The organism is Arthrobacter sp. 01N444, from assembly GCF_056399305.1.
In genome coordinates this window covers 1-56,777 of the sequence record NZ_JBFTRB010000011.1, presented here as the reverse complement: position 1 = coordinate 56,777, position 56,777 = coordinate 1, and the positions used below count along the sequence as shown (strand labels likewise).

Annotated in this window: 51 protein-coding genes (1 of these 51 running past the window's edge); 36 read left to right on the top strand and 15 right to left on the bottom strand. The window is 68.3% G+C overall.

What is annotated here, in order from left to right; translation table 11 throughout:
- On the bottom strand, positions 1-844 hold the 5' portion of the coding sequence (locus AC1DKN_RS13580; protein WP_476871561.1) for a sensor histidine kinase. 374 nt of this gene lie to the left of the window's left edge; 844 of the gene's 1,218 nt are visible here — the first part of the coding sequence; its start codon is at positions 842-844; its stop codon lies off the left edge, out of view.
- Between the two features lie 260 nt (positions 845-1,104).
- Between AC1DKN_RS13580 and AC1DKN_RS13575 the strand changes: the two genes are divergently transcribed.
- Complete coding sequence (locus tag AC1DKN_RS13575) at positions 1,105-1,485, top strand: DUF485 domain-containing protein (RefSeq protein ID WP_079551449.1); 381 nt, start codon at positions 1,105-1,107, stop codon at positions 1,483-1,485.
- Positions 1,482-3,098, top strand: coding sequence for a solute symporter family protein (locus AC1DKN_RS13570; protein ID WP_026266623.1), 1,617 nt, complete (start codon positions 1,482-1,484; stop codon positions 3,096-3,098). The genes AC1DKN_RS13575 and AC1DKN_RS13570 overlap by 4 nt, the downstream gene beginning before the upstream one ends.
- 83 nt (positions 3,099-3,181) lie before the next feature.
- On the opposite strand, the gene AC1DKN_RS13565 is transcribed toward AC1DKN_RS13570, so the two are convergent.
- Complete coding sequence (locus AC1DKN_RS13565; protein WP_476856472.1) at positions 3,182-3,895, bottom strand: hypothetical protein; 714 nt, start codon at positions 3,893-3,895, stop codon at positions 3,182-3,184.
- Positions 3,896-4,030: 135 nt separating this feature from the next.
- Complete coding sequence (locus tag AC1DKN_RS13560; protein ID WP_476871560.1) at positions 4,031-4,504, bottom strand: Lrp/AsnC family transcriptional regulator; 474 nt, start codon at positions 4,502-4,504, stop codon at positions 4,031-4,033.
- A 195-nt stretch (positions 4,505-4,699) separates the two neighbouring features.
- Between AC1DKN_RS13560 and pdhA the strand changes: the two genes are divergently transcribed.
- From pdhA to AC1DKN_RS13545, 3 genes are read left to right on the top strand one after another with little or no spacing between them, the layout of a single operon-like run.
- Positions 4,700-5,878, top strand: a complete 1,179-nt coding sequence (gene pdhA / locus AC1DKN_RS13555; RefSeq protein WP_374706662.1) for a pyruvate dehydrogenase (acetyl-transferring) E1 component subunit alpha — start codon at positions 4,700-4,702, stop codon at positions 5,876-5,878.
- Positions 5,878-6,888: an alpha-ketoacid dehydrogenase subunit beta gene (locus tag AC1DKN_RS13550; RefSeq protein WP_476849401.1), complete on the top strand. Its 1,011-nt coding sequence runs from the start codon at positions 5,878-5,880 to the stop codon at positions 6,886-6,888. Before pdhA ends, AC1DKN_RS13550 begins: the two co-directional genes overlap by 1 nt.
- Positions 6,885-8,303: a dihydrolipoamide acetyltransferase family protein gene (locus AC1DKN_RS13545; RefSeq protein ID WP_476849402.1), complete on the top strand. Its 1,419-nt coding sequence runs from the start codon at positions 6,885-6,887 to the stop codon at positions 8,301-8,303. The genes AC1DKN_RS13550 and AC1DKN_RS13545 overlap by 4 nt, the downstream gene beginning before the upstream one ends.
- 229 nt (positions 8,304-8,532) lie before the next feature.
- On the opposite strand, the gene AC1DKN_RS13540 is transcribed toward AC1DKN_RS13545, so the two are convergent.
- Positions 8,533-9,204, bottom strand: coding sequence for an SACE_7040 family transcriptional regulator (locus AC1DKN_RS13540; RefSeq protein ID WP_223914045.1), 672 nt, complete (start codon positions 9,202-9,204; stop codon positions 8,533-8,535).
- 160 nt (positions 9,205-9,364) lie between these two features.
- On the opposite strand from AC1DKN_RS13540, the gene AC1DKN_RS13535 reads away from it, so the two are divergent.
- The 7 genes from AC1DKN_RS13535 to AC1DKN_RS13505 all read left to right on the top strand — a co-directional run bounded on the left by AC1DKN_RS13535 (position 9,365) and on the right by AC1DKN_RS13505 (position 17,465).
- The gene (locus tag AC1DKN_RS13535; RefSeq protein ID WP_476849404.1) at positions 9,365-10,972 is read left to right on the top strand and encodes a carboxyl transferase domain-containing protein; all 1,608 of its coding nucleotides are present in this window, start codon (positions 9,365-9,367) and stop codon (positions 10,970-10,972) included.
- Positions 10,973-10,979: 7 nt separating this feature from the next.
- Positions 10,980-13,205 carry an acetyl/propionyl/methylcrotonyl-CoA carboxylase subunit alpha gene (locus AC1DKN_RS13530; protein ID WP_476871559.1) on the top strand — a complete coding sequence of 742 codons (2,226 nt, stop codon included), beginning with the start codon at positions 10,980-10,982 and terminating at the stop codon, positions 13,203-13,205.
- A 104-nt stretch (positions 13,206-13,309) separates the two neighbouring features.
- On the top strand, positions 13,310-14,473 hold the full coding sequence (locus tag AC1DKN_RS13525) for an acyl-CoA dehydrogenase family protein (protein ID WP_476871558.1): 1,164 nt from the start codon (positions 13,310-13,312) through the stop codon (positions 14,471-14,473).
- Between the two features lie 19 nt (positions 14,474-14,492).
- The gene (locus AC1DKN_RS13520) at positions 14,493-15,293 is read left to right on the top strand and encodes a CoA transferase subunit A (protein WP_476871557.1); all 801 of its coding nucleotides are present in this window, start codon (positions 14,493-14,495) and stop codon (positions 15,291-15,293) included.
- A 2-nt stretch (positions 15,294-15,295) separates the two neighbouring features.
- A complete protein-coding gene (locus tag AC1DKN_RS13515) occupies positions 15,296-16,057 on the top strand; it encodes a CoA transferase subunit B (RefSeq protein ID WP_223914040.1) in 762 nt (253 codons plus the stop codon).
- The gene (locus AC1DKN_RS13510; RefSeq protein ID WP_476871556.1) at positions 16,054-16,626 is read left to right on the top strand and encodes a MaoC family dehydratase; all 573 of its coding nucleotides are present in this window, start codon (positions 16,054-16,056) and stop codon (positions 16,624-16,626) included. The genes AC1DKN_RS13515 and AC1DKN_RS13510 overlap by 4 nt, the downstream gene beginning before the upstream one ends.
- Positions 16,623-17,465 (top strand): HpcH/HpaI aldolase/citrate lyase family protein, encoded by an 843-nt coding sequence (locus AC1DKN_RS13505; RefSeq protein WP_476871555.1) that lies wholly within the window; start codon positions 16,623-16,625, stop codon positions 17,463-17,465. Before AC1DKN_RS13510 ends, AC1DKN_RS13505 begins: the two co-directional genes overlap by 4 nt.
- A 715-nt stretch (positions 17,466-18,180) precedes the next feature.
- Here the strand turns inward: AC1DKN_RS13505 and AC1DKN_RS13500 are convergent.
- Both AC1DKN_RS13500 and AC1DKN_RS13495 read right to left on the bottom strand, forming a co-directional pair.
- Positions 18,181-18,909 (bottom strand): response regulator, encoded by a 729-nt coding sequence (locus tag AC1DKN_RS13500; RefSeq protein ID WP_476871554.1) that lies wholly within the window; start codon positions 18,907-18,909, stop codon positions 18,181-18,183.
- On the bottom strand, positions 18,906-20,486 hold the full coding sequence (locus AC1DKN_RS13495; protein WP_476856463.1) for an ATP-binding protein: 1,581 nt from the start codon (positions 20,484-20,486) through the stop codon (positions 18,906-18,908). Before AC1DKN_RS13495 ends, AC1DKN_RS13500 begins: the two co-directional genes overlap by 4 nt.
- A gap of 172 nt (positions 20,487-20,658) precedes the next feature.
- Between AC1DKN_RS13495 and AC1DKN_RS13490 the strand changes: the two genes are divergently transcribed.
- Genes AC1DKN_RS13490 through AC1DKN_RS13480 form a run of 3 tightly spaced genes read left to right on the top strand, consistent with a single transcriptional unit; the run spans position 20,659 to position 23,772 of the window.
- Positions 20,659-21,705: a Bug family tripartite tricarboxylate transporter substrate binding protein gene (locus tag AC1DKN_RS13490; RefSeq protein ID WP_476849412.1), complete on the top strand. Its 1,047-nt coding sequence runs from the start codon at positions 20,659-20,661 to the stop codon at positions 21,703-21,705.
- A gap of 2 nt (positions 21,706-21,707) precedes the next feature.
- Positions 21,708-22,247 (top strand): tripartite tricarboxylate transporter TctB family protein, encoded by a 540-nt coding sequence (locus AC1DKN_RS13485; RefSeq protein WP_476871553.1) that lies wholly within the window; start codon positions 21,708-21,710, stop codon positions 22,245-22,247.
- On the top strand, positions 22,240-23,772 hold the full coding sequence (locus tag AC1DKN_RS13480) for a tripartite tricarboxylate transporter permease (RefSeq protein WP_476871552.1): 1,533 nt from the start codon (positions 22,240-22,242) through the stop codon (positions 23,770-23,772). The genes AC1DKN_RS13485 and AC1DKN_RS13480 overlap by 8 nt, the downstream gene beginning before the upstream one ends.
- Before the next feature lie 151 nt (positions 23,773-23,923).
- Here the strand turns inward: AC1DKN_RS13480 and AC1DKN_RS13475 are convergent, their stop codons facing one another.
- Complete coding sequence (locus AC1DKN_RS13475) at positions 23,924-25,453, bottom strand: lipase maturation factor family protein (RefSeq protein WP_476871551.1); 1,530 nt, start codon at positions 25,451-25,453, stop codon at positions 23,924-23,926.
- Between the two features lie 164 nt (positions 25,454-25,617).
- Between AC1DKN_RS13475 and dxr the strand changes: the two genes are divergently transcribed.
- From dxr to AC1DKN_RS13420, 11 genes are all read left to right on the top strand, one after another.
- Positions 25,618-26,802 (top strand): 1-deoxy-D-xylulose-5-phosphate reductoisomerase, encoded by a 1,185-nt coding sequence (gene dxr, locus AC1DKN_RS13470; protein ID WP_476871550.1) that lies wholly within the window; start codon positions 25,618-25,620, stop codon positions 26,800-26,802.
- Between the two features lie 18 nt (positions 26,803-26,820).
- Positions 26,821-28,152 (top strand): M50 family metallopeptidase, encoded by a 1,332-nt coding sequence (locus tag AC1DKN_RS13465; protein ID WP_476856459.1) that lies wholly within the window; start codon positions 26,821-26,823, stop codon positions 28,150-28,152.
- Positions 28,153-28,270: 118 nt separating this feature from the next.
- Entirely contained in the window at positions 28,271-28,966 is a 696-nt protein-coding gene (locus AC1DKN_RS13460) for a MarR family transcriptional regulator (RefSeq protein WP_476856458.1), read from the top strand.
- A complete protein-coding gene (locus AC1DKN_RS13455; RefSeq protein WP_476871549.1) occupies positions 28,963-29,469 on the top strand; it encodes a hypothetical protein in 507 nt (168 codons plus the stop codon). Before AC1DKN_RS13460 ends, AC1DKN_RS13455 begins: the two co-directional genes overlap by 4 nt.
- A 58-nt stretch (positions 29,470-29,527) precedes the next feature.
- Complete coding sequence (locus tag AC1DKN_RS13450) at positions 29,528-29,818, top strand: YciI family protein (protein ID WP_476856456.1); 291 nt, start codon at positions 29,528-29,530, stop codon at positions 29,816-29,818.
- Positions 29,819-29,867: 49 nt separating this feature from the next.
- A complete protein-coding gene (ispG, locus tag AC1DKN_RS13445) occupies positions 29,868-31,034 on the top strand; it encodes a flavodoxin-dependent (E)-4-hydroxy-3-methylbut-2-enyl-diphosphate synthase (RefSeq protein ID WP_028277109.1) in 1,167 nt (388 codons plus the stop codon).
- The gene (locus tag AC1DKN_RS13440; RefSeq protein ID WP_223914221.1) at positions 30,997-31,884 is read left to right on the top strand and encodes a GNAT family N-acetyltransferase; all 888 of its coding nucleotides are present in this window, start codon (positions 30,997-30,999) and stop codon (positions 31,882-31,884) included. Before ispG ends, AC1DKN_RS13440 begins: the two co-directional genes overlap by 38 nt.
- Before the next feature lie 42 nt (positions 31,885-31,926).
- Positions 31,927-32,697, top strand: a complete 771-nt coding sequence (locus tag AC1DKN_RS13435; protein ID WP_476871548.1) for a hypothetical protein — start codon at positions 31,927-31,929, stop codon at positions 32,695-32,697.
- A gap of 445 nt (positions 32,698-33,142) precedes the next feature.
- Positions 33,143-34,954 (top strand): proline--tRNA ligase, encoded by a 1,812-nt coding sequence (locus tag AC1DKN_RS13430; protein ID WP_476849421.1) that lies wholly within the window; start codon positions 33,143-33,145, stop codon positions 34,952-34,954.
- Positions 34,955-34,995: 41 nt separating this feature from the next.
- Positions 34,996-35,790 carry a sulfite exporter TauE/SafE family protein gene (locus AC1DKN_RS13425; RefSeq protein ID WP_028277113.1) on the top strand — a complete coding sequence of 265 codons (795 nt, stop codon included), beginning with the start codon at positions 34,996-34,998 and terminating at the stop codon, positions 35,788-35,790.
- Positions 35,791-35,857: 67 nt separating this feature from the next.
- Complete coding sequence (locus AC1DKN_RS13420) at positions 35,858-37,270, top strand: pyridoxal phosphate-dependent decarboxylase family protein (RefSeq protein ID WP_476859055.1); 1,413 nt, start codon at positions 35,858-35,860, stop codon at positions 37,268-37,270.
- 17 nt (positions 37,271-37,287) lie between these two features.
- Here AC1DKN_RS13420 and fdhF read toward each other — a convergent pair whose 3' ends face one another.
- The 5 genes from fdhF to AC1DKN_RS13395 form a co-directional block, all read right to left on the bottom strand.
- Complete coding sequence (gene fdhF, locus AC1DKN_RS13415; protein ID WP_476871547.1) at positions 37,288-39,963, bottom strand: formate dehydrogenase subunit alpha; 2,676 nt, start codon at positions 39,961-39,963, stop codon at positions 37,288-37,290.
- A complete protein-coding gene (locus tag AC1DKN_RS13410; protein ID WP_476871546.1) occupies positions 39,951-41,651 on the bottom strand; it encodes an NAD(P)H-dependent oxidoreductase subunit E in 1,701 nt (566 codons plus the stop codon). Before AC1DKN_RS13410 ends, fdhF begins: the two co-directional genes overlap by 13 nt.
- 84 nt (positions 41,652-41,735) lie before the next feature.
- Positions 41,736-42,821, bottom strand: a complete 1,086-nt coding sequence (locus AC1DKN_RS13405; RefSeq protein WP_476871545.1) for an aminoglycoside phosphotransferase family protein — start codon at positions 42,819-42,821, stop codon at positions 41,736-41,738.
- A gap of 87 nt (positions 42,822-42,908) precedes the next feature.
- Entirely contained in the window at positions 42,909-43,637 is a 729-nt protein-coding gene (locus tag AC1DKN_RS13400; RefSeq protein ID WP_223914023.1) for a VIT1/CCC1 transporter family protein, read from the bottom strand.
- Positions 43,638-43,716: 79 nt separating this feature from the next.
- Positions 43,717-44,961 (bottom strand): ferritin-like domain-containing protein, encoded by a 1,245-nt coding sequence (locus AC1DKN_RS13395; protein WP_476871544.1) that lies wholly within the window; start codon positions 44,959-44,961, stop codon positions 43,717-43,719.
- A 105-nt stretch (positions 44,962-45,066) separates the two neighbouring features.
- Between AC1DKN_RS13395 and AC1DKN_RS13390 the strand changes: the two genes are divergently transcribed.
- From AC1DKN_RS13390 to trxA, 6 genes are all read left to right on the top strand, one after another.
- Positions 45,067-45,684 carry a ribosome maturation factor RimP gene (locus tag AC1DKN_RS13390; protein WP_028277119.1) on the top strand — a complete coding sequence of 206 codons (618 nt, stop codon included), beginning with the start codon at positions 45,067-45,069 and terminating at the stop codon, positions 45,682-45,684.
- Positions 45,684-46,664 carry a transcription termination factor NusA gene (gene nusA, locus AC1DKN_RS13385; RefSeq protein ID WP_018774503.1) on the top strand — a complete coding sequence of 327 codons (981 nt, stop codon included), beginning with the start codon at positions 45,684-45,686 and terminating at the stop codon, positions 46,662-46,664. The genes AC1DKN_RS13390 and nusA overlap by 1 nt, the downstream gene beginning before the upstream one ends.
- Positions 46,665-46,821: 157 nt before the next feature.
- A complete protein-coding gene (locus AC1DKN_RS13380) occupies positions 46,822-47,277 on the top strand; it encodes a YlxR family protein (protein ID WP_476859050.1) in 456 nt (151 codons plus the stop codon).
- Positions 47,278-47,429: 152 nt separating this feature from the next.
- Positions 47,430-50,342, top strand: coding sequence for a translation initiation factor IF-2 (gene infB, locus AC1DKN_RS13375; protein ID WP_223914021.1), 2,913 nt, complete (start codon positions 47,430-47,432; stop codon positions 50,340-50,342).
- Between the two features lie 291 nt (positions 50,343-50,633).
- Complete coding sequence (gene rbfA, locus AC1DKN_RS13370; RefSeq protein ID WP_018774499.1) at positions 50,634-51,143, top strand: 30S ribosome-binding factor RbfA; 510 nt, start codon at positions 50,634-50,636, stop codon at positions 51,141-51,143.
- Between the two features lie 218 nt (positions 51,144-51,361).
- Entirely contained in the window at positions 51,362-51,790 is a 429-nt protein-coding gene (trxA, locus tag AC1DKN_RS13365; protein WP_223914219.1) for a thioredoxin, read from the top strand.
- Here the strand turns inward: trxA and AC1DKN_RS13360 are convergent.
- Positions 51,787-51,996, bottom strand: coding sequence for a hypothetical protein (locus tag AC1DKN_RS13360; protein WP_028278246.1), 210 nt, complete (start codon positions 51,994-51,996; stop codon positions 51,787-51,789). The genes trxA and AC1DKN_RS13360 overlap by 4 nt on opposite strands.
- A gap of 88 nt (positions 51,997-52,084) precedes the next feature.
- A complete protein-coding gene (locus AC1DKN_RS13355) occupies positions 52,085-53,299 on the bottom strand; it encodes a pyridoxal phosphate-dependent aminotransferase (protein ID WP_476871543.1) in 1,215 nt (404 codons plus the stop codon).
- Between the two features lie 84 nt (positions 53,300-53,383).
- Between AC1DKN_RS13355 and truB the strand changes: the two genes are divergently transcribed.
- The 3 genes from truB to AC1DKN_RS13340 are packed head-to-tail and all read left to right on the top strand — an operon-like array spanning position 53,384 to position 55,246.
- Positions 53,384-54,367 carry a tRNA pseudouridine(55) synthase TruB gene (gene truB, locus AC1DKN_RS13350; RefSeq protein WP_476871542.1) on the top strand — a complete coding sequence of 328 codons (984 nt, stop codon included), beginning with the start codon at positions 53,384-53,386 and terminating at the stop codon, positions 54,365-54,367.
- Positions 54,367-54,720: a hypothetical protein gene (locus AC1DKN_RS13345; protein WP_230012044.1), complete on the top strand. Its 354-nt coding sequence runs from the start codon at positions 54,367-54,369 to the stop codon at positions 54,718-54,720. The genes truB and AC1DKN_RS13345 overlap by 1 nt, the downstream gene beginning before the upstream one ends.
- A gap of 1 nt (position 54,721) precedes the next feature.
- Positions 54,722-55,246, top strand: coding sequence for a hypothetical protein (locus AC1DKN_RS13340; RefSeq protein WP_476849432.1), 525 nt, complete (start codon positions 54,722-54,724; stop codon positions 55,244-55,246).
- Positions 55,247-55,256: 10 nt separating this feature from the next.
- On the opposite strand, the gene AC1DKN_RS13335 is transcribed toward AC1DKN_RS13340, so the two are convergent.
- Positions 55,257-55,811 (bottom strand): NUDIX domain-containing protein, encoded by a 555-nt coding sequence (locus tag AC1DKN_RS13335; RefSeq protein ID WP_476871541.1) that lies wholly within the window; start codon positions 55,809-55,811, stop codon positions 55,257-55,259.
- 185 nt (positions 55,812-55,996) lie between these two features.
- Here AC1DKN_RS13335 and AC1DKN_RS13330 point away from each other — a divergent pair.
- Positions 55,997-56,777: DUF222 domain-containing protein (locus AC1DKN_RS13330; protein WP_476871540.1), on the top strand; the 781-nt coding region annotated here is incomplete at its 3' end.

Genomic DNA, 56,777 nt, shown 5'->3' with positions numbered 1-56,777 from the left:
CCTGGACGCGGTCCCCGAACCGGGCCCGCTCCAGGAGCAGGTAGCGGTCGATGCAGCGCAGTTCCTCGGCCAGGGTGGTGAAGTCGCCGTGGCGGCGGAAGGAGTAGCGGGTGAAATCGGCGAACTCCACCACGAGCTCGCGCGCCCGGACCGGATCCGTGTTGATGAAGGATGCGATCGCGTTGAGCGAGTTGTAGATGAAGTGCGGACTGATCTGGGCGCGGAGGGCGCGGACCTCGGCTTCCATCAGGAGCGTGCGGGAGGCGTCGAGCTCGGCCAGTTCCACCTGCGTGGCCACCCAGTCAGCCACCTCCCCGGTGGCGCGGACCAGTCCCGCCCCGGCGGCCGGCGCGAAGGCGGCCACCACACCCACCACACGCGTGCCGGTTTTGATCGGGGCGATCACGACGGCGCGCTCCACCTCCGGCGCCAGCGTCATGCCGCCGACGCCAGCGGCCAGGAGCTGGAGTTCGCCCGCCGGAATGACGGCGAGGTGGCCGCCGTCGAACACTTTTGACGCGAGCCCCATCAGGGCAGGCTTGAGCTCCTCGGCGGCGCCGTCCCACGCGAGCACGCCGGTTGTGTCGGTGATGGCGAGGGCATCGCAGCCCAAGATGCTGCGCAGCTGTTTGCTGGCCTTGGCCGCACCGGCAGGGTTCAGGCCGGTCCGCAGGTACTGGCCGGCCCGGGACGCGGCGTGGAGCGTCGTGTAAGTGGCGCGCTCGGCATCGGTGCCGAGGTCGCGGAAGGAGCGGAGGACCTGGAGCCCGACGGCGACGACCACCGTGATCGCCATGGCGATCACCGCGACGGCGGCGGCGGTGAACAGGGGAGAGTCCGGCATGATGCCCAGCCTACCGCCGGTGCCGGGGCTGACGGCTCTGGCACGTGCCCGGACAACGATGGCCGCGAAACAGGTGTATCGGGCGCCGTTTGGCGCAGCGCCGGGACCGCTGAGCGACGCAGGCTGCCCCGGCTGTGGTAGGTAGCCCACGTCACGGTGCACAGTGATTGCAGTCACATCGGCAGGATGGGTTGCAGGGTGCGTCCCGCGCAGACCACGGCAACCGGTGTGGACTCACCAGTCTCAATGAGGAGGAACCGATGGGTCACGACGCCCAAGAAACGGACGCTGCGGCGGCCGTGGACTTCAAGGAAGTCCAGTCGACGGAGCAGTTCCAGGAACTGCGCACCCGTCACCGCAGCTTTGTCTTCCCGCTATCCATTGCCTTTCTGCTCTGGTACTTCGCCTATGTCCTGCTGGCCGACTACGCGGTCGGATTCATGTCGATCAAGCTTTGGGGCAACATCAACGTCGGCCTGATCCTGGGCCTGCTGCAGTTTGTCTCCACGTTCGCGATCACCGGCTGGTACGTCAGCTATTCGAACCGCAAGCTGGACCCCATTGCCTCCGAGATCCGCCAGGAAATCGAGGGGCACGAATTCGACAAGCACGGCAACCCGGTTGGGGGGACAGCAAAATGACACTCATGGTTCCCGCGGTCAATGTCGCGGATCTCAAGGACACCACCCTGCTGAACATGGGCATCTTCGCCCTCTTCGTCGCGATCACCATGGTCATTGTGATCAGGGCCAGCCGCAACAACAAGACGGCGGCCGACTACTACGCGGCCGGACGTTCCTTCACGGGCCCGCAGAACGGCACCGCCATCGCCGGCGACTACCTCTCCGCAGCGTCCTTCCTGGGCATCACCGGAGCCATCGCCATCAACGGCTACGACGGCTTCATGTATTCCATCGGCTTCCTCGTGGCGTGGCTCGTCGCCCTGCTGCTCGTCGCCGAACTGCTCCGCAACACCGGCAAGTTCACCATGGCCGATGTCCTCTCCTTCCGGCTCAAGCAGCGCCCCGTGCGCATCGCGGCAGCCATCTCCACGCTGGCCGTCTGCTTCTTCTACCTGCTGGCCCAGATGGCCGGTGCCGGCAGCCTCATCTCACTGCTCCTGGGCATCAGCGACTGGGGCGGACAAGCCCTGGTGATCATCGTCGTCGGCGCCCTGATGATCATGTACGTCCTGATCGGCGGCATGAAGGGCACCACCTGGGTTCAGATCATCAAGGCCATGCTCCTGATCGCCGGCGCGGCAGTCATGACCTTCTGGGTCCTCGCGATCTACGGCTTCAACCTCTCCGACCTGCTGGGCGGCGCGGTGGAAACCTCGGGCAACCCGAACCTGCTCAACCCGGGACTGCAGTACGGCAAGACGGAGACCTCCAAGGTCGACTTCCTGTCCCTCGGCCTGGCCCTGGTGCTCGGCACCGCAGCCCTGCCGCACGTGCTGATGCGCTTCTACACGGTTCCGACCGCAAAGGAAGCCCGCAAGTCGGTGGTGTGGTCCATCTGGCTCATCGGCATCTTCTACCTGTTCACCCTGGTCCTGGGCTACGGCGCAGCTGCGCTGGTGGGTGCCGACACCATCAAGGCAGCCCCGGGCGGCGTCAACTCGGCCGCGCCGCTGCTCGCCTTCCACCTCGGCGGTCCGCTGCTCCTGGGCTTCATCTCGGCGGTGGCCTTCGCGACCATCCTGGCCGTCGTCGCCGGCCTGACGATCACCGCGGCGGCATCCTTCGCCCACGACATCTACGCCAGCGTCATCGCCAAGGGGAAGGCCGACGCCGCCACCGAGGTCAAGGTTGCCCGCCGCACCGTGGTGGTGATCGGGCTGCTGGCCATCGCCGGCGGCATCTTCGCCAACGGACAAAATGTCGCGTTCCTCGTGGCGCTCGCCTTCGCCGTGGCTGCCTCCGCCAACCTTCCGACCATCCTCTACTCGCTGTTCTGGCGCCGGTTCACCACCCAGGGAGCCCTGTGGAGCATGTACGGCGGATTGTCCGCGGCCATCATCCTGATTGCGCTCTCCCCGGTGGTCTCCGGGGCCAAGACGTCGATGATCCCCGGCGCCAACTTCGCCATCTTCCCGCTGAGCAACCCGGGCATCGTCTCCATCCCGCTCGCGTTCTTCCTGGGCTGGCTGGGCACGGTCCTGGACAAGCGGAAGGAGGACGCCACAAAGCAGGCCGAAATGGAGGTCCGTTCCCTGACCGGGGTGGGCGCCGAAAAGGCTACCAACCACTAGGAAGGCTGCACCAGCAGAGAAGCTCCCGTGCAGCAGCACGGGAGCTTCTCTGTGGATGGGCGCTTCGACAGGGTTTTTCGAGGTCAGCGCTGAGGCCTCAGCCGAATGTTCACCATCTTCAGCTCGTCGTGGCCCTCGAAACGGTAGGCCAGCTCCACACTTTTCGTGTCGCAGTCGATCGTTCCGGCCACGTCGGCGGCGTTGGAGCCGTTGTTGGAGCTGACGTTGAGGCTTGAAAAGTTCGGTTTACAGCTGCCGTCAAGCTCCAGGCTCTGCACCCCCGCGGCGAACTCCTCCGGCGAAATCTTCCGCATGAGGGCCGGATCCAGGTACTTCTCGTAGGCGGTGCTGACCTCACCGGCGATGAGCATCTTCGTGAAATCGTCAGCGATGCCCCGTGCCTGGTTGGTGGCTCCGCCCACCACGTTGAGCAGGACGACGGCGCCGGCACTTACCAGCAGGAGCACACCGCCGACGATCCCGAGGACAATCCACAGGGCCTTGCGGCTCTTTTTCGGGGGCGGCAGGGCGGCGCCGCCGTAGTAGGGCGGCGGCTGCCCCGGACCGCCGTAGTACGGAGGTGCGCCGTCGGCGGGTGGCGGGTAGCTGGGTGCCGCGCCGGTCGCGGGTGGCGGGTAGCTGGGTGCCGCGTAGTTGGGCACCGCGGCGTCGGCGGGTGGCCCGGGCGGCGGGGCGTAGTACGGAACGGGCGGCTGGCCGGGCGCCGGGTGGCCGGCTGCAGGCTCATGCCCGGGCTGCGGCGGTACCGGGCGGTGTGGTTCCTCGGGACTGCTCACGGTTCAAGCCTTTCCGGCAGTCCAGACAAGCCACTGCCTGTTGCACTGGGCCGCGTGCGCGGACCCAAGGACTCAGGGGGACCCAACGGACACAGCCTAGCGCCGCGGCCGCCCACGGCACAGATGAAAAGCGGATCAGTTATCGGCGGATCCGCGCTCCAGCAGGGGCTGGATCCGGAACGGGATCAGCTCGCCCATCGCCAGTGCGGTATCGGTCCGGTCCACGCCGTCGCAGGCCAGTATCTTGCCGTTGATCCGGAACAGGTCCTCGGCGTCGAGCGCCACCACCCGCAGGAGCAGATCGGCCGAGCCCGTCAGGCCGTAGCCCTCCAGGATTTCCGGAATCCCGGCGAGCTCGAGGGCGAGGGGTCCGAGTTTCTGCTGCTGGACGTGGACGGAGATGAAAGCCATCAGCGGGTACCCCAGGGACACCGGGTTGATCCGCCGCTCGAAGGAGAGGAACACGTGCTTCTTCTCCAGCTGGGCCATCCTGGCCTGCACCGTATTGCGCGAGAGTCCGAGCTTCTGGGCGAGGGCAACCACGGTCCGGCGGGGGTCCCGCGCCATGGCCGAAAGCAGGCGGGTGTCAGTGCCATCCAAGGTTTGCATAATGCGCAAGATTAGCACGGTTGGCGAATGCCAAACAGTGCATAATGCTCAATATTTTTGCGGGTGGTTGTACCCGATGAGCATTGTGAGTAGGGTCACAATTATCCGGGGCAACGGCGCCCGGGCGGCTGGCGCGCCGCGGGATCACGAGTCCTGCGAGTTCCGGTCAGACGACGTCAGAAGGTGCGGACAACAGTGTTTACCGACGACGCGGGCAAGGGCGGCATTGCCGCCGGGGGCCCCGGAAACAGTGAAAATTCTATGAGGCGGACGGGCGGCGACCTCGTCCAGCTCATCACCCCGGCGGGCGAGCGCATCAGCCATCCCGAGTTCGATCCCTGGCTCCAGGACGTCAGCGATGAGCAGCTCTGCGCGCTCTATGAGGACATGGTGGTCATCCGCCGGATCGATGCTGAAGCCACGGCCCTCCAGCGGCAGGGCGAACTGGCACTGTGGCCGCCACTGCTGGGCCAGGAAGCATCCCAGATCGGCTCGGCCCGTGCCCTCCGCGAGGACGACTTTGTCTTCCCCAGCTACCGCGACAACGGTGTCGCCTACTGCCGGGGAGTGAAGCCGGAGGACCTCGTCCGTGCCTGGCGTGGCAACGCATCCGCCGGCTGGGACCCGTTCACCGTCAACGTTGCCACCCAGCAGATCATCATCGGCGCGCAGAGCCTGCACGCCACGGGCTACGCCATGGGCATCCAGAACGACGGCGCCGACTGTGTCGCCGTGGCCTACTTCGGCGACGGCGCCACGAGCGAAGGCGACGTCAACGAAGCCATGGTCTTCGCCGCGAGCTTCCAGGCGCCCGTCGTCTTCATCTGCCAGAACAACCACTGGGCCATTTCCGAACCCGTCCGGCTGCAGTCGCACATCCAGCTCGCGGACCGCGCCTCAGGCTTCGGCATCCCCAGCATGCGGGTCGACGGCAACGATGTCCTCGCCGTCATGGCAGCCACCCGCATTGCCCTGGACCGTGCCCGGCGCGGCGGCGGCCCCACCTTCATCGAGGCCGTGACCTACCGGATGGGCCCGCACACGACGGCGGACGACCCCACCCGCTACCGGGATGCCAACGAACTCGAAGACTGGGCCGCCAAGGACCCGATCAGCCGGATGAAGTCGCTGCTCGAGCGCAAGGGACTGCTGACCGCGGACCTCGAGGCCGCCGTCGCCGCGCAAGCTGACGCAGTGGCCAAGGAACTCCGGGCCGGCACCATCAACATGCCCGAGCCGCAGCCGCTGGATATCTTCAAGCACGTGTACAGCACGCCCAACTCCTGGCTGGACCGCCAGCAGGAGCACTACTCCCGTTACCTGGCTTCCTTCGGCGATCCCGCAGAAGCCGCTTCTGAAGAAGGTGCACGCTGATGACGCAGATGACCTTTGCCCGAGCCATCAATTCGGGCCTGCGCAAGTCCCTCGAAAACGATCCCAAGGTGGTCCTGATGGGCGAGGACATCGGCGCCCTTGGCGGTGTCTTCCGTGTCACCGACGGGCTGCAGAAAGACTTCGGCAAGCACCGCGTCGTGGACACCCCGCTCGCCGAGTCCGGCATCATGGGCACCGCCGTCGGCCTGGCATACCGCGGGTACCGTCCGGTGGTGGAGATCCAGTTCGACGGCTTCATCTACCCGGCGTTCGACCAGATCGTCAGCCAGGTCGCCAAGATGCACTACCGCACCCAGGGCGCGGTCAAGATGCCCATCACCATCCGCGTCCCGTTCGGCGGCGGCATCGGCTCGCCGGAGCACCACTCGGAATCGCCCGAGGCCTACTTCACCCACACCTCGGGGCTGCGCGTGATCAGCGTGTCCAACCCCCAGGACGCCTACACCATGATCCAGCAAGCCATCGCCTCCGACGATCCCGTCCTGTACTTCGAGCCCAAGCGGCGCTACCACGACAAGGGCGAGGTGGACGAGAGCGTCGACCTGAGCTCTGCCCTGTCCATGGAAAAGGCCCGTGTTGTCACCGAGGGCACGGACGTCACCCTCGTGGCCTACGGCCCGCTGGTCAAAACCGCCCGCGACGCCGCCATGGCGGCCGCCGACGAAGGCATCTCGGTTGAGGTCATCGACCTGCGCTCGCTGGCACCACTGGACTTCGCCACACTTGAGGCCTCGGTCCGCAAGACCGGCCGTCTGGTCATCACGCACGAGGCCAGCCAGTCCGGCGGCCTCGGCGCCGAAGTCGCCGCGAGCATCACCGAGCGCTGCTTCTACCACCTCGAGGCCGCTCCCGTCCGCGTGACCGGCTTCGATGTTCCCTACCCTTACTCCAAGCTGGAAATGCACCACCTGCCGGGCCTTGACAGGATTCTCGACGGCGTCGACCGCGCCCTCGGCCGCCCCAACTCCCTCAGCGGGCTGGAAGGATGAGCGCCACCATGATCAAGGAATTCAGGCTCCCGGACCTCGGCGAGGGACTGACGGAATCGGAAATCGTCGCCTGGAAGGTCGCGGTAGGGGACACCGTCACCCTCAACCAGATCATCGCCGAGGTAGAGACGGCCAAGGCCGTCGTCGAGCTGCCCTCGCCGTTTGCCGGCGTCGTCGCGGCCCTGCACGAACAGCCCGGCACCGTTGTTGAGGTCGGGAAGCCGATCGTCTCCTTCGAGATCGAGGGCGACGACGGCGCCGCCGGTTCCGGCGGCGGTGCTGGTGCGGACGGGGCCGCAGGCGGCAAGCGTGAGCCGAACCTCGTGGGCTATGGCGCCGTCCTGGAAGCGTCCGGCCGTCCGGCCCGCCGCGCCCGCACCTTCGCGGCCCCGGCGGCCCCTCCGGCCGTCGCGGCCGAGCCGGTGGCACCCGTACGTGCTGCTGAACCGGCCGTCTCTGCGCCGGCCGAATCCAACCCGGTCGAAACCTCGGCGGCATCCGCGGCGGGGGAGCGCCCGCGGTCCACGCCTCCGGTGCGCAAGCTGGCCAAGGATCTCGGCGTCGACCTTGAGGCCGTGCCCGGTACCGGGGAGCGCGGGCTCATCACCCGCGACGATGTGCTGAACTTCGTCGGCGGCGGGGACCTGCCCGCGGCCGCCCAGGAGCCCGCCGGTGCGACGGCGCAGGCCGCAGGGCTTGTCCAGGCCCCGGGCGAGCGCGAGACCCGCACGCCGATCAAGGGCGTGCGGAAGTTCACGGCCGCCGCCATGGTGGCCAGTGCCTTCACCGCGCCGCACGTCACCGAGTTCCTGACCGTCGACGTCACGCCCACGATGGAGCTGCTGGCGCGGCTCAAGGCCAGTCGCGCGTTCGCCGGGTACAAGCTCACCCCGCTGACGCTCGTGTCCAAGGCCGTGCTGATTGCGTTGCGCAACCACCCGACCCTCAACGCCCGCTGGGACGAGGCCAACCAGGAGATCGTCCAGTTCAACTACGTGAACCTGGGCATCGCGGCCGCGACCCCGCGGGGGCTGACGGTTCCGAACATCAAGGACGCGGACCGGATGTCCCTCATGGATCTCTCCTCGGCCCTGACGGAACTGACGGACACGGCCCGGGCCGGGAAGACAAGCCCTGAGGCGCTCTCCGGCGGCACGATCTCCATCACGAACATCGGCGTCTTCGGCATTGACGCCGGCACACCCATCCTGAATCCGGGCGAGGCAGCCATCCTGGCCCTCGGTGCGGTCCGGAAGATGCCGTGGGAGTACCAGGACGAGGTCGCGCTGCGCCAGGTCATGACGCTCAGCCTGTCTTTCGACCACCGTCTGGTCGACGGCGAGCAGGGCTCGCGGTTCCTCCAGGACCTCGGCGCCATGCTGGCCGATCCGGGCATGGTCCTCGCGATGGTCTAGGTCCCTCTACACAGCTGCCGGCTGCCCCGTCCGAAAGGAAGGGGCAGCCGGCAGCTTCGTGGTGTGCGGGCTCCTTTGGGCGGGGTTGTCGCCGTCCCGGGGCGCATGGAGGACAATTTCGACGGCGGCGGCCCCGTTGACGGCGTCTCCGTGCCTAAGTCGCCATGGGGTGGACACGTGGGCGGTGGACACGTGGACCCGGGAGGGCGCCCGGGGCGGGGGGAGTTGCTTAGCCGAGCGGCTCGGTGGGAGCCGGTGCCAGGAGCGCGGCCAGCGCCATGCTTTCCAGCAGCGGCCTCGCGCGGCGGACCCCGATCCGGCGCCCGTGGCTGCGCACCGAGTGCGGGGTCGAGTTGATCAGCCCGAACGTGGCATGCGCGCGCATCCGCAGTTCGGCGGCCTCCGTGCCCTCGTGCAGTCCGGCCAGCACGTCCACCCAGAGTTCAACATAGTTGCGCTGAAGCGTGCGGACCTCGGCCTGGTCCTCGCCGGCCAGGTTGCTGAAGTCCTGGTCCTGGACCCGGATGACGTCCGGGTTGCTCAGCGCAAAGTCGACGTGGAAGGCCACCAGCCCGCCCAACGCCGCCAGATCGCCGTCGGAATCGGCCACCACCTTGCGGCCGCCGTCGAGCAGGTCCTGGCTGACACTGAGCAGCAGGGCGCCGAGGACGGCCTGCTTGCCGGCGAAGTGACGGTAGACCGCCGGTCCGCTGACGCCGGCCGCGGCCCCGAGATCCTCCAGGGAAACGCGGTTGAAGCCCTCCAGGGCAAAGAGCGCAGCGGCGGCGGACAGGAGGGCCTGCCGTCTGTTCGCCTTGGCCTGGCTGCGCTGGGTTGAGGCTGCCTGGGGCGGGGCTGCCTGCGCTGACGGAAGCTGGGCAGTCTGGCTGGGCTCGGTCACCGGCGCATCCCCTCTTTACAAAATGATCCCTGTGTTGGACATCACAGTTAATAGAGACTAACCTAAATCTCAGTTATGCGGTACTAACCGAAATAGTCGGGCGGCCTGAGTTGCCGCTCCGGCGCGCAAGTCCGCGCAGGACAGGGAACGGAAACAGTCAATGGAGACAATCGCCAGCCGGGTGGATGCGACGAGCACCGCCTACGCCGCGAACCGGGAGGCCCAACTGGGGCTGGCCGGCGAGCTGAGGGAACGGCTCGCCACCGCCGCGCTGGGCGGGCCCGCGAAGTCCCGGGAACGCCACGTGGCGCGCGGCAAGCTCCTGCCGCGCGAGCGCATTGACCAGCTGCTCGACGATGGCAGCCCCTTCCTGGAGATCGCCCCGCTGGCCGCGGACGGCATGTACGACGGCGACTCGCCCGGTGCCGGCGTCATTGCCGGCATCGGGCTGGTGCACGGCCGCCAGGTGCTGGTCATTTCCAACGACGCCACGGTCAAAGGCGGCACGTATTATCCGATGACGGTGAAGAAGCACCTCCGCGCGCAGGAAATCGCCCTGGAGAACCGGCTGCCCTGCATCTACCTCGTGGACTCCGGCGGGGCGTTCCTGCCCAAGCAGGACGAGGTCTTCCCGGACAAGGAACACTTCGGCCGGATCTTCTTCAACCAGGCGAGGATGTCCGCGGCGAAGATCCCGCAGATCGCCTCGGTCATGGGCTCCTGCACCGCCGGCGGCGCCTACGTTCCGGCGATGAGCGACGAGACCGTGATTGTCCGCAACCAGGGCACCATCTTCCTGGGCGGCCCGCCGCTGGTGAAGGCCGCGATCGGCGAGATCGTCACGGCGGAGGAACTCGGCGGAGGCGACGTGCACTCGAAGATCTCCGGGGTCACGGACCACCTGGCCGAGAACGATGAGCATGCCCTCCAGATCGTCCGGGACATCGTCTCCACCCTGCCGAAGCCTGCCGCGCCAGTCTGGGACGTGGACACCGTCGTCGAGCCCGTTGCCGACCCGGATGAGCTCTACGGTGCCGTGCCCACGGACGTCAACGCCCAGTACGACGTGCGTGAGGTCATCGCCCGGCTGGTCGATGGCAGCCGGTTCCATGAGTTCAAGAAGAACTACGGCACCACCCTGGTCACGGGCTTCGCCAAGCTGCACGGCCACCCGGTGGGCATCGTGGCGAACAACGGCGTGCTGTTCAGCGAGTCCTCGCTCAAGGGCGCGCACTTCATCGAACTGTGCGACCAGCGCGGCATCCCGCTGATCTTCCTGCAGAACCTCTCCGGCTTCATGGTCGGCAAGGACTACGAGCAGGGCGGCATCGCCAAGAATGGCGCCAAGATGGTCACCGCCGTCGCCACCGCCAGGGTCCCCAAGCTGACGGTCGTGATCGGCGGGTCCTTTGGCGCCGGCAACTACTCAATGTGCGGACGCGCCTACTCCCCGCGCTTCCTCTGGATGTGGCCGGCGTCGCGGATCTCCGTCATGGGCGGCAACCAGGCCTCCAGCGTGCTCGCCACCGTGAAGCGGGACCAGTACGAGGCCCGCGGCGAGGAATGGTCCGCCGCGGACGAGGAAGCCTTCAAGGCCCCCATCAAGCAGCAGTACGAGGACCAAGGCAGCCCTTACTACTCCACCGCCCGCCTCTGGGACGACGGCGTGATCGACCCCGCGGACACCCGCACCGTCCTGGGACTGGCGCTCGACGTCGTCTCCCGCACCCCGCTGCCGGAGACTTCCTTCGGCCTCTTCCGGATGTGAGCCAGCCATGAATCTTTCTTCGCCGACCATCTCTTCGCCCACCACGCCTTCCGTGGCCACTCCTCCAGCCACCCCCACAACCGGCACCCCGCTGTTCGGCACCGTGCTCGTCGCCAACCGCGGCGAAATCGCCTGCCGCGTCATCCGGACCCTGCGCGCCCTGGGCATCCGTTCGGTCGCCGTCTATTCCGACGCCGACGCCGACGCGCGGCACGTGCGGGAAGCCGACTTGGCGGTCCGGATCGGGCCCGCCGCGGCCACCGAGAGCTACCTCAAGATCGAGGCCATCATCCAGGCCTGCCGCGACACCGGCGCCGAGGCCGTGCACCCCGGCTACGGCTTCCTGAGCGAGAACGTCGACTTTGCCCGCGCCCTCGAAGCCGCCGGCATCACGTTCATCGGCCCCGGCGTCGAATCCCTGAACGTCATGGGCGACAAGATCCGCTCCAAGAACCACGTCACCGGCTACGGCGTCCCCGTGGTCCCGGGCATCGCTGAACCCGGCATGACCGACGCGCAGCTGATCGAGGCCGCGGCCGGCGTCGGCTTCCCGTTGCTGATCAAGCCCTCCGCCGGCGGCGGCGGCAAGGGCATGCACATCGTCGAACGCGCCGAGGACCTGGAAGCCACCCTGGCCACCGCACGCCGGGTCGCCGCGAGTGCTTTCGGCGACGACACCTTGTTCCTGGAACGGCTCGTGCTCACCCCGCGGCACATCGAGGTCCAGATCCTGGCGGACAACCACGGCAACGTCATCCACCTCGGGGAGCGCGAGTGCTCGCTGCAGCGCCGCCACCAGAAGGTCATCGAGGAAGCACCGTCCCCGCTGCTGGAATCCCTGCCCGACGGGGCGGAGATCCGCGCCCGGATCGGCGAAGCCGCCTGCCAGGCCGCGCGCAGCGTCCACTACTCCGGCGCCGGGACCGTGGAATTCCTGGTCTCGGACGCCGCCCCGGACGAGTTCTTCTTCATGGAGATGAACACCCGCCTGCAGGTCGAACACCCCGTCACCGAGATGGTCACCGGCATTGACCTCGTCGAATGGCAGGTGCGCATCGCCGCCGGCGAGGAACTCACGGTGACCCAGGCCGACGTCGTGCTGACCGGCCACTCGGTGGAGGCACGCGTCTACGCTGAGGTGCCAGAGAAGAACTTCCTGCCGTCCATCGGACAGGTCGTGCTGCTGGACGAACTGCCGGACACCGCGAGTGGCAAGGTCCGTGTCGACTCGGCCCTGCTGGAGGGCCTCCAAATCTCGAGCAGCTACGACCCGATGATTTCCAAGGTCATCGCGTGGGGCGAGGACCGGGCTGAGGCTTTGGACACCCTCGACGAGGCGCTCGCCGGGTATACCGCGCTGGGCATCGACACCAACGTCGAATACCTGCGGCTGCTGATCAACGACGCCGACGTCCGCGCCGGACGGCTCGACACCGGCCTGATCGAACGGAAAATGCCGGAGTTCTCCTTCCGGCACCCGGGCGACTTCGAGGTGGCCGCTGCTGCCGTCTTCGCCGCTGCGATGCACGAGCATGAAACGCAGGACGCCGGGACAGGCCCCTGGCATCTCGGTAACGGGTGGCGGCTCGGTGCAGCTGCCCCGCGCCGGATCAGCCTGGGGACCCCCGACGGCGGTATCGCCACGGTGCAGGTATCCGGCTCCTTGGCGCGGGGGACGGCGGCCGTGGCGGTCAACGGCGGCCCGCGACGCCCGGCATCATTTCGGTCCACCAAGCGAGGCGCCGCGGAGTTGACTCTGGGCGACGAATCCCGCAGCTACGCGCTGGCGCCTGTCCACCGCGGGCCCGTCCCCCCTGGCCCCGGCAACCCGATGCCAACGGAAGTGTTCCTCGGCAACGAGGGCTGGTCCTGCCGGCTCGAGGTGCTCACCCGGGAGATCCGGCTCGCCCGGGTGCTCGCCGCGATCGAACGCGAGGAAGGCGCCGCCGACCCGGCGGTGCGCTCGCCGATGCCCGGCACCGTGGTGTCGGTGTCCGTCGGCAACGGCGACGCCGTGGAGGCCGGCCAGGTCCTGCTCTCGGTGGAAGCCATGAAGATGGAGCACCAGCTCGTGGCGCCCCTGGACGGAACTGTCCACATCAGCGTCGGCTCCGGCGACCTCGTCAAGGCCGATCAGGTGGTGGCAACGATCCACCCCGCTGTTCCGACTGAACCCTCGAAAGCGGAGGACACGATCGAGGAAGCCGTCATCGCGATGGGCGCGGCCGAATGACGGAACCGCACTGATCCCACCGCCTCCACCCCGGCTCACCAACCCCGGCACACCCAACACCTTTCACCAGACCACAGATGTACCTCAGAAACAGGAGTCACCCCATGGCAGATTTTGAACTCAGCGAGGACTACCAGATCCTTAGCGACACCGTCCGCGAATTCGCCGACGAAGTGGTGGCCCCGGTCTCCGCCAAGCACGACGAAGAGCACAGCTTCCCCTACGAGGTCGTCTCCCAGATGGCGGACATGGGCCTGTTCGGCCTGCCCTTCCCGGAAGAGTTCGGCGGCATGGGCGGGGACTACTTCGCCCTGGCCCTGGCCCTGGAACAGCTCGGCCGGGTGGACCAGTCTGTCGCGATCACCCTCGAGGCCGGCGTCTCGCTCGGTGCGATGCCGATCCACCGCTTCGGCAACGAGGCGCAGAAGCAGGAATGGCTGCCGCTGCTGGCCTCCGGCAAGGCGCTCGCCGGCTTCGGCCTGACGGAGCCGGAAGCCGGTTCGGACGCCGGGGGCACCAAGACCACCGCCAAGCTGGGCGGTGGTGAGTGGGTCATCAACGGCAACAAGGAGTTCATCACCAACTCCGGCACGGACATCACCAGGCTCGTCACCGTCACCGCGGTGACCGGCCAGGAGGAACGCGCGGACGGCAGCGTCAAGAAGGAGATCTCCACCATCCTGGTGCCCACCAACACTCCGGGCTTTACCGCGGAAAAGGCCTACAACAAGGTCGGCTGGAACGCCTCGGACACCCACCCGCTGACGTTCAACAACGTCCACGTCCCCGAGGAAAACCTGCTCGGCACCCAGGGCCGCGGCTACGCCAACTTCCTCTCCATCCTGGACGAAGGCCGGATCGCGATCGCTGCCCTGGCCGTCGGCGCGGCCCAGGGCTGCGTGGACCAGTCCGTGAAATACGCCAAGGAACGCAGCGCGTTCGGGCAGAACATCGGCAAATACCAGGCCATCGCTTTCAAGATCGCCCGGATGGAAGCCCGCGCCCACACGGCCCGCCTGGCCTACTACGACGCGGCCGCCCGGATGCTTGCCGGCAAGCCGTTCAAGACGCAGGCGGCCATCGCTAAGATGGTCGCAGGCGAGGCAGCCATGGACAACGCGCGGGACGCCACCCAGGTGTTCGGCGGCTATGGCTTCATCAACGAATTCACCGTGGCGCGCCACTACCGCGACTCCAAGATCCTTGAAGTCGGCGAGGGCACCACGGAGGTCCAGCTGATGCTGATCGCCCGCGAACTGGGACTGTAGCCGGCCGGAAGGATCACCGATGATCAACAAAGTTGTTGCCAGCGCCGCCGAGGCTGTCGCGGACATTCACGACGGCGCCTCCCTCGCCGTCGGCGGGTTCGGGCTGTGCGGCATTCCCGTGACGCTGATCGAGGCCCTGCATGAGCGCGGCGCCACGGACCTGGAAACCGTCAGCAACAACTGCGGCGTCGACGACTGGGGCCTCGGGATCCTGCTCAAGGACGGCCGGATCCGGCGCACCATCAGCTCCTACGTGGGGGAGAACAAGGAGTTCGCCCGGCAATACCTTTCCGGCGAGCTGGAGGTGGTCCTCACCCCGCAGGGCACGCTGGCCGAAAAGCTGCGCGCCGGCGGCGCGGGTATCCCGGCGTTCTACACCCCGGCCGGCGTCGGCACCCAGGTGTCCGACGGCGGCCTGCCGCAGAAGTACGACGCCGAGGGCAACGTCGCGATTGCCTCCGCGCCCAAGGAAGTCCGCAGCTTCCACGGCGCCGAGTACGTGCTGGAGGAATCGCTGACCCCGGACTTCGGCCTCGTGCACGCCTGGAAGGGTGACCGCCACGGCAACCTCGTCTTCCACGCCACGGCCATGAACTTCAACCCGCTGTGCGCCATGGCAGGGAAGATCACCATCGCCGAGGTCGAGGAGCTCGTGCAGCCGGGGGAGCTGGACCCGGAGCACGTCCACGTCCCAGGGATCTTCGTCCAGCGCGTGGTTCTTGCCCCGCAGGGCGAGAAACGCATTGAGAAGCGGACGGTTGCGGTGGCCACCGGTGCCTCCGGCGCACCAAAACTGTCGCCAGAGCAGACAGGAGCCTAGCCGTGGAAACGAACAAAGCCGCAGAGGCCCCGCCCCGTCCCGAGGCCGTGCGCCACGAATACCGGCGCTCCGCCGTCGAACACGACGCCGGTACTGAGGGCAAGGGCTGGACCCGCAACGAACTCGCGGCCCGGGTGGCGCAGGAGCTGCACAATGGCCAGTACGTCAACCTCGGCATCGGCATGCCGACGCTGATACCCAACTACATTCCGGCCGGCGTCGAGGTGGTGCTGCATTCGGAGAACGGCATCCTGGGCGTCGGGCCGTACCCGGCCGAGGATGAAGTCGACCCGGACCTGATCAATGCCGGCAAGGAAACCGTCACGGTCAACAAGGGCGCGGCGTTCTTCGATTCCGCCGCCTCCTTCGGCATGATCCGGGGCGGCCACGTCGACGTGGCCGTGCTCGGCGCGATGGAGGTCGCCGTCAACGGCGACCTCGCCAACTGGATGATCCCGGGCAAGATGGTCAAGGGCATGGGCGGCGCGATGGACCTGGTGTTCGGGGCCAAGAAGGTGATCGTGATGATGGATCACGTGGACCGCAACGGTAAGCCGAAAATCGTGGAAACCTGCACGCTGCCGTTGACCGGCAAGGGCTGCGTGGACCGGATCATCACCGACCTCGCCGTGATCGACGTCGTGACCGAGGGCGGGAAGTCCCGCCTGGTGCTGCGCGAACTGGCGCCGAACGTGTCCGTGGAGGACGTCGTGGCGGCCACCGGAGCCGAACTCTTCGAGGAAGACCAGGAACTGACCGTATGAGTGATGCAGGCACGACTTCACCGGGCGCAGGCGCACACCCGGGTACCGGCACCCCCCGGGTGATCGAGCAGCGCGGCCTCTATTTCGATGAGCTGGAGGAGGGCGTGGTCTACGCCCACCGGCCGGGCCGGACGCTCACGGAGACGGATAACGTCCTGTTCACCACCATGACCATGAACACCCAGGCCCTGCACCTCGACGCGGCCTGGAGCGCCGGGCAGCCCTTCGGCCAGCGGCTGATGAATTCGATGTTCACCCTTGCCACCGTGGTGGGCCAGTCCGTGCCGCAGCTGACCCAGGGCACCATCATCGCCCAGCTCGGCCTGACGGATGTGTCTTTTCCGAACCCGCTGTACCACGGGGACACCCTGTACACGGAGACGGTGGTGACCGGGAAGAGGCTGTCCGCGACCCGCCCGGGGCAGGGCATCGTGACCATGCAGCACACCGGACGGAACCAGCACGGGGACGTGGTTGCGCTCGCCGCCCGCAGCTGCCTGATGTGGACACGCGAGGCCCACGCCGCTGCCGAGCTGGAAGCGGCGCAAAAGGGGAGAATAGAGACATGAGTTTCCTGATGGGCCCTGCCCTGCTGTTCTGCCCCGCCGACCGCCCCGAGCGGTACCAAAAAGCCGCGGAACGCGCCGATACCGTGATCGTGGACCTTGAGGACGCCGTCGCCCCTGCCGACAAGCAGCGGGCCCGCGGCGCCATCCTCGCCCAGCTCGGCGCCACCGGCGACGTCCCGGAACTGGATCCGTCCCGCACGGTCGTCCGGGTCAACCCGGCCGGCACGGACGAGTTCGAGAAGGACCTGCACTGCCTCAAGCACACGCCGTACCGGCACATCATGCTGGCCAAGGCGGAGAGCGCTGCCCAGCTGAGGGAACTCGAGGGCTACAGCGTGATTGCCCTCTGCGAGACGGCCGCCGGCGTCCTCAACGCCGCCGCCATCGCCGCCGAGCCCAACGTGGTGGCCCTGATGTGGGGTGCGGAGGACCTGCTGGCATCGCTCGGCGGAACCTCCAGCCGGGCGGAGGACGGCAGCTACCGGGCCGTCGCGCTGCACGCCCGTTCCAGCGTGCTGCTGGCCGCCGGCGCCTTCGGCAAGGACGCGATCGACGCCGTCTACGTCAACATCCCGGATCTGGCCGGCCTGGCACTCGAATCCCGTGACGCGGTGGCGTCCGGATTCTCGTCCAAGGCCTGCATTCATCCGGACCAGGTGGCCGTAGTCCGCGAAGCCTACGCGCCCTCCGAGGCCGACGTCTCGGCAGCCGCGGAGCTGCTCGATGCCGCCTCCGCGGCAGGCTCGGGCGTCTTCCAGTTCAAGGGCAAGATGGTCGACGGGCCCATCCTCAAGCACGCCGCGTCCACACTGCGCCGCGCGGGCCGCGTCGGGTCCTGACCGCGGGCCGGCTGCCCATCGACACGTGCAAACCAACGTGTGCCCACCAGCGTGTGCCAACCAGCGTGTGCCCGGGTGAAGCTCTGCCGGGCTGGACTTCGCGATTCGCCACAGATGGCCGGATTGGCTGATCGTATTGCGGCCATCTGCGTCAATTGGGTGCCCTGTGGCTCTGAATCCTCGACCATTCTCCGAGGCCTTGTGCCGATGCGTCCCTGGGTGGCCGGCGTCCCGGGGCTGGCGCCGGGCAACTTCGTGGCTGCCGAGGTGGGACTCTGCCGGGCTGGACTTCGCGATTCGTCACAGATGGCCGGATTGGCTGATCGTATTGCGGCCATCTGCGTCAAATGGGTGCCCCGTGGCTCTGAATCCTCGACCATTCTCCGAGGCCTTGTGCCGAGGGGTCCCTGGGTGGCTGCCGGCGTCCCAGGGCTGGCGCCGGGCAACTTCGTGGCTGCCGAGGTGGGACTCTGCCGGGCTGGACTTCGTCGATTCGCCACAGATGGCCGGATTGGCTGATCCTATTGCGGCCATCTGCGTCAAATGGGTGCCCTGTGCCGCGCAACCCCAGGCCCGTGCCCCGCATTTGTGCCACGTGTCCCGTGTGGCCGTCATGAACTGGACATGCTCAGTGTGGCCGTCACGAACTGGACATGCTCAGTGTGGCCGAAATGAACTGGACATGCTCAGTGCTGACTCCAAGAACCGGACATGTTCAGCGGCGCCAGAGGTAACGGTTCTCCGGCCGGCCCGCGGCTCCGTACCGGGGCGTCAGCCGGGCATGGCCGTGAACCACGAGGTACTCGAGGTAGCGGCGGGCGCTGACCCGGGACAGGCCCAGTTGCAGCGCCAGGCCGGCCGCGGAGACGTCCTCCGGACTGGCCTTCAGTGCCTCGATGACCGCGTCCAGGGTGGGGCGCGACAGTCCCTTGGGCAGCCGTACGGCGGCCTGGTCTGGCTGGGCGGGCTGACTCGCCGGGGTTTCCGCCACCGCGGACCGGCGGGAGGGCGCCACCAGGCGGTCGATGCTCGCCTGGTCAAGCGGCCCGGAAGCGCCGGAGGCCAGATCGTCCCGCAGCATGACGTACTCGTCGAGCCGTTCGTTCAATGCCTGCGAGGAGAAGGGCTTGACCAGGTAGTGCAGCACCCCGCCGGCCATCGCGCCACGGACCGTGTCAAGCTCCCGGGACGCGGTGATCACGAGGACATCCACCGGCCGCCGGCGCGCGCGCAGCCGCTGCAGGACGTCCAGGCCGGACATGTCCGGCAGATGGATGTCCAGCAACACCAGCTCCGGGCCCAGCTCCGCGGCCAGATCGATGCCCTGCTGCCCGGTGTGGGCCATGGCCACGACGTCGAATCCGCCGCGTGCCAGCAGGAACCCGTGATGGATCCCGGCCACTGCTACGTCATCGTCAATGATGAGGGTGCGTATGGCGTTCATTGGTTTTGTAGTTCCGCCTCTTTTGTTCTGAGCACTACCGAGAAGCAGGCTCCGCCCAACGCCGATGAGGATACTGCCGCCCGGCCTCCGCGCCGGAGGGCAACCCGCTGGACCAGGGCCAGCCCAAACCCGCGGCTGTTGATTCCCTCGGACTCCTTGCTGGTCACGCCGGGCTCGAACACTTTAGCGCGTTCAGGAACCGGGACGCCGGGTCCGTCGTCCTCCACCACGATGGTCCGCCCGCCGTCGGCGCTCTCGCCCAGCCGGATGGCCACAGTGCTGTCGTAACCCGCAGCGTCCACAGCGTTGTCGATCAGGTTGCCCAGCACCGTGATGACGTCGCCCGAGTCATCAACCGAGCACAGCGAATCCGGGCTGACGATGATCTCGATGCCGCGCTCGGCGCAGACCGTGGACTTGGCGATCAGCAGCGCCTGGACCCCGTGGTCGGTGATTCCGGCCGCCAGCGGGCGGTTCGCGAAGACGGCGTCGTTGTGGCTGCGGCCCAGGTATTCGATGGCTTTGTCTTGCTTTCCGAGCTCCAGCAGCCCGGAGATGACGTGCAGTTTGTTGGCAAATTCGTGCGCCTGGGCGCGGAGTGCCTGCGTCACGTCCACGGCGCCGTCGCGGTCACGCAGGACGGTGTGGAGCTCCGTGCGGTCGCGCAGGATCAGCACCTTGCCGACTTCGCGGCCGTCGACGGTGGCCGCATTGACCTTGCCCAGCAGAATCCGTTCACCCGAGAGCACCAGTTCCTCCGTGGCGGACCCGGCCGAGAGCAAGCGGAGGACCGCCGGTTCCAGGCTTGCCGCTGCAGGGGTCCCGGTGATGTCCCCGGCCAGGGCGAGCAGGCGGCGTGCCTCATCGTTGACCAGCGCGACCCTGCCGTCGGCGTCCACCGCCACGAGTCCTTCACCCAGGCCGTGGAGCATGGCGTCGCGCGTTTCGAGCAGGGCAGCGATGTCCTCGGGCTCGAGTTTGTAGATCCGCCGCCACACCAGTTTCGAGACATACATCGCGCCCAGCGAACTCAGCAGTGCCGCCCCGAGCAGCCAGCCGAACAGCTGCGGCATGTCCTCATGGAGGTCGGCGGCCAGGGTGCTCTCCAGCACCCCCACGGATGCGGAGCCGATCACGGCGCCGGCCGCATCGAAGATGGGAACCTTCACCCGCCAGGACTCACCGAGCGTGCCCGTCTGGGTACCCACGTAGATCTCCCCGGACAGCGGCACGGACGGATCGGTGGAGACCGGCCGGCCGATTTCCGCCGGATTGGGGTGCGACTGACGGACCCCGTGCCGGTCCGTCACCACCACATAGGTGACGTTGGATGCCTGCCGGATGACTTCCGCGATCGGCTGGATTGTCTGGGCCGGCGACGATGTGCCGAACGCGTTGATGACCGAGGGCAGCTGGGCAACACTTTCGGCGACGCCGATCAGCCGGCCCTTGTAGGCGTCACGGAGCTGTTGTTCCTGCATCCGGATGGTCACGGCCCCCACCACCGTGAGGACAGCCAGCACGATGCCCAGCTGCAATGCGACCAGCTGGAACCGAAGGGGAATCTTGTGAAACATGTCACAAGTTTCCCATTGGGGGCGCAGCCCGCCCGCCAAAAAGACGGCCGGGGCCGTGACCAATATGACCACTACTACCTCTACGGCCAAATGCTGTTGCCGTTCGGCGGGCGCTCCTAGGGTCAGTGACGTGATTCCAATGATGTGCATCACATTCGCCCTAGGAGAAACCATGACTTCCCAGAACTTTTTCACGCGGCCCGCTTTCACGCGTCCCACCCACACACGTCGCGCCGCCCTCATTGCCGGCGCCGCCGGAGTCGTCCTGGCCATGTCCGCCTGCGCGGGAAGCGGAACCGGCACCGCTGCCGGCGGGTCCGCGGGCGCCGATCCGATCAAGAAGCTCAGCATCATCGTCCCGGCCAACCCCGGCGGTGGCTGGGACCAGACCGGACGTGCCATGCAGCAGGACCTGCAGACCAACAAGCTCGTCTCCTCCGCCCAGGTCACCAACATTGGCGGCGGCGGCGGGACCAACGGCCTCGCCAAGCTCGCCACCGAGAAGGACGTCAACACCCTCATGGTGATGGGCTACGTCATGGTGGGTGCGGTCGAGACCAATGGCGCCAAGACCCGGCTCGAAGACACCACCCCGATCGCGCGGCTCACTGAAGAGCCGCTGGTTCTCGTGGTGCCGGCGTCGTCGAAATACCAGTCGGTCGCCGACCTCGTCGCGGACATCAAGGCCAACGGCAAGGGCGTGGCCATCACGGGTGGCTCGGCCGGGGGCGCGGACCACATCCTGGCCGGGCAGATCCTGAAATCCCAGGGCGTGGAGGCGGACAAGCTGAACTACATCGGCTACTCCGGCGGGGGCGAGTCCATCGCGGCGCTGCTCGGCAACAAGGTCCAGGCCGGCATCTCCGGCGTGGGCGAGTATGCCGAACAGGTCAAGGCCGGCAAGGTCCGGGCGCTCGCCGTCTCCGGAAAGGCCGAGGCCCCGGCGCTTCCCGGGATCAAGCCGCTCAAGGACCAGGGGATCGACGTCGTGCTGACCAACTGGCGCGGCGTGGTGGCCCCCGGGTCCATCGACGACGCCCAGCGAGCGAAGCTGACCGACGTCGTCACCAAGCTGCACGCGTCAGAGGCCTGGAAGTCCACCCTGACCAAGAACAACTGGGACGACGCGTTCCTGGCCGGTGACGGCTTCAAGACCTTCCTGACCGAGGACATCGCCAAGGTCAAGACCACCCTGACCCAGATCGGCCTGGTCAAGTAACAGTGTCTGACCTCGCATCAACGTCTGCACCCGCCGCGGCGCCCGCCAAGCGGCCGACCGGGGAGATCCTGTTCGCCCTCGTGTTCGTCAGCGTGGGCGTCGCGGGCCTGGCGACGGCGGGATCCATTCCGATCCCGCCGTCGGAGACCGGCATCGGCCCGCGTGCCTTCCCCTACATCGTGTGCGGCTTGCTGGTGCTGTGCGGCGCCGGGGTGGTCCTGCAGGTCCTCCGCGGCAAAGTCGGGCAGGCCGAGGACAGCGAAGATCTGGACGTGACCGCCAAGACCGACTGGGTGGCCCTGGCCAAACTGGTGGGTTTCGTGGTGCTGCACATCTTCCTGATCGAGCCGGCCGGCTGGCCGGTGGCCGCCGCCGTGCTCTTCAGCGGTGCCGCCTGGTCCCTGGACGCCAAACCCCTCTGGAAGGCGATCGCCGTGTCCGTGATCCTGGCGCTGGTGCTGCAGTACGTCTTCGGCGGCCTGCTCGGTGTTTCCCTGCCGCCAGGGCCGCTGTTCGAGGGGGTGCCGTTCTTCCATGGATAGCTTCATGCTCCTGCTCGAGGGATTCAGCACCGCGCTGCAGCCCGTCTACCTGCTCTACGCGCTGGGCGGGGTCTTCGTCGGCACCGCCGTCGGCGTGCTGCCCGGCATTGGCCCCGCCATGACAGTGGCCCTGCTCATGCCCATCACCTATGCCCTGGACCCCGCGGCCGCGTTGATCGTGTTCGCCGGGATCTACTACGGCGGCATGTACGGCGGTTCCACCACCTCCATCCTGCTGAACACGCCGGGCGAGTCCTCCTCGATCGTCACGGCGCTCGAAGGAAACAAGATGGCCAAGGCCGGCAGGGGAGCAGCAGCCCTGGCGACGGCGGCGATCGGATCCTTCATCGCGGGCACCATCGCCACGGTCCTGCTGACCTTCCTGGCGCCCGTCGTGGCCGACTTCGCCGTCGGCCTCGGCCCCGTGGACTACGTGGCCCTCATGGTGGTGGCCTTCCTGACCGTCGGTGCGCTGCTGGGCGCCTCCGTCCTGCGCGGCCTGGCATCCCTGGCGCTCGGGCTGTTCATCGGCCTGATCGGCATCGATGACAGCACGGCCCAGCAGCGCTTCACGTTCGACAACCCCACCCTGGTGGACGGCGTCGACATGGTCCTCGTGGCCGTGGGCCTCTTTGCCCTCGGCGAGGCGCTTTACGTCGCATCGAAGCTGCGGCACGGCCCGGTGGAGCTGATCCCCGTCAGCAAGGGCAAGAACGCCTGGCTGTCCAAGGAGGACTGGAAGCGGTCCTGGAAGCCGTGGCTGCGCGGAACCTTCATCGGGTTCCCGATCGGCACCGTCCCGGCCGGCGGCGCGGACGTCTCCACATTCCTGTCCTACGCCGCCGAGCGGAAGCTGGCCAAGGGCGCCAACAAGGCCCAGTTCGGCAAGGGCGCGATCGAAGGCGTCGCCGGACCGGAAGCGGCCAACAACGCCGCGGCCGCCGGTGTCCTGGTGCCGTTGCTGACCCTCGGAATCCCGACGACGGCGACGGCGGCCATGATGCTCACGGCGTTCCAGCGCTACCAGATCCAGCCGGGCCCGCTCCTGTTCGAAAACCAGGGCGCGCTTGTCTGGACCCTGATCGCGTCGCTGTACGTCGGCAACCTCATGCTCCTGGTGCTGAACCTGCCCTTGGTGGGCCTGTGGGTGAAGATCCTGCAGATCCCGCGGCCCTACCTCTACGCCGGCATCCTGGTCTTCGCCGCCCTCGGCGCCTTCTCGGTGAACTTCTCCCCGAGCGACGTCGGCATCCTGCTGGTGGTGGGCATCCTGGGCTACTTCATGCGCCGCTACGGCTATCCCGTGGCGCCCATGGTGGTGGCGATGATCCTGGGGCCGATGTTCGAGGTGCAGTTGCGGCGTTCGCTGCAGCTCTCGCAAAACGACCCCACGGCCCTGTTCTCCTCGCCGTTCGCCCTGGTGGTGTACGTCTCCATGGCACTGATCTTCGCCGCCTCGTGGTGGCTGCGCCGCCGCCAGGCAACGTTGGAGGCTGCGCCGGCGAAGGAAGCGGTGTCCGTCTAAGCGCGGGCGTTGAACTGAATTGCCGCAAATGGCCGGAATGACGACACTCATTCCGGCCATTTGCGGTAAACGGGCCCATGGGAACGCACCGCGCCGGGCCGCACCGCCCGGGGCCGCACCGCCCCGGGCCGCACGCCTCCGACGCCGGGCCTCACGCCTCCGACGTCGGGCGCGGCGCCGGGAGCCGGGACGGCGGGATGACGACATACAGCGGGGTCCGGATCCAGCGCTGGCCCGTCGCGCGGAACTCGGCCCGGGTGGAGAAATGGTAGAGGTAGCTGGTGGCACGTATCCAGTGCGGCCGTCCGCCGTCGAACGGGTCGTGGCGCAGCAGCCGCAGCGTGGGCCGGTCCGCCGCCAGCAGTTTGGCCAGGAACGCGTAGAACCACTCCTCGTGCACGGTACGCAGCGGCAGGAACCACATCAGCCAGTCCAGCCGCAGGTGGTACGGGGCGTACTGGCGCGGGATGCGCCGGACGTCGCCGGGCTTGCCCTTGAACCCGTACTCCCGCCAGTCCGCGTCGTCCCCGGGGTCCTCGTCGAGGGTCCCCTCCACCACGATCTCGATCCGCCGCTTCGTGACGGTGCCGAACGCGCCGTAGGTGTTGACCAACTGCCAGCGGTTGAAGGATGCGTTCATCAACTGGTGGTGGGAGAAGAGGTTCTCGATGGGCCGGTAGCTGAGCACCACCAGCAGCACGGTGGCCACAAGGACCACCACCAGCCAAGGAACCGGCGCCTGGCTGCCCACCGCTGCGCCCACCGCCGCGCCCACCGCCGCTCCTGCTCCGGTTCCTGCGGACGGGGACACAGCCGCGGCATGCCAGTCCAGCGGGATCGCCGGAATCACGGCGTGCGCCACGGGATCGCTGACCGCCGCGAAGGCCAGGATGATCGCCATCCAGTTCAGCCAGGCGAAATTTCCGCTCGCCACCAGCCACAGCTGGGTGAAGATGATGATTCCGGCGGCAGCGCTGGCCAGGGGCTGCGGGGCAAAGAGGAAGAAGGGCACCACCAGTTGGGCGAAATGGTTGCCCAGGACCTCCAGCCGGTGCCAGGCCTTGGGGAGCAGGTGGGCCTGCCGGCTCAGCGGCCCCGGCATCGGCTGGGTCTCGTGGTGGTAGTACAGGGCCGTCAGGTCCCGCCATTCCTGGCCGCCCCGGATCTTGATCAGGCCTGCCCCGAACTCCAGCCGGAACACCAGCCAGACCAGCAGGATCAGGATGGTCCGGGGCGGGGGAGTCTCGTCGGAGCCAAGGAAGGCCACCGTGAACCCGGCCTCCAGCAGCAGCATTTCCCAGCCGAAGCCGTAGAACGTCTGCCCCACGTTCACGATCGACATGTATAACAGCCACAGGGTCAGGAACGCGATGAGCGGAACCCACGGCGGCCCGAGCTGCGGCAGCCCGGCGATGAGCGTGGCGGCAATGGCCATGCCGCTCCAGCACACCGTCCGCAGCAGCCGGTCCGAGTAGCGCCAGCGGAACAGGCTGGGCCGGCCCAGACGGTTGAAGCCCTCGAGATACGCCGGCACCGGCAACAGGCCGCGCTCGCCGAGGAGGGCCGGGAACTGGTTCAGCGAGGAGAGGAAGGCCACGAAATACAGGGTGGCGGTGCTGCGCTGCAGCACCTGCCGGGCGAACTCGTACTCCGGCGCGTCGAACCACGCGGTCCACTCCACGTTTTCCACGTTACGCCTCCGCCCTGCTGCGTCAACGAGCGGCGGAAGACTCAACCCGACGGCGTCGAGCTGGCACTTCACGGCACTGCTGCACGCCGCGGCTGCCGTGAAGTGCCACCTCGAGGCGGACGCGGCGCACCGGCGCGGTGCGGGATACTTGAATCATGCAGCCGCGCAAAATCGTCCTCCTCGGGTCCACCGGTTCCATCGGCACACAGGCGATTGACGTCGTCGACGGCGCCCCGCACCTTTTTGAGGTCGTCGCGCTCAGCGCCGGCGGCGGCAACCTCGAACTCCTGGCCCGGCAGGCCGTCCACACCCGCGCCCAGGCTGTCGGTGTCGCCTCCGGTGATGCCTCCGCCCTCCGGCGCATGATCGACGACGCCGCCCGCGCGGCAGGACTCATCGGGTACAGCCCCGAACTCATCACCGGCCCCGACGCCTCCACCCGGGTCGCGGAAATCACCGCCGACGTCGTCCTCAACGGCATCACCGGCTCGATCGGACTTGCCCCCACCCTGGCCGCCCTCGCCTCCGGGGCAACGCTGGCACTGGCCAACAAGGAGTCCCTGATCGTCGGCGGCGCCCTGGTCAAGGCCGCGGCCCGCGAAGGGCAGATCGTCCCCGTGGATTCGGAGCACTCGGCCATTGCCCAGTGCCTGCGCTCCGGCTCCGCCGCGGAAGTGGACCGGCTGATCCTGACGGCATCGGGCGGGCCGTTCCGCGGCAAGACCCGGGACGAACTGCACGACGTCTCACCGCAGGACGCCCTGGCCCACCCCACGTGGGACATGGGCCTGATGGTCACCACCAACTCCGCCAGCCTGGTCAACAAGGGCCTGGAGGTGATCGAGGCGCACCTGCTCTTCGGCATCCCCCTGGAGAAGATCGACGTCGTGGTCCACCCGCAGTCCGTGGTGCATTCCATGGTCCAGTTCGTCGACGGCTCCACGATCGCCCAGGCCTCGCCGCCGGACATGCGCCTGCCCATTGCCCTCGGCCTCGGCTGGCCGGACCGGGTCCCCGGATCCGCCAGGGCCTGCGACTGGAGCAAGGCCACCAGCTGGACGTTCGAGCCGCTGGACACCGTGGCGTTCCCCGCCGTCGACCTCGCGAAGGCGGCCGCCACGCAGGGCAGCACCTTCCCGGCCGTGTTCAATGCCGCGAACGAGGAAGCGGTGATGGCCTTCCACGCCGGGCAGATCCGGTTCACCGACATTGTGGACACCATCGATGCCGTCCTCAGCGAACACTCAGGCTCCTCCGGGCTGACGGTGGAGTCCGTACTGGATGCTGAAAGATGGGCACGCGCCCGCACCCACGAACGTTTAGCCGTAAGAAGCGTCTAGGAAGCAGCAGATCACAGTATGAGCCCCGTCCTCCTCTTTGTCCTCGGTGTCGTCTTCGTGGCGATCGGCATCGCCGTGTCCATTGCCCTGCATGAAGTCGGGCACCTGCTCCCGGCCAAGCTCTTCAAGGTCCGCGTGACCAAATACATGATCGGTTTCGGACCCACCGTCTGGTCGAAGAAAAGGGGCGAAACCGAGTACGGCCTCAAAGCCATCCCGCTGGGCGGCTACGTGTCCATGATCGGGATGTACCCGCCGAACAAGGAAGACGGCACCGTCCGCACCTCCAGCACCGGAATGTTCCAGTCACTGGCATCCGATGCCCGCTCCCTGGCCCACGAGGAAATCGGCCCCGGCGACGAAACCCGGGTCTTCTACCGGCTGCCGGTCTGGAAAAAGATCATCATCATGCTCGGCGGGCCCGCGATGAACCTGCTGATCGGCGTCGTGCTGACCGCGGTGCTGCTGATGGGATTCGGCACCGCCAGCCAGACCACCACGATCGCGGACGTCTCCAAATGCCAGGTCAAGGCCGGCGAGACCGTGGACCCGGACTCCGCCGACTGCAAGCCCACCCCGGCCGCGGCCGCGGGCCTGTTGCCGAATGACACCATCACCTCTTTCGACGGCAAGGCCGTCACCAGGTGGGACGAACTCACCGGCTGGATCCGCGCCTCGGCGGGCCGGCAGGTGAGCATCACCGTGGAGCGCGGCGGCGCCACCGTCTCGACAACCGTCACGCCCGTACTCTCCGCCCGCCCGGTTCTCGGTCCCGACGGCCGCCAGGCCAAGGCCGCTGACGGAAGCCTCCAATACCAGGACGTCGGCTTCCTGGGCATCGGCGCCCAGACGGCACTCGTGCAGCAGCCGGCGTCGGCCGTGCTGCCGATGGCGGGGGAGAACATCAAGCAGGTCGCCGGTGTGGTGGTGAACCTGCCGGAGCGCGTGGCCGGCGTGGCCAAGGCAGCCTTCAGCGAGGAACCCCGGGACCCCAACGGCCCCATCAGCGTGGTGGGCGTGGGCCGCGTGGCCGGCGAGGTCGCCGCGATGGAGGAGGTCCCGCTGCAGTCCCGCTTCGCCGCCTTGGTGGGCTTGCTGGCCGGACTCAACTTCGCATTGGCCGTCTTCAACCTCATTCCGCTGCTGCCGCTCGACGGCGGCCACATTGCGGGCGCGCTGTACGAGGGGGCCCGGCGCCAGATCGCCAAGCTGTTCGGCCGCCCGGATCCCGGCGCCTTCGATATCGCCAAGCTGCTCCCGGTGACGTATGTGGTGGCGGTGCTGCTGATGGGCATGGGCGCGCTGCTGATCTACGCCGACATCGTCAAGCCGGTCAACCTCTTCGGATAGGCCGGCTGGTATTTCAGCCAAATTCCGCTGACTATCATTCATAAGCCTATTTAGGCTGATTTTAAGTAATCAGTTGAAAACGGTTGATTATTCCCGATCAGCTCCCTAGGCTGGGGTCATGTACGTCATGACAATCGACCAGCGCGGCAGCACGGGCGACATCGACCGGGTCCCCGGCCTCCTGAAGGGGCTCAGCGCACTCTCCACCGCCGGGCGCTTTGAGCGTTCGGTGGGCGACGAGGTCCAGGGCGTCGTGGAACGGGCCGACGAGGTGGTGGAGATCGCCCTTCACGCCCTGCGCAGCGGCCGCTGGTATGTCGGGATCGGAGTGGGGGAGGTGGACCTGCCGCTGCCCGCCAGCCCGCGCGAAGGCTCCGGTCCCGCCTTCGTGGCGGCCCGGTCCGCCGTCGACCGGGCCAAGGGGGCGGCCGCCCATGTTCCCCTCGCCGTGGTTGCCGGCCGCGACCGCCGTCGGGCAAATGCAAATGCAGCAACCACGGCCGCGGACGGCGCCAGCGGATCCCAGGGGGCCAGGGCCTGCGCCAATGCGGAGGCGGTGCTCCGACTGATTGGCCGCCTGGTCCAGGACCGGACCGCGGCGCAATGGAAGGTGGTGGACGTGCTGCGCTCGGTGCGGCAAGACACCCACGGAACCCACGGCAGCCAAAAAATAGCAGCACAGAAACTCGGAATCACGGAGCAGTCGGTGAGCCGCGCAGTCCTGCGCTCGGGCTGGCAGGAAGAATGGGCCGCGAGGCCGGCCGCAGAACTGCTGCTGACCCTCGCCCACGACAGCACCGAAGGAGAGAAGTGAACGCCCTCTGGATCACGCTGGCCCTGCTCACCGCAGGATTCGTCGGCTGGCCGGTCACTGCCTGGGTGTTCCGCCTCGCCCGCACCATTGATGACCGGGCCGACGCCGGAAGCGGCGCCGGCGGGGACGCGGCCGAGGACCCCGCCGCCGACTCCACCACGGACCCCGACCTCCAGGCGGCCCCGGAGCCGGCCGGGCCGGACGCAGCAGCGCCTACCCCGGCAGCGGCAGCCGCCGCGCCGCCCGCCGAGACCGTCAGCAGCGTGCGCATCCTGCGCGGCGGTGCCATTATCGGCATCCTGGAACGGTTCGCCGTGTGCCTGGCGATCCTGGCCGGCCAGCCCGTCGCCATCGCCTACGTCGTGGCCATCAAGGGCCTCGGCCGGTTTGCCGAGTTGAAAGCCACCCCGGTGGCGGCCGAGCGGTTCATCATCGGAACACTCACCTCCATGCTCTGGGCAGCCGGTGTCGCCGCCCTGGCCAAGGTCCTCTTCCTCGGCTGACCGCGTGCCCCAGAGCCTCCGGATGGGAACCGGGCAAACAGGGCGATAGTGTATCCATATGACTGTTTTTGCTGTGGAGTACGTGTACGACGCCGAATCATCCGAGGTCCGCGATGCCAGCCGCCCGGCGCACCGCGAATGGACCGCGGATCTTGCCCGTGACGGCGCCCTGCTGGCCAGCGGCCCTTACGGCGACGGTGCAGGCGCGCTGCTCATCTTCAAGGCCGCCGATGAGGCGGCCTTGAACGACCTTCTGCGGCAGGACCCCTTCGCAGCCGCCGGTGCCATCTCGGGCACCCGCACCACCGTGTGGGCGCCGCTGACCGGTCTTCTGGCCGAGCACGCCTAGCCCGTCCCGCCCGCACCTTCGCAACTTCGAATTCTAAAAGGGAGTCCATGTGACCTCGGTCAGCCTGGGAATGCCGTCAGCACCGCCCCCCGTTCTTGCCCCCCGCCGCAAGACGCGCCAGATCAAGGTGGGATCAGTCGGCGTCGGCTCCGATTCGCCCATCAGCGTCCAGTCCATGACCACGACGCCGACGACCGACATCAACGCCACCTTGCAGCAGATCGCGGAACTCACGGCCTCCGGCTGCGACATCGTGCGCGTCGCCTGCCCGTCGGCCGATGACGCCGAGGCGCTGCCGATCATCGCCAAGAAGTCCCAGATCCCGGTGATCGCGGACATCCACTTCCAGCCGAAGTACGTCTTCGCCGCGATCGAGGCCGGCTGTGCCGCCGTGCGCGTGAACCCGGGCAACATCCGCAAGTTCGATGACCAGGTCAAGGAGATCGCCCGCGCCGCCAAGGACCACGGCACCTCCATCCGGATCGGCGTCAACGCCGGATCCCTGGAACCGGGCATCATGAAGAAATACGGCAAGGCCACCCCGGAGGCCCTCGTGGAATCCGCCGTCTGGGAGGCGTCGCTCTTCGAGGAGCACGGTTTCCACGACTTCAAGATCTCCGTCAAGCACAACGATCCGGTCATCATGGTCGCCGCCTACGAGATGCTGGCCGAAAAGGGCGACTGGCCCCTGCACCTCGGCGTCACCGAGGCCGGACCGGCCTTCCAGGGCACCATCAAGTCCGCCACGGCGTTTGGCGCCCTGCTCTCCCGCGGGATCGGCGACACCATCCGCGTCTCCCTCTCGGCCCCGCCGGTCGAGGAAATCAAGGTGGGCAACCAGATCCTGCAGTCGCTCAACCTGCGCCCCCGCAAGCTGGAAATCGTCTCCTGCCCGTCCTGCGGCCGCGCCCAGGTGGACGTCTACACGCTCGCCGAGCAGGTCACCGCTGGCCTGGAAGGCATGGAAGTCCCGCTGCGCGTGGCAGTCATGGGCTGCGTGGTCAATGGTCCCGGCGAGGCCCGCGAGGCCGATCTCGGCGTCGCCTCCGGCAACGGCAAGGGCCAGATCTTTGTCAGGGGCGAGGTCATCAAGACTGTCCCGGAGGATCAGATTGTTGAGACACTGATCGAAGAAGCCATGCGTATCGCAGAAGAGATGGGGGACGCCGATGGCGAAGATGCTGTCAAGGGTAGCCCCGTGGTTAGCGTCTCGTAAGGACGACGCCGCTCCCGGCGTCGTCGTCCGGGTCCTTGGCGGCGCGGACACCGGACAACTGCTGGCCCTGGCGCACCGGGACGCCGTCGCCAATGTCTTCATCCTCTCGCACCTGGAGACCGCCGGTACGGCGTCTCCCACGGCCGGGGGCGCCAGCATTCTTGGCGTGTTCGACGGCGGCACCCTCCTCGGTGCCTGCTGGGCCGGCGCCAACCTGGTGCCGATCGAGCTGGCGCCCGAGCTCGCCGGCCTCATTGCGATGGCCGCGCACCGCTCCGGGCGCCGCTACGCCTCGATCTTTGGCCCCGCCGAAACTGTGCTGGCTCTCTACGCGGCGCTGGAGCAGCTCGGCCAGACGGCCCACGAAGTCCGGGACCACCAGCCCCTGCTGACGATTGCGGGGCCGCCCGCCGTCCGGCCAGAGCCCGCACTCGGCTTTGGCCAGCTGGCTGACTTCGACAAGATCCTGCCCGCATGCGCCGCAATGTTTGAGGAAGAAGTGGGCTATTCGCCCTACCTCGGCGGCAGGGAGTATTACAGCCGGCGCGTCAAGAGCCTCATCCGCCAGGGCCATTCCCTCGTGCACGTGAACGCCGCCGGCGATGTGGTCTTCAAAGCCGAACTCGGCGCGGTCACGCCGGAAGTGACCCAGGTCCAGGGTGTCTGGATGAATCCCGACTTCCGCGGACTGGGACTGAGCGCGGGCTACATGGCCGCCGTCGTCGTCCTCGCCCAGACCCTCGCGCCGGTGACCAGCCTGTACGTCAACGGGTTCAACGCCAAGGCGCGCGCCACCTACGATCGGGTGGGCTTTCGCCAGGTGGGCACGTTCGCTACAGTGCTCTTCTAGCGGGCAAATGCCGGCTGGCCGGTCTAGTTTATTGGGGGAAACATGAAGACATCAGTGCTGCGCATTTTCGGGGCCTCGGCGCTCCTCGCCTGGGGCGCCATGGGATTGGCCGCATGTGGCACGCCCACCGGCTCGCCGGATACAGCCAAGAGTGCGCAAGCCCAGGCCGCAACCACGGTTCCCGGCGCGGCCGTGACGCCTACTCCCACCCAGACGCAAGCCAAGGCTTACACGAGCGATGAACTGACGGCCCTCGTGGCACAGTTGAAGGATGCGCACGGCAAGCCGCTCACCGTGATGCCGCTTGCCGATCTCAAGAAGTCGGTCGAACAGGCAAAGTCCTTGCTGGCATCGATCTCGGTGGAACCCGCGGAGTGCGCGGCTCTGGCCCTTGGTGGCCAGGCAGCCTCGACCGAGGGCACGGCGGTCGCGGCGGGGGTGGCCCAAGATGCCGGGACGGGCGCTTCCACGGGTGTCTCCCTGGCGTTCCGGGCTGACGCCAAGCTCCTCAAGAAGGGACTCGCCCAGGGCGAGGACTTCAATAAGTGCTCAGCCCTTTCATTCACGACCAATGGCACCAAAGTGGACCTCAAACTGACCAAGCTGGCCGGAGTCGGCTCAACCCCGGGCACCGTCGCGTACCGGACAGACACCGCACTGCCGGGTGGCCGGAAGCAATCTGCGATCACCGGACAGGTGATCCAGGACGGCGTTCTCATCACCGTCAGCGCGGCAGGTGGCGGCAGCGAGGCCGACGCCATCTCCCGGGCCGGAAAATTACTGGATCAGGCCGCCGCGCTCGTCGGGAAGTAGCCCGATTGCCGCCGCGCATGGATCCGCAACGACATGCCGAAAATATCCGGTTGCAGACTATTGCTTCCCGGCCGCATGGCACATAGGTTCTACCTAGCCGTGTCGCATAGGCGCGCACACTCCCCAACGCATTTTCCGGGGACGACAACGCCTGGAGACGACACCAAGTAGCTCGCAGCCTGAGATCTGGGGGTGCTGGGGCCACGGAGCCACGCCATGACGGGATGACCAGCCGGAAAACGGCCAGGGGCTTCCATCAGTTATGGCGTGGCTCTTCCATGCGCCGCGCTCCGCAAAAGCGGGGGAGAAGCGGAGGAGAAGCGGGGCCGTAGCGGGGGCGCAGCGGGGCCGGCGCGGCAAGGCGGGGCGCTCTGGACGGTAGATTAGTACCTAGATGCTTTTCTTAGGCTTTGCCCGCACTTCCCCAGAAACGGATACCCCACCTGTGGTCCTTCGACTCTCCAAGCTGTTCCTGCGCACCCTGCGCGAAGATCCCGCCGACGCCGAGGTGGCCAGCCACCGGCTCCTGGTCCGCGCCGGCTACATCCGGCGGGCCGCGCCCGGCATCTACACCTGGCTGCCGCTGGGGCTCAGTGTGCTGCGCAAAGTGGAGCAGGTCATCCGCGAGGAAATGACCGCCATCGGAGCCCAGGAAGTCCACTTCCCGGCGCTGCTGCCCAAGGAACCCTACGAGGCCACGAACCGCTGGACCGAATACGGCGAGGGCATCTTCCGGCTCAAGGACCGCAAGGGCAACGACTACCTTCTGGCCCCCACGCACGAGGAAATGTTCACCCTGCTGGTCAAGGACCTGTACTCCTCGTACAAGGACCTGCCGCTGAGCATTTACCAGATCCAGAACAAGTACCGCGACGAGGCGCGTCCCCGCGCGGGCCTGCTGCGCGGCCGCGAATTCATCATGAAGGACTCCTACTCCTTCGACGTCGACGACGCCGGCCTGGACGACAGCTACGCCGCCCACCGCGGCGCGTACCTGAAGATCTTCGAGCGCCTCGGCCTCGAAGTGATTCCGGTCGCTGCCACCGCCGGGGCCATGGGCGGGTCCAAGAGCGAGGAATTCCTGCACCCCACCGAGATCGGTGAGGACACCTTCGTGCGCTCGGCCGGCGGCTACGCGGCCAACGTCGAGGCCGTCACCACCGTGGTCCCCGCGGACATCGACTTCAGCAACGCCCCGGCCGCCGAAGTCAGGGACACCCCGGACACCCCCACCATCGAGACCCTCGTCGACGCCGCCAACGTGCTGGTTCCGCGCACAGAGGCCGACGGCGGCCCCTGGACCGCCGCCGACACCCTCAAGAACGTCGTCCTCGCCGTGACGCTGCCCACCGGCGAACGCCAGATCGTCGTCATCGGCCTCCCCGGAGACCGCGGTGTGGACCTCAAGCGCGTCGAGGCGAACATCGGGTCCTTCCTGCCGATTGCCGGCGAGATCACGCTCGAAGCCGCCAATGAGGACGACCTCAAGAAGCAGCCCCTGATCGTCAAGGGCTACCTCGGCCCCGGCATGTCCCTGGACGCGCCGCTGCTGGGCAGCGAGGGCGCCGCAAAGCTGCTCTACCTCGTGGATCCCCGCGTCGTCAGCGGCTCTGCCTGGGTTACCGGCGCCAACGAGGCCGGCAAGCACGTCTTCGGCCTCGTCGCCGGACGCGACTTCGGCTGGGACGGAGTCATCGAGTGCACCGAGGTGCGCGCCGGCGACGAGGCGCCCGACGGTTCCGGTCCCCTCGAAACCGCCCGCGGCATCGAAATGGGCCACATCTTCCAGCTGGGCCGGAAGTACGCCGCCGCCCTGGACCTGAAAGTCCTGGACCAGAACGGCAAGCAGGTGGTGGTGACCATGGGCTCCTACGGCGTCGGCGTCACCCGCGCCGTGGCGGCCCTGGCCGAGTCCAACCACGACGACCGGGGCCTGGTCTGGCCGCGCGCCGTCGCCCCCGCCGACGTCCACGTTGTGGCCGTGGGCCGCGGCGAGGAGATCTTCGCCGCCGCCGAAAAACTGTCCCTGGAGCTCGAGGCTGCCGGCCTGGACGTCATCTATGACGACCGCCCCAAGGTTTCCCCCGGCGTGAAGTTCGGCGACGCCGAACTCGTCGGCGTCCCCACCATCCTCGCCGTCGGGCGCGGACTCGTGGACGGCGTCGTGGAGATCAAGGACCGCCGCAGCGGCAGTGCCGAGAATGTAGCCGTTGACAAGGCTGTTGACTACGTGGTCAACGCCGTGCGCAACAGCTGATGCCGCGCCGTCCCGGGCGCCGTACTAAGCCGTACTAAGTAATGGTCTCCGGACTCGAATCGATCCAGCTCGGAACTGTCATCCTGATCGTCGTGGCCGGTCTGGCGGCCGGATGGGTCGACGCCGTCGTCGGCGGCGGCGGGCTCATCCAGCTCCCGGCGATGCTCCTGGTGCCGGGCATCAGCCCGGTCCAGGCGCTGGCGACCAACAAGATGGGCTCCATCTTCGGCACCAGCACCAGCGCGGCCACGTACTACCGCCGCGTCCGGCCCGATCTGCGCACCGCCCTGCCCATGGCAGCGATCGCGCTCGCGGGCAGCTACGGCGGTGCGGCGCTGGCCGCCAACCTGCCGGCCAGCGTGTTCAAGCCGATCATCGTGCTGGCGCTGATCGCCGTCGCGCTCTTCACCGCCTTCCAGCCCGGCATCGGTGAGCTGACCAAGCTGCGCCACGAGGGGCACCGGCACTACGTGGTGGCCTGCCTGATCGGCGGCGTGATCGGCTTCTACGACGGCCTGATCGGTCCCGGCACCGGTTCGTTCCTGATCATCGCCCTCGTCTCGGCCATGGGCTACGCCTTCCTGGAGGCCAGCGCCAAGGCCAAGATCGTGAACGTGGCCACCAACGCCGGCGCCCTGCTGTTCTTTGTTCCGCACGGCGCCGTGCTGTGGGGGCTCGGGCTGCTGCTGGGCATGGCGAACATGGCCGGCGGCTACCTCGGTGCCCGGACTGCGGTCCGGCAGGGGAGCAAGTTCATCCGGATCGTGTTCCTGGTGGTGGTGGGCGCGCTGATCATCAAGCTCGGTTCCGACGTCTGGCAGGACAACCTGTCCTAAGCCGCCTGGTTCCGCGGCAACCCGCATGGGACTCCCGGTCCGCTGGCCCCGGGCGTAGCATGCAGCTATGTCAGCAGGTGAGGAACGCTACCGGGATGCCCTCGAGGCCGCGGCCGGACACGCACGCCGGTGGCTTGAGAGCCAGGGAACACGCCGAATCGGGCCGCAGGTCACGGCGGCCGAGCTGGCGGCCGACTTCGGCGGACCGCTGCCCAAAGAGGGCATGCCGGCGGCGGAAGTGGTGGACTATCTTGCGGCCAAGGCCGAACCCGGGCTGATGGCCATGCCGTCCGGGCGGTTCTTCGGCTGGGTCATCGGCGGCACGCTGCCGGCGGCGCTGGCGGCCGACTGGCTGCTCAGCGCCTGGGACCAAAACGCGGGGCTGCGCTTCGCCACGCCCGCCACCGCCGCGATCGAGGAAGCCGCCGGCAAATGGATCCTTGAGCTGCTGGGTCTGCCCGGGGAGTCCGACGTCGGCTTCGCCACCGGCGCCACCATGGCCAACTTCACCGGCCTCGCCGCCGCCCGCTGGCGGCTCATGGCCGACGCCGGCTGGGACCTCGACGGCGACGGCCTCGCCGGTGCGCCCCGGATCCGCTGCTTTGCGGGGCAGGAACGGCACGACACCATCGACCTCGGCCTGCGCTACCTGGGCCTGGGACGTCCCACCGTGGTGCCGTCCGACCGCCAGGGGCGCATCATCCCGGCCGAGCTGGATTGCGCCCTGGACCTTGCGCTCCGTGCGGGGGAGGACAGCCGCCCGGTCCCGGCCCTGGTGTGCCTGCAGGCCGGCAACCTGCATTCGGGCGCCTTCGACCCCTTCGCCGAGGCCATCGCCGTCGCGAAGGCGCACGGCGCCTGGGTGCACGTGGACGGGGCTTTCGGACTCTGGGCGGCCGCCGTGCCCGAGTTGTCCGCCCTGACCGCGGGACTCGGGCTGGCCGATTCGTGGGGGACGGATGCGCACAAGACCCTCAACGTCCCGTACGACTGCGGGATCGTGATCGTGCGCGACGCCCAGGCCCTGCGGTCGGCGATGGGGCTGCACACCAGCTACCTGATCCAGGCCGCGGACGGTGCCGGGGACCCGTTCGAGTCCGTGCCTGAGCTCTCCCGCCGCGCGCGGGGCGTCCCGGTGTGGGCGGCGCTGAAATCCCTGGGCCGCGACGGCGTCGCCAGCCAGGTCCGCACGCTCGTGCAGCGGGCCGCGCAGTTGGCCGAGCAGCTCGGGGCGCTGGACGGCGTGGAGGTGCTCAACGACGTCGACTACACCCAGGTGTCCCTGGCGTTTGGCGACGACGCCGTGACCCGGGCCGTGACGGAGAGGGTCATGGCTGATGGCCGGGTCTGGATGTCCGGGTCACGCTGGCAGGACCGCGATATCCTGCGGATCTCGGTGAGCAACTGGAGCACGGACGACGCCGACGTCAGAGTCGCCGTCGACGCCGTCCGCGACGCGCTGGCGGCGGTGCGGGGCTGACTGCGGGGGTTAGCGAGTTACGCGTGCGCGGAGATGCGGACCGCGGTCACCTTGTATTCAGGGCACCCCGTTACCTCGTCCTCCACGGCAGAGGTGAGGCTGTTGACTGTTGCGCCGGGGAAATGGAAGCCCGCGAACACCTGACCGGGTTCCACATCGTCCGTGATCCTGAGCCGCAGGACCGCCATTCCACGCCGGCTGTCCAGCCGGACAGTATCGCCATCATTCAGTCCCAGCGCCGCCGCGTCCCCGGGCTCGACGTCGATCGTTTCGTCGGGGAGCAGGACCAGGTTGTCGGTCCGGCGGGTCATGCTGCCGGAGTTGTAATGCTCCGCCCTGCGCCCGGTGACGAGCAGGTACGGATAGGCCGCGTCGCACTGCTCGCCCGGCGGCAGGTACGGCCGCGCGGCCAGGTGTGCCAGACCGTCCGGGGTGGCGAACCGGTCCTGATAGAGCCGAGGTGTTCCGGGGGAAACGGCGGACCCGCACGGCCAATGCAGCGGGCCGTCCCGGTCCAGGCGTGCGTGGGATATTCCGCCGAACAGCGGCGCCAGGCTGGCGCACTCCGCCATGGCCTCCTCCGGTGTGGGGCATCCAAGGTCCGCCCCCATGCCGGCCGCGACGGCGTGCAGCACCGCGAAGTCTGTGCGGACGCCGGCCGGGGGCGCCACGGCGGCCCTGACCCGCTGGAAGCGCCGGTCGAAGTTGACGAACGTGCCGTCCTTCTCGAGCCAGGCGGCCACGGGAAAGACGACGTCCGCTGCGGCGGCCGTGGGGGAGAGGAACAGATCGTTGCAGATCACCAGCGGGCAGGCAGCCAGGGCCGCCCGCACCGAAGCGCTGTCAGGATCGGTGGCGAGCACGTCCTCCCCGATCACCCACAGCGCCTGCAACGCCCCGTCCCGGGCGGCCGCGAACATCTGCGGGATCCGAAGCCCTGGCCGCGACGGCACATCGGCCCGCCAGGCCTCGGCGCAGCGGGTCCGCGCTGCCGGGTCCAAGACCTTCTGGTAGCCGGGCAGCAGGTCAGGCAGAGCCCCCATGTCAGACGCACCCTGGACGTTGTTTTGCCCGCGCAGCGGGTTCACCCCACCGCCGGCACCCGGCCCGACGGCACCGCGCAGGAGTGCCAGGTTGGACAGGGTCCGGACACCGTCCGTGCCGTGCCGGTGTTCGGTCACGCCGAGTCCGTAGAAGATTGCCGGGACCAGCGCCTGACCGTACATCACGGCGGCGCTCACGAGGTCGTGCGCCGGGACACCGGAGATTTCGGCTACGCGTTCGGGCGGGTAGTCCTCGAGCAACCCGAGCAGCTCGTCATAGCCGTTGGTGTGGGTTTCAAGGAAGGCGGAGTCCACGAGCCCCTCGCGGACCAGGACGTGGGCCAGGCCGTTGAACACGGCCACGTTGGTTCCCGGCCGGGGCCGCAGGTGGATGTCGGCGTGCCGGGCCAGGAACGTGCGCCGGGGATCCACCACCACCAGGCGGGCGCCGTCCATGACCCGCTGGAAGATCCGTGAACCGACAACGGGGTGCGCCGCCGTCGGATTCGCGCCAACCAGGAGGATCACGTCGCACCGGTCGAGGTCATCGAATGCATTCGTGCCGCCGCCCAGGCCAAACGTGGCGGCCAGGCCGGCCGCCGAGGGGGCGTGACAGAGCCGGGCGCAGTTGTCCACGTTGTTTGTCCCCATGACTGCCCGGGCGAATTTCTGGGCCAGATAGTTCTCCTCGTTGGTGGCCCGGGCCGAGGAGATGACGGCGAATCCGCCCGGGTCCGCGTCCCGGATCCCGGCAAGCCTGGCGGCCACGTAACCCGTTGCGGCCTCCCACGACGCGGGCGCCAGGGTTCCGTTCCTGCGGATCAGCGGGGTTGTCAGACGGTCTGTTGAACCCAGGAACCCGTGGGCGAACCGTCCCTTGACACACGCGTGGCCGCGATTCACTGAGCCCTCACCGGCGGGCCGGACGGTCATGATCACGTTGTCACGGGTGGAGACCTCCAGGCTGCAGCCGACGCCACAATACCCGCAGGTGGTCCGGGTCTGCCGTTCGATCGGCAGCAGGTTGAGCAGCCCGGGCTCGGACAGGGCGCCGGTGGGACAGGTATCCACGCACGCCCCGCACGAGACACAGTCGGACTCCGCCCAGGGACCACCGGTGCCCGGCGCCACCACCGTGCCGGCTCCGCGGCCCGTGAGGGTCAGGGCGAACGTGCCCTGGATCTCCGCGCAGGCGCGGACACACCGCCCGCAGGCAATACAGAGATCGCGGTCAAGCTTGACGTACGGGTGGGAGTGGTCAAGTCCGCGTTCCGGCGGCGTGACGGCACCAGGCGGGGCAGTCACCCCGTAGTCGGCGCATTGCCGGGCCAGTTCGCTGCGGTCGGCCGGGACGTCCAGCGCCCGTGTCGGCAGCCCCGCGACGATGGCCCGCAGGGCATCCCGCCGCAACGGCCGGGACGCCTCGACGGCGACGCGCAATCCGTCCTCCGCCGGCGTGCTGCAGGCGGCGGCCGGGCCCCGGCCGGTGATGTCGACCAGGCACGTACGGCACGAGGCCACAGTGGTGAGCCGGTCATCGTGGCACAACGTCGGGAGGGCCAGGCCGGCCCCCCGCACAGCGTCGAGCAGCGTGGCTCCGGCCGCGACCTCGACCAGTCGGCCGTCGACAACGAGTTTCACGACGGCCATCCGTCCAGGCCGTAGACGCGGGCGAGGCTTAACACCGCGGACGGCACCCGGCGGCCGAAAGCGCACAGGCTGCCCGCCGCCATCGTGCGCAGCACCTCGCCGCGTTCCCGGCGGATATCCGGCCCGTCAGGCCGCTCCGACAGGGCCCGGCCGCGCCATGTCCCCACCCGGCAGGGCGAGCACTGCCCGCAGCTCTCCGCCGCCGCAAAGTCCCACAGGTTCCGCAGCACCTGCTCGCCCGAAAGCCTGTCATCGAAGGCGACGATCCCTGCGTGGCCGAGGGCCGCTCCCCGGCTGGTGAGGGCGGTATCGCTCAGGGGCACGTCCAGGTCGGCGGGGCCGAGGAAGCCGCCCAGGGGGCCGCCGATTTGCAGTGCACGCATCGCTGCCCCGTCCCGAAGCCCGCCGCCGAGATCTTCCACGATCCGCCGGACTGGCGTGCCGATCTCCACCTCGTAGGCGCCGGGCCGGAGAAACCGTTCGGACAGGCAGGCGACCACCGTGCCGGCCTCGTCCGCGGTCCCCATCGCCGCGTATGCGGCTCCGCCGTGCTGCACTATCCACGGCACCGCACTGAGTGTTTCCACGTTGTTGACTACGGTGGGCCGTCCGTGGAGCCCCCGTGCGGTGGGAAACGGCGGGCGGGGCCGCACGACGCCGCGCAGGCCTTCGAGCCCGTTCAACAGGGCCGTTTCCTCGCCGGAGACATACGACCCCGCGCCAACAGCTACGTGGATCTCCAGGCTGAATCCGCTGCCTCCCGCGTCCGGGCCGAGGTGCCCGGCAGCGCGTGCCTCGAGCAGCGCTTCCTGCAGGCGGGCGACGGCGTGGGGATACTCTGAGCGGACAAACACGACGCCGGTTTCCGCGCGGACAGCGAAGCAGGCCAGGGCGAGGCCTTCGAGCACCCGGTGCGGGTCCTGTTCCATGAGCAAGCGGTCCGCAAAGGAACCGGGGTCGCCCTCATCACCGTTGGCCACAACCACCCGCGGTGCAGGGTGTTCCAGTGCGGCCCGCCATTTGGCGGCGACGCGGAAGCCGGCTCCGCCCCGTCCCTTCAGACGGGCGGATTCGACCTGGCTGAGGACATCTTCAGGTGTTCCTGCGGCGACGACGCCGGGCCAGGCCGACCATGGCGTCGAGGCTCCCAGCAGCCCGGCGGTCACCACAGCGTACGCACTGTCACAGGACACCGGGATGGGCGGCGCCTTCCGCGGTGACGACCCCTGCAATTGGGCCGCCAGGTCGGGCCCTGCACACGCGTCCCCGCCGTCGAGGGCTGCCGGTCCGCCGAAGCAGTAGCCCAGGCAGCGCACTTCCTGGAGCGATACGGCGCCGTCCGCGCTTCGGCTCCCCGCCTCCACTCCCAGCGCCGCTTCCACTTCCGCCATGTGCCTGCCGCCGGACGCCGCGAAGCAGGCGGCTCCACCGCATGCCCGGATGTGCCGGGTTCCGTGCGGCGCGGAGAAGTCGGCGAAAAACGATGCCGGTCCCTCGGCCGCTGCGGCGGGCAAGCCGAGCGCACGGGCGATCTCGGCCGGGGAGGTAACGGAGCCGCGGAGCATACTCTTGATCTCCACGATGGGCCGCTCGAAGCGGGCGGCATACCGGAGGAAAGGATCGTCATTGTCCCGACCCTTCTGCCCAGCAGGTTCGGCGGCTGAGCGCCCGCCACGGGGTTCGTGCATGTGTCCAGCCTTCTCCCCGGCACCCCCGGTCGGGGAAGAGCCAAAAGTCCCCGGATCGCCAAGTGCTGAAGGAGCCGGCTGCTTCTAGTGCTGGTCCGCCGCCCAGTGGGCCATGTCCTGGCCCGGATCGGGCAGTTCCTGCGGGGCGGGCAGGCCGGGAAGCGTCCGGCCCGCCAGCGTGCTCGCCACCCACAGCGATCGGGCCAGATCGCCGTCATAGTGGCGCTGCGAGGCATACCAGAGGGCGTTCTCCACCTCGCGCGCCAGGCTCCACTGCCGGGCGGCCTCGGCGTCGAGCCCGGCTGCGGCACTGAAATCCCCGCACCGCGCGAACAGGGCCCGCCCGGGATCCTGCTGCGGCAGTTCCCGGAGCCTGTTCCACAGCACCGGGGCCACCGCGAACTCCGCCTCCCCGATCATGGGCTGGGGATCAATCGCAGCGTACTCCAGCGGCGGTGTTTCCTTCCGGGTTCCAGGGTCCGGGACGCCCGGCCGGGCCAGCACGTTCAAATAGTGCAGGTCCGCGTGGACCAGGACGTCTTTGCCGGACCGCCGGCCCACGGCGCCGCGGGTCTGGCAGACCTCCAGCGCCGCTTCGAGCAGCCAGCGTGGGAACGGCCGCCCGAGGTGTTCCCACGCCTCCGGGAATTCATCGCTCCACCGCTCGGCCCGTGCCGCCACGTGGTCGATTTCCCGCCACTCCGGCCGGCCGTCCGGGACCACGCTGAGCTGGCGGACCACGCCGCCCCACGCGGTCACCGCCGTGTCCAGCGGGACATCCAGGAGGGAGCGGCAGGCGTCCAGGCGCTCGAGGAGCAGGGCGCAGGAACCGGCGTCGGCGGCCAGCAGCCTGACGGCGCCGTGACCTCCCCACAGGGCGAGGGCGTGGTGTTCGCGGGTGGCCTCCTCATGCGGAAAAGCCAGCTTCAGCACGGCTGCCTCGCCCTTGCCCGGGGACCCCTGCCCGTCCCGGCGCCGCACGGGAATGACGACGCCGCCGTGCCCGTTCCAGGGAAGGGCACCCGGTTCCAGATCCGGCTCCAGGTCCCACTGGTCGAGGAATCGCCCGATCAGGTCAGGAAGTGTCGCCAGCCAGGTGCGTCCCGCAGGGGTACGGGCGTACCGGCGGGAAAGATCAGGCGGGATGGGGACGTCTGGGATCGCGTTCACGGGACCTATCGTAGGGCCGGAGGGGCCGCCGCCGCGTTGGCGGGCCTCAGGCGGGTCTCGGATGATTCCTCTGGGACCGGGGGGCCTTTAGACGATGCCGCTCGCGCCGAGTGCGTTGCCGATCGCGAAGGTTGCCACCAGCGCCACGGCGCCGCCAATCACCACGCGGATCGCTGCTTTGAGCTTTGAGCCGCCGCCAATCCACGCGCCCACGGCGCCGGTGGCGGCCAACGCCACGAGCACGGCCACGAAGGTCAGCGGAATCCTGATGCTTTCCGGCGGCAGCAGGATGGCCAGCATGGGCAGGATTGCACCGGCGAGGAACGCGATGGCAGAAGCGAACGCCGCGTGCCAGGGGCTCACGATGTCGGTCTCGTCAATATGGAGTTCGGCTGAGAGGTGCGCGCCGAGCGCGTCGTGCGCCGTCAGTTCCTTGGCCACCGTCCGTGCGGTCGCGGGGCTGAGGCCCTTGCCCTGGTAGATCGCCGCGAGTTCCTCGAGCTCTTCCTCCGGCTGTTCCTCCAGTTCCCGGCGCTCCTTTTCGATCAAGGCGTGCTGGCTGTCCTTCTGGCTGCTGACGGAGACATATTCCCCGAGCGCCATCGAGATAGCGCCGCCCACCACGCCCGCGGCGCCCGCGAGCAGGATTGCTCCGGTGTCGGTGGTGGCGCCGGCGACGCCGACGACGATCGCTGCGACGGAGACGATGCCGTCATTGGCCCCCAGAACGCCCGCGCGGAGCCAATTGAGGCGGTGTGCGATGTCATTGTGGTGCGGCTCGTTCTCGTGCTGGGTTGCGGCGCCGGTCGTTTCCATGCCTACAGCAAATCACCCGGCGCCGGGGCATGCCAGTATTCCAAGGCTTACCAAAATAAGCCGAGGCTTGCTCCGGCGTTCAGCCCGCGGGCTGCGACGGCGTTTCGCCTGCCGGCCGCGTCGGCATCGAGGCCCTGTCCAGGCCCGGCAGGGCGCCGGAATCCGCACCCCACTGCACCGCCCGCTTCGCAGACCCGAACAGGGCAGCGATGGCCCACTGCCGGGTCCCGCCCTCACTCAGCGCCACGAGGTCGCCATAGACCGGCAGGGCGGCGGCTTCCAGGTCGCCGAGGCCGGCGGCGGGGGAGGCCAGGAAGGACGGCTCCAGCGCGTAGCCCGCCTCGCGTGGTGGCACCGCGGAACAGTGCAGCCGGCTCAGGGATTCCACGGCGCCAAGGAGCGCGTCATGATGGGCCAGTTCCTCGGCCGCGGAATTCGCCGCGTCGCCACCGAGCCGGGTCAGCGCCACCTGGTAGCCGTAGATGGTCTGCGCCTCGGTCCGCGCAGCCGACGCCAGGGCGCCGCCGAGGCTGGACGCGGCCGCGGATGGCTCTCCTTCGGGCTGAGCTGCTGTGTACGGTTCTGCTGCGGCCGGACCCTCTGTGGAGGGCGCCGGCGGGGACGGCGACGGGCAGGTGCCGGACACCTGCGGCGAGGTTACGTCGGCTGCCGGCGCCGCCGTTCCGGTGCCGGCGGCGAGGGCGGACGCCTGCAGCAGTTGAGCGGTGCCGACGGCGGCCAACAGCCGTGCCATGCCGCCGTCGGCCTTGGCAGCGTCCGCGAGGCGCTGGCGGCCGCTGTCTGCCAAGGCCGCCACCAGCCCGGCTGCGGTCGCCGGAAGAGGTGCGGCGGACGCCCCGGCGCCGGGTTCTCCGGAAGCGGACGGAGTCGATGCGGCGGAGGACGCTGCCAGGGGCGTTGCCCGGCCGGAGGCGGCAGCCGCGCCGGCCGGGTCCGCAGGCTTTTCTCCCGGCGCCAGCAGCGCTTGCGCCTGGAGTGTCAGCAAGGTCACAGTCCGCCCGATGGCGGCATTCCCGGCAGCGGCCGGACGGCCATCCGCGCCCTCGGCCGGGCTGTCTTTTGAACCGGCCCGGGCCGCGGTGCCAAGCTGGCTGCCGGTGTCCAGCAGTTGCCGGGTTTCGGCCAGTGCGGCGGCGCGCGCCCGCTCAGAAAAGGGCGGCGCCGCAGGCTCCGGCGGCCTGGCCGGCGTCAGGACCACCCCCAGGCTCACCACCACCAGGGCGAGGCACACCAAAAGCACATAGCGGGGGAGCGACCGGGGAAAGTGATCCTGCCATCGCTTTTCCCTGGTGTCGTCTTTCACAACAGACCATGTTGTCATGCCGGCCCGGAACTGCGTGCACCACGCCGCCCGGAAAATCGCTAGGCTAGTACACACAACATCATCTAGCGGGAGGCGGCCGGCATCATGACCAACGCAGAAGCCACGACTTCAACAGACCGGACCGGGACGGGAAAGGCTGAAGCCGCAACCGTTCAAAATGTCGAGGCCGAGCGCCTTCACGCACTCCTGGAACCCGCAGTGCTGGCGAACCGGCTGTACCTGGAGGACGTATCCATCCATGTCGCCGGCGCCAACCGGGTGGTCCACGTAGTGGTGGACCTGCCGCAGGAGGAGACCGGGGGCGTCGGGCTCGACGTCATCGCCGAGATCTCCAAGACCCTCTCGGACACCCTGGACAACGACCCCAGCATGGACGCGCGCCCCTATGAGCTCGAAGTCTCTTCACCCGGCGTCGGCCGTCCACTGACCGAGGAGCGGCACTGGCACCGCGCCCGCGGGCGGATGGTCAACGTGAACGTGATCCAAGGCGACAACGTCACCGGCAGGGTCCAGTCCGTCGACGATGGGGGAGTCACCCTCGTTCCGGAAATTGCCGTCAAGAAGGGCATGAAGCCCAAACAGGGTGAACCCGTCAAGCTTCCTTTCGACAGGATCCGCAGCGGAAAAGTCGAGATAGAGTTCAGCCACCTCGAAGAGGCCGGCTTGGAAAAAGCAAACAATGGACCTTCTGAGGAGGCCTGATGGATATTGACATGAGCGCACTGAGACTCCTGGAGCGTGAGCGTGAAATCCCGCTGGATCTCCTGATTCCCACAATCGAGCAGGCACTGCTCGTGGCCTATCACAAGACCCCCGGCGCCTTCGAAAAGGCCCGGGCCGAGCTCGACCGCAAGAGCGGCCACGTGACCATCTGGGCCACCGAGATCGACGACGACGGCGCCCCGATCGGCGAGTTCGAGGACACCCCCGCGGGCTTCGGACGCATCGCGGCGAGCACCGCACGGCAGATCATCCTGCAGCGCCTCCGGGACGCTGAGGACGACAACGTGCTGGGCCAGTTCAAGGGCCGTGAAGGTGAGCTTGTCGCCGGCACCATCCAGCAGGGCAACAACCCGCACATGATCCAGGTGAACCTGGGCACGGTGGAGGCACTGCTGCCGCCGCCCGAGCAGGTTCCCGGCGAGAAGTACATCCACGGCAACCGGCTGCGCGCTTTCGTGATCGACGTCCACCGCGGCACCAAGGGCCCGTCCATCACGCTGTCGCGCTCCCACCCCGGGCTCGTCCGGAAGCTCTTCGAACTCGAAGTTCCCGAGATCGCGGACCGTTCGGTCGAGATCGTGGCGCTTGCCCGCGAAGCCGGCCACCGCACCAAGATCGCCGTGAAGGCAAACACCCCCGGCGTGAACGCCAAGGGCGCCTGCATCGGTGAAATGGGTTCGCGTGTCCGGGCGGTCATGACTGAACTGAACGACGAGAAGATCGACATCGTTGACTACAACGACGATCCTGCGACCTTCATCGCCAGCGCCCTCTCGCCGTCGCGCGTGAATTCGGTCACAATCACCGACGAGGCGACGCGTTCGGCCCGGGTGGTCGTTCCCGACTACCAGCTCTCCCTCGCCATCGGCAAAGAGGGCCAGAACGCCCGTCTCGCCGCCAAGCTCACGGGATGGCGAATCGACATCGTCTCCGACGCCGCCGTCAACACCGGCAAATAGCGCAAACGCGCAAGCGCACGAACACGCGCACGAACACGGGCTGCGGGCCGCCATCGCGGCCCGCGGCCTGTGTGCGCTCTCACGGGTTAGCCGTGATTTCCAAGCTGACCGGCATGCCTGGGTTCGGGACCCGGGCGCCGGAGGGGCTAGAATAGACATGACCGCGCCTAACGGCCGGTATCCGTGTGTCTTTGGCGCGTCTGGGTTTTTCCCGGATTCCCGGGACGCGGTGATTCACCAAGCAGCTGTACTGGCAGGAAGATACTCGAACGTGGCACATGTGCAACACCTCGGGAATCAGCCGCAGCGCACCTGTATCGGATGCCGACAAAAAGGATCGCGGTCGGAGTTACTCCGGCTCGTCGCCGGCGCCGGTGGTTCGTCCGCCGTCGTAGTGGATGAACGACGCCGGATGGCTGGCCGGGGAGCATGGCTGCACCCCAGCGAAAAGTGCCTGGCACTGGCGGTCAAACGTCGAGCGTTCGGCCGCGCCCTCAACGGCGCAGCCGGTACGGCCGATGTTGAACGCCGGATCACTGCCGGCACGGAAGCCGTGGGCACCCCGGTGGCCGCAGCAACAACCGTCCAACCTGAAAGCGGGTCAGAAAACTGATGGAAACCCGATGAGTTCCCAGCGATGAGTGCGCAACGATGACAACTTTGTTGCGCTCTGCAATGGGCCTTTCAGCTGCATTCGCGGCGGAGGCCCGCAGTAAGAAGTAGACGGTTCGTGCCTGGCTCGGTGCGGACCGAGACAGGAGAAATGTGGCCAAGGTCCGCGTACATGAGCTTGCTAAAGAGCTCGGTATTACTTCCAAAGATGCAGTAACCAAACTGCAGGAACTGGGCGAATTCGTTCGCTCCGCCTCGTCAACAATCGAGGCTCCCGTTGTGCGGAAACTGCGCAACGCTTACCCCGACGCCCCCGCAGCTTCGAAGTCCGAAGCTCCGGCGTCCGCCCCCCAGGCATCTGCCAGCCCGGCAGCGACCCGTCCGGCGCCTGCACCCGGCCCCGCTGCGCCCGCAGCGCCGGCGGCTGCAGCACCCAAGGCTGAAGCTCCGGCTCCGGCCGCTGCGGCACCTGCCGCCGCGCCCGCCGCTCCGGCAGCCCCCGCCGCCCAGGCTCCGGCAGCCCCCGCTGCCCAGGCCCCGGCCGCTCCGTCGACGGGCGTCAAGCCCGGCGCGCGTCCGGCCCCTAAGGCCGAAACCCCGGCTGCTCCGGCACGCCAGGGTGGTTCTGCACCGCGTCCGGGCGGTCCCCGTCCCGGCAACAACCCGTTCGCCACGTCCCAGGGCATGCCCCGCGGCCGCGGCGGCGACAACGAACGTCCCTCGCGTCCGGGCAACAACCCGTTCGCTCCTTCCCAGGGAATGCCCCGTCCGGGCGGAAGCCGCACCGAGGGTGAACGCCCCGGTGGTCCGCGCCCCGCAGCAGGCGCTGGCGGCCCCCGTCCGGGTGGTCCCCGTCCGGCAGCAGGCGCAGGCGGCCCCCGCCCCGGCGCCCCGCGTCCGGCCGGCGCTCCCGGCGCCGGTCGTCCGGCAGGAGCCGGCGGCAACCGCCCGACTCCCGGCATGATGCCTAACCGCACCGAACGTCCCGCACCCGCTGGTGCCGGCCGTCCCGGCGGCGGAGGCCGTGGTCCGGGCCGTCCGGGTGGCGCTCCGGGTACCGGTGCTCCCGGTGCCGGTGGCGGCGCTCCGGCCGGTGGTGGCTTTGGTAAGGGCGGTCGCGGTCGCGGCGGCACCCAGGGCGCCTTCGGTAAGGGCGGCGCAGGCCGTGGCAAGCAGCGCAAGTCGAAGCGTGCCAAGCGTCAGGAACTGGAGCAGATGAGCGCTCCGTCGCTGGGTGGCGTGAGCGTACCCCGCGGCGACGGCAACACCGTAGTCCGGCTTCGCCGTGGCTCGTCCATCACGGACTTTGCCGACAAGATCGAGGCAAACCCGGCAGCACTGGTGACGGTCCTCTTCCACCTCGGCGAAATGGCCACGGCCACGCAGTCGCTGGATGAAGAGACCTTCGCCCTGCTCGGCGAGGAGCTTGGCTACAAGCTCCAGGTTGTGTCCCCGGAGGACGAGGAGCGCGAGCTGCTCTCCACCTTCGACATCGACTTCGACGCCGAACTGGAAGCCGAAGGCGATGAAGACCTCGAGGCACGTCCTCCGGTTGTCACCGTCATGGGTCACGTTGACCACGGTAAGACCCGACTGCTCGATGCCATCCGCAAGTCCGACGTTATGGCGGGCGAGCACGGCGGTATCACGCAGCACATCGGTGCCTACCAGGTCACCCACGCCCACGAAGGCATCGATCGCAAGATCACCTTCATCGATACTCCGGGCCACGAGGCGTTCACCGCCATGCGTGCCCGTGGTGCGAAGGTCACCGACATCGCCATCCTGGTGGTCGCAGCGGACGACGGCGTCATGCCGCAGACCGTTGAAGCCCTCAACCACGCCCAGGCGGCCAACGTGCCGATCGTCGTGGCCGTGAACAAGATCGACAAGGAAGGCGCCAACCCGGACAAGGTCCGCGGCCAGCTGACCGAGTACGGCCTGGTTCCGGAAGAATACGGTGGCGACACCATGTTCGTGGAGGTCTCCGCCCGCCAGAACCTGAACATCGACGAGCTCCTCGGCGCCGTTCTGCTCACCGCAGACGCTGCCCTGGACATGCGCGCCAACCCGAACAAGGACGCCCGCGGTATCGCGATTGAAGCCAACCTGGACAAGGGCCGCGGTTCCGTGGCCACCGTCCTGGTTCAGTCCGGTACCCTGCACGTCGGCGACACCATCGTGGCAGGCACGGCCCACGGCCGCGTCCGTGCGATGTTCGACGACGACGGCAGCGCCCTGACCGAGGCCGGCCCGTCCCGCCCCGTGCAGGTGCTGGGTCTGTCCAACGTCCCGCGCGCCGGTGACACCTTCTTCGTGACCGCTGACGAGCGTACCGCCCGCCAGATCGCCGAGAAGCGTGAAGCTGCCGACCGCAACGCCGCCCTGGCCAAGCGCCGCAAGCGCATCAGCCTGGAAGACTTCGACCAGGCCGTCGCCGATGGCAAGATCGACACCCTCAACCTCATCCTCAAGGGTGACGTGTCCGGTGCCGTGGAAGCCCTCGAAGACGCGCTGCTCAAGATCGACGTCGGCGAGGGTGTCCAGCTCCGCGTCATCCACCGCGGTGTCGGTGCGATCACGCAGAACGACGTCAACCTGGCAACGGTCGACAGCGCCGTCATCATCGGCTTCAACGTCAAGCCCGCCGAGCGTGTTGCCGAACTGGCAGACCGCGAAGGCGTGGACATGCGCTTCTACTCCGTCATCTACGCAGCAATCGATGACATCGAGGCAGCCCTCAAGGGCATGCTCAAGCCGGAGTACGAAGAGGTCCAGCTTGGCACCGCCGAGGTCCGCGAAGTGTTCCGTTCCTCCAAGTTCGGCAACATTGCAGGCTCGATCGTCCGCTCCGGTGTTATCCGGCGCAACGCCAAGGCCCGCATCAGCCGCGACGGCAAGATCATCGGTGACAACCTCACCGTTGAGACGCTCAAGCGCTTCAAGGACGACGCAACCGAGGTCCGCACGGACTTCGAGTGTGGTATCGGTCTTGGCTCGTTCAACGACATCACCGAAGGTGACATCATCGAGACCTTCGAGATGCGCGAGAAGCCGCGCGTCTAGGTTGGTTTAGCAGTACAGGTGCGGGGCCGTTGGATTTTCCGGCGGCCCTGCACTTTTCCGCCGTAGAGGGGCCCCGCCCCTACGCTGGGTGGCCGACGTCTTACGACGTCGGCCACCCAGCTCCGGCAGGCCCGATGCCACTCCCGGGCCCCCTCCACGGCTCCAAAGGGCCGCCGGAAGAATCCAACGGGAGTCCGTCGTAGACTCGCCTTAGGCGCGTGGCATGAAAACCCAACTGGTGTACGGCAGCCGTTACAGCGCCGTCGTACATCCAAATTTTTAGGAGTGGAAATGGCTGATCCCGCACGGGCTGCCAAGTTGGCGCAGCGGATTAAGGTTGTCGTTGCTGAGGCGCTGGGCCGGAGGGTGAAGGATCCCCGCCTGGAAGGCGTCACCGTGACCGACTCGCGGGTGACCAACGACCTGCAGCACGCAACTGTTTACTACACCGTGTTCGGTGACGAAGTGGCCCAGGCCGATGCCGCCAAGGGGCTGGAGAAGGCCAAGGGCGTGCTGCGGCAGGAAGTCGGGCGGAACATCACCGTGCGGCTGACTCCAACGCTCGAGTTCGTGGCTGACCAGATCCCCGTCAACGCCTCGAACCTTGAGGAGCTGCTCCGGGCGGCGAAGAAGCGCGACGCCGAGGTGGCCGCACTTGCCGAAAGTGCCAAGCACGCCGGCGACGCCGATCCTTACAAGAGTGACACTCCGCAGGACGTGGAGCTCGACGAGGACGACTTTGACGAAGAGGACCTGGACCTCATCGACAACGACGCAATCGATGAGGACCGCAACAAGTAGGAATGCCTTCAACAGCAGGGGCCGGAACCGGTAACGGATCCGGCCCCTGCTGTCGTATCCGTTCGTAAAGATCCAGCTGCCGTTGCCGGTGACCCGGGATCCGGGTGAAAACCGCCTCGAGTCTGTCCGGGAGCGGCGTGGAGGTGGACGGCCGCGCCACGGTTGACGAATATAGAAGCATCAAGGACCGCAGTTATGCGCAAAGGTGGCGGAGTGCCGTGGAGTCCAGCCTGACCAAATGCCCGCACTGCGGGAAGACCAACCGGATTCCCGCGGCCGCTGCCGGGCACCCGCGCTGCGGCAACTGCGGCCGGGACCTTGCCTGGATCGTGGCGGCGTCCGACGCCGACTTCCCGGTTGTCGCGGAGCAATCCACCGTTCCGGTTCTCGTCGATTTCTGGGCGGCGTGGTGTGGGCCGTGCCGAATGGTCAGCCCGGTGCTGGACAAGCTGGCCGTGGAGCGGGCTGGAAAGTTCAAGCTGGTGAAGGTCGACGTCGACAGCTCCCCGGGATTGTCCCGGAGATTCGATATCCAGGCCATCCCGACGCTGCTCGTCATCAAGAACGGCGCGGTGGCAGCGCGCCAGGCCGGCGCGCCGCCGTCGGCCGCCCTTCGCAGCTGGCTCGACGCCGCACTGTCCGCCTAGCGGCGTCTTGAGCGTCCTCGGGCTCCCAGCCCGCCGCCCAGCACGGGAGATCCCATGCCCAGGAGGTAGCCGAAGTCGTACCAGTTCCCCGCGCGGGCGGAGTTATAGAACGGGAATTCACTCCAGAACCCGAATACATGGGCGATCAGGACGATCCATGCCGTCAGCCCATTCCAGAAACCCCACAGCAGGTCTTGCCACCACACGATGTACTCCCTCGGCTGGAAATCCACGGCGCCCTGTCGGGCCAGGTCCGACGCCAGGACAGTGGGCCGGCCTGGAAGCGCCGTGAGCTCAGGCTAGGGCGCCGGCCGGCCCGGCGATAGGGCCGGTGGACCTGTCGGTCCCCGCTGCCCGCTCGCGTGCAGGGATGCGCCCGAGGCCCTCCACCAGATCGGCCTGGTTGCCGCAGAGCGCGATCCGGATCCAGCCCTCGCCGATCGAGCCGAACGCCGTGCCGGGGGCGAAGGCCACCCCGGAGTCCGCCAGGAAGCGGCGCGTCCATGACCGGACATCCCCGCCACTGGCATGCGAGACGTCCGCCCACAGGTAGAACGCGCCTTGGGCCGCGAGGTAGGGGATGCCGTGGGCGCGCAGCACCGCCGAGGCCGCGTCGCGGTTGGCCCGGTAGTGGGCATGGGCGTGGCTGACGTAGTCCTGCGGACCGGTCAGCGCTGCCAGCGCGGCGTACTGCGACGGCGAGGCCACGCACGACACGATCGACTCCATCACGTTGTTCATCTTCTGTTCCAGCCCCGGCGGGCAGATCAGCGCACCGATCCGCAGTCCCGTCAGCCCGTAGGTTTTGGAGAGCGTGAGCGAGGTGAAAACGCGTGCTTCGCCCGGGACGTCGCTGTCGAAGCGGGCCGGGCTGACGTGCGGGACATCGTAGGTGAACGCCTCGTAGCATTCGTCGGAGATGACCCACAGATCGTGCCGCCTCGCCAGCTCCACGAGCCGGCGGGTCAGGTCCTCGCCCAGGACAGCGCCGAGCGGGTTGGACGGGGAATTCAGGATCAGCACCTTGGTTCGGGGCGTGATGAGCCCCTCGATGTCCTCGATCCGTGGCTGGAAATCGTGCTCCGGGTACAGCGGGTAGCGGACCGGAACGGCGTGCAGCAGGCTGCTCGTCATCGCGAAGGTGGGGTAGCCGGGATTGGGGATGAGGATCTCATCCCCGGGGGAGAGCAACAGGCTCATGGCGAAATGCAGGCCCTGCTGGGCACCGTCGACCACGTACACGCGCTCCGCGCCGACCGGCGTCGCATTGTGTTCACGGAAGCGGGCGGCGAAGGCCTCCCGCAGCGCGGGGATCCCGGCGTTAGGTGTGTAGTTGGTCTCGTCCCGGTCCAGGCACGCCATGCCGGCCTCGAGGACATGGCGGGGGACTGCGAAGCCCGGCTCCCCGATACTCAGCACGATCGCACCGGGCGTTCCCCAGGCGGCTTCGGTGATCTCGCGGATCTGGTTAATCGGGACGTCGCGGACATGTGCGGCAAGCTCGGGCATGTCTGCCATCCTAACGCCCGGCGTTCGCGGTGGCGGCGGGACTGTGGGCGTCGGGGCGGGGCTGGCCCGCATATACTGGGAGGCGTGCTTTCTGGACTGGTGATAGTAGACAAGCCGCAAGGTTGGACCAGCCACGATGTGGTTGGACGGATGCGGCGGATTGCCGGTACCCGAAAGGTCGGCCACGCCGGGACACTGGATCCGATGGCCACCGGCGTTCTGGTGGTGGGCATCAACAAGGCCACCCGGCTGCTGACCTACATCGTGGGCACGTCCAAGACCTACACCGCCACCATCAGGCTCGGTGAATCCACCGTGACGGACGACGCCGAAGGCGAGGTCACCGCCACCCGCAGCGCCGCCGGGGTCACCGAAGACGCCGTCCGCGCCGGCGTCGCGGCACTGACCGGGGAAATCGAGCAGGTTCCCAGCAGCGTCAGTGCCATCAAGGTCAACGGCGAACGCGCCTACGCCCGGGTCCGGTCCGGTGAAGAGGTCAAGCTCGCAGCCCGGCCGGTGACGATCCACCGCTTTGAGATCCACGAGACCCGTCCCGTCCACGACGGCGAGTCCCTCGACGTGGACGTCACCGTGGAGTGCTCCTCCGGTACCTACATCCGTGCCCTGGCCCGCGACCTCGGCGATGCTCTCGGCGTCGGCGGCCACCTGACTGCACTGCGGAGGACTCAAGTGGGTCCATACACCCTTGATCAGGCGCACACCCTCGAACAATTGGCCGAGACGCTGGACGTCCTGGAAATCTCGGACGCTGCCCGGGCGCTGATGCCGAACCGTGAACTCAGCGAGGCGGAAACCACCGAGATTTCCTTCGGCCGCAGGATCGGAGCCGGAGCAGCGGCAGGCACACCGGAGGCAGCGACCGCGGACAAACCGGCAGCGGCGTTCGCGCCGGACGGTTCGCTCGTGGCCCTCCTGGCCGATGCGGGAAGCTACGCCAAACCAGTGCTCGTCTTCGCGCCGGATAATGAAAAGCCCGGCAACGAAAAGCCCGGCAACGGCAAGCCGGCCACAGAAAAGCAGCCCACAGAAAAGCTGGCCGGCCAGTAGTGGACGCGTATTTCTACATCATTCTGGTGGTTGGCCTGCTCTCCAGCATCATCTGCGTCGTCGCGGGCCTCCTGAAGAAGGCGCCCAACGACACGACGATACTGTCGGTGGCCGCCGTCGAACTTGCCCTCCTGGTCTATCTGGGGGGTTCGATTGTCCGGGTGGCCAGCGGCGAGCGGATCGCGGGGGAGGCTTGGGAGTTCTGGGGCTATCTGGCGACGGCGCTGATCCTCCCGATTGGGGCCGTGTACTGGTCCATCCTGGAGCGGACCCGCTGGAGCAACTTTGTCCTGGCCGCCGTCGGCGTCACCGCCCTGGTGATGGCGGCGCGCATGAACCAGATCTGGTATTGAGATGGAAGAGGCAGAAAACGTGAGCGCAAACTCCCCGCACGACGGCACCGGAAACCCGGCGGCGCCGGCGTCCCGGACCACTGGGCCGGCGGACGCTGGATCCGCCGACACTGCGCCGGCGACGACCGATACCCGCAACACCGGGCCGGGACGGCTGCTGATTGCTGTCTATGCCATCTTCGCGATTTCGGCGACGGCCCGGGCCGGCTACCAGATTCTCACCAAGTTTTCCGAGGCGCCGCTGGCGTACCTGCTGTCCGCGTTCGCCGCCGCCGTCTACGTCGTGGCCACCGTGTCTCTGGCGAAGCCGGGGCGCACCGCGTTCAAGGTCTCGGTGGCGGCAGTCCTGGTGGAGCTTGTGGGCGTCCTGGTGGTGGGAGCACTCAGCGTGTTCGACTCGGTGAACTTCCCGCACGAGACAGTATGGTCCCTGTTTGGCCGCGGCTACGGATTCATCCCGCTCCTGCTGCCGATCCTGGGACTCATCTGGCTGTACCGCCGACGGCCCGCGCCCCGGGACCACTGACTCCGGCTGATTACAGGCGGCCGGCGATGCGCCGGGCCTCAGTGAGCCTGCTGCGCAGCCCCGGCCAGGCCGCGGCGAAGCCCGGGTGCAGTTCCTTGCCGCCGACGCCGTCAATCCCCACCCACTGCAGTTCGATACTTTCCGCATCACTGATCGCGGCCTCGAACGGCTGCAGGGCAACGGCCACCACGGTGGTGTAAGACCAGTAGCCGACGTCGAACACCGACGTAAACAGGACCTGGAGGTTCCCCGGAGGCACGGCCGCTTCCTCGTGTGCTTCCCGCAGCGCGCCGTGGATGGCTTCTTCCCCTTGGTGCAGGGCGCCGCCGGGGAGCCCCCAGGTGCCGCCCTGATGGCTCCACAAGGCGCGGTGCTGGAGCAGGACCCCCTTGGCGGGGTCGTGGACCAGGAGCCCGGCGGAACCGAACCGACCCCAGAACCGCCCCCGGTCGCCATCGACCCAGGCATCGCCAGGATCGCGTGGGCCCAACAGGCGGCGCGGATCGCCCGGCAGCAGTGGTGCGAACGGTGATTCCCCGACTTGGGGAGCGGCTGTGCTGTCCATCCCTACAGCTTGCCACGCACCGGTCCGTAGGAGGGCGGGGGTCGTATGCAGTGTTACGTGCTCGGACGTGCCCTATGGGCTCCAGGTGCTCTGAAGTGCGCTGCCGGGAGTCACCCAATATGAGTCGCGCGCCAGCAGGAATGGCTTCCGCTAAGTCTGTCGTACCCCTCTGGCAGAGTTTAGTTATGGAAGCCATTGGAGAGTTCATCCCGGGCCGGGCCCCGTGGCCCGGCCCGGCTGTGTCCTCCCGGCATCCCCGCCTGGCCGCCGTTCCCGGGGCGGCTGACGCAGCCGGCGGCGCTCTGGGCGCCGCGGGTGCGGCGGTGGACTCGGCGCTGGCGGCGCTGCGGGCTTCGAACCCGGCTGCGGATGTCGACGCCGCCTGGTTTGGCTTGCGGGAGGCCGCGGACTTTGCCGGTCACGTCGAGGACCTGTCCCGCACGGTCGAATACTTCCAGCTCGTTGCCGCGGCGGCGGTAGAGCGGACGCGCAAACAAGCCGCGTTCACCGCGCCGGCCGCACACGGCTGGGGTGAGGAAGCGGCCCAGGCGGGCTGGCTCACGGGCTGGAAACAGGAATCCGACGGCGGGACGGATGCAGGGGCCGGCGGGGGAGCTGATGCCCTTTCCGACGCCGGGGCTCACGGCGCACCTGTTGGCGGGACGCATGCCGGGGCCGGAACTGGCCCCCGCGGTGACTTTGCCGGGCAAATTGGGATGTCTGCTGCGGCGGATGACGGCTACCGGAACGAAACAGATTTTTTGCGGGCGCGGCTGCGGATCAGCGCCGCGGAGGCCAGGCGCCGGCTCTGCCTCGCCGACACGCTGCTGCCCCGGCAGGGACTCGCCGGCCGGCCCATCCCGCCCGTGCACCCGGAGCTCGGAGCCGCCGTCGCGGCCGGCGAGGTCGCCTCCCGCGCCGCGACCCTCGTCACGCTCGCCCTGGACCGGGTCCGGCACAGCTGTG

What these genes read in the sequence shown, in the direction of transcription:
- AC1DKN_RS13355 (WP_476871543.1), bottom strand. Translation starts at nt 53,299, where the DNA reads ATGCCCGAGCTTGCCGCACATGTCCGCGACGTCCCGATTAACCAGATC.
- AC1DKN_RS13450 (WP_476856456.1), top strand. Translation starts at nt 29,528, where the DNA reads ATGACTGTTTTTGCTGTGGAGTACGTGTACGACGCCGAATCATCCGAG.
- fdhF (WP_476871547.1), bottom strand. Translation starts at nt 39,963, where the DNA reads ATGGCCGTCGTGAAACTCGTTGTCGACGGCCGACTGGTCGAGGTCGCG.
- AC1DKN_RS13480 (WP_476871552.1), top strand. Translation starts at nt 22,240, where the DNA reads ATGGATAGCTTCATGCTCCTGCTCGAGGGATTCAGCACCGCGCTGCAG.
- AC1DKN_RS13550 (WP_476849401.1), top strand. Translation starts at nt 5,878, where the DNA reads ATGACGCAGATGACCTTTGCCCGAGCCATCAATTCGGGCCTGCGCAAG.
- AC1DKN_RS13525 (WP_476871558.1), top strand. Translation starts at nt 13,310, where the DNA reads ATGGCAGATTTTGAACTCAGCGAGGACTACCAGATCCTTAGCGACACC.
- AC1DKN_RS13535 (WP_476849404.1), top strand. Translation starts at nt 9,365, where the DNA reads ATGGAGACAATCGCCAGCCGGGTGGATGCGACGAGCACCGCCTACGCC.
- AC1DKN_RS13465 (WP_476856459.1), top strand. Translation starts at nt 26,821, where the DNA reads ATGAGCCCCGTCCTCCTCTTTGTCCTCGGTGTCGTCTTCGTGGCGATC.
- AC1DKN_RS13420 (WP_476859055.1), top strand. Translation starts at nt 35,858, where the DNA reads ATGTCAGCAGGTGAGGAACGCTACCGGGATGCCCTCGAGGCCGCGGCC.
- AC1DKN_RS13335 (WP_476871541.1), bottom strand. Translation starts at nt 55,811, where the DNA reads ATGGACAGCACAGCCGCTCCCCAAGTCGGGGAATCACCGTTCGCACCA.
- AC1DKN_RS13440 (WP_223914221.1), top strand. Translation starts at nt 30,997, where the DNA reads ATGCTGTCAAGGGTAGCCCCGTGGTTAGCGTCTCGTAAGGACGACGCC.
- AC1DKN_RS13400 (WP_223914023.1), bottom strand. Translation starts at nt 43,637, where the DNA reads ATGGAAACGACCGGCGCCGCAACCCAGCACGAGAACGAGCCGCACCAC.
- AC1DKN_RS13530 (WP_476871559.1), top strand. Translation starts at nt 10,980, where the DNA reads ATGAATCTTTCTTCGCCGACCATCTCTTCGCCCACCACGCCTTCCGTG.
- AC1DKN_RS13340 (WP_476849432.1), top strand. Translation starts at nt 54,722, where the DNA reads ATGGAAGAGGCAGAAAACGTGAGCGCAAACTCCCCGCACGACGGCACC.
- AC1DKN_RS13425 (WP_028277113.1), top strand. Translation starts at nt 34,996, where the DNA reads ATGGTCTCCGGACTCGAATCGATCCAGCTCGGAACTGTCATCCTGATC.
- AC1DKN_RS13575 (WP_079551449.1), top strand. Translation starts at nt 1,105, where the DNA reads ATGGGTCACGACGCCCAAGAAACGGACGCTGCGGCGGCCGTGGACTTC.
- AC1DKN_RS13490 (WP_476849412.1), top strand. Translation starts at nt 20,659, where the DNA reads ATGACTTCCCAGAACTTTTTCACGCGGCCCGCTTTCACGCGTCCCACC.
- AC1DKN_RS13520 (WP_476871557.1), top strand. Translation starts at nt 14,493, where the DNA reads ATGATCAACAAAGTTGTTGCCAGCGCCGCCGAGGCTGTCGCGGACATT.
- AC1DKN_RS13500 (WP_476871554.1), bottom strand. Translation starts at nt 18,909, where the DNA reads ATGAACGCCATACGCACCCTCATCATTGACGATGACGTAGCAGTGGCC.
- AC1DKN_RS13460 (WP_476856458.1), top strand. Translation starts at nt 28,271, where the DNA reads ATGTACGTCATGACAATCGACCAGCGCGGCAGCACGGGCGACATCGAC.
- AC1DKN_RS13410 (WP_476871546.1), bottom strand. Translation starts at nt 41,651, where the DNA reads ATGCACGAACCCCGTGGCGGGCGCTCAGCCGCCGAACCTGCTGGGCAG.
- AC1DKN_RS13435 (WP_476871548.1), top strand. Translation starts at nt 31,927, where the DNA reads ATGAAGACATCAGTGCTGCGCATTTTCGGGGCCTCGGCGCTCCTCGCC.
- AC1DKN_RS13495 (WP_476856463.1), bottom strand. Translation starts at nt 20,486, where the DNA reads ATGTTTCACAAGATTCCCCTTCGGTTCCAGCTGGTCGCATTGCAGCTG.
- AC1DKN_RS13545 (WP_476849402.1), top strand. Translation starts at nt 6,885, where the DNA reads ATGAGCGCCACCATGATCAAGGAATTCAGGCTCCCGGACCTCGGCGAG.
- AC1DKN_RS13510 (WP_476871556.1), top strand. Translation starts at nt 16,054, where the DNA reads ATGAGTGATGCAGGCACGACTTCACCGGGCGCAGGCGCACACCCGGGT.
- rbfA (WP_018774499.1), top strand. Translation starts at nt 50,634, where the DNA reads ATGGCTGATCCCGCACGGGCTGCCAAGTTGGCGCAGCGGATTAAGGTT.
- nusA (WP_018774503.1), top strand. Translation starts at nt 45,684, where the DNA reads ATGGATATTGACATGAGCGCACTGAGACTCCTGGAGCGTGAGCGTGAA.
- AC1DKN_RS13380 (WP_476859050.1), top strand. Translation starts at nt 46,822, where the DNA reads ATGACCGCGCCTAACGGCCGGTATCCGTGTGTCTTTGGCGCGTCTGGG.
- AC1DKN_RS13390 (WP_028277119.1), top strand. Translation starts at nt 45,067, where the DNA reads ATGACCAACGCAGAAGCCACGACTTCAACAGACCGGACCGGGACGGGA.
- AC1DKN_RS13505 (WP_476871555.1), top strand. Translation starts at nt 16,623, where the DNA reads ATGAGTTTCCTGATGGGCCCTGCCCTGCTGTTCTGCCCCGCCGACCGC.
- dxr (WP_476871550.1), top strand. Translation starts at nt 25,618, where the DNA reads ATGCAGCCGCGCAAAATCGTCCTCCTCGGGTCCACCGGTTCCATCGGC.
- AC1DKN_RS13560 (WP_476871560.1), bottom strand. Translation starts at nt 4,504, where the DNA reads ATGCAAACCTTGGATGGCACTGACACCCGCCTGCTTTCGGCCATGGCG.
- AC1DKN_RS13570 (WP_026266623.1), top strand. Translation starts at nt 1,482, where the DNA reads ATGACACTCATGGTTCCCGCGGTCAATGTCGCGGATCTCAAGGACACC.